Source organism: Anaerorudis cellulosivorans (assembly GCF_025943985.1).
In the GTDB taxonomy this organism is placed as follows: Bacteria; Bacteroidota; Bacteroidia; order Bacteroidales; family Dysgonomonadaceae; genus Anaerorudis; species Anaerorudis cellulosivorans.
The window spans coordinates 1-57671 of sequence record NZ_JAPCWE010000007.1; the positions used below are offsets into that span (position 1 = coordinate 1).

A 57671-nucleotide genomic window follows, 5' to 3' on the forward strand; every position below is an offset into this window, starting at 1 on the left:
ATAAAACTCATCTTAGAGACCTCTTTGACAAAACTAAATTTCAAAATGACAAAGAACGATTTAGACCTAATGGCCCAAGTTTATTTGATTATTAATAAAGTCCCAATTTTAATGGGACACTAGTGATCTATCTACTTGAATAAAAAATGTAGAATCAGCATATCCTTTATAAATCTTACCAAAATGTATAACATTGAAGGGAATGTAATATATGTCACCTTTTCTAAAAGTCTTTAAGACGCCATCAATTATCAAATCGATCTTACTTTCGAGTACAATTCCCCATTGGCTTCCATGTGAATGTGGTAGCAAATCTTCATCCTCGCTAAATTCCATAAATATTATTTGATGCTCTGTCGCTTGTAAAAAAATATGCTTTAATACCATTTAATTGAATATCTGCTTCAGGTAAATTTATTATATCATCAGGAAAAAATAGATAGCATATCACTTTATTTATCAATCAATTCTTGAATCTCATTTAAATGTAACTCGATATGTCCTAAATATCCTTCAATCATTTGTCGAAGTGTTACAGTAATATCCTCAAAGCTTTGCCATGAGTTATCAAGCTTAGTCTGGTCAACGGATTTAATTACTTGAATCATATGCAGGTTATAATACTTCCAAAGTTGAATTATCGTAAACCAATCTTCATTTTGGTAATCTTGCAAAGCAATCCACAAATCATTATCCTGCTGATAATCTGGAAAAACAAGTTTTGCATTATATTGCAATCTAATCATTCGTTGATGATTATTAGCAGCAGAATCAATCAAATGACCAAGAATCTGTTTAATAGTCCTGTTTTGCTTATTTCGCTTTTGGGTAATGGTCTCAACAGGTAAATTAATTAATTTTTGTTCCCATTTGTCAATGTACTGATTAATTCCGTTTGTTACATTTGAAAAATCCATAATTGTTCTTTAAAATTATTATTAAAAAAAATCACTCTTTTCATGTGGCACAACGGTTACGTGTATGAGTAGTGGCGAGCTTCGGAGCACTTTCCTGTCAAGTTACACCGAATTTGATGCGAGGCAGAATGTTCGAATACGCTACATCCCTTGCCATTACTTATACACGATGTTGTGCGTTCGTGCTTTATTTATGTTCTTGTTTTATTTTTTTTATAAATCTAATTGAAGAAATAGTTATTATAGTGAATCCAAGTCCAATACCCAAATTCATAAAAACAAATGTTACTAAGTCTATTTGAAATAAATAGCCAATCCCCCCAAATATACATGAAATAGCACTTATTAATAACCCAAGTCTTATTCCTTTTGTCCCTGATTTAGGAATTAATCCTAAATACATAAAAAGACTAGATAGAGCTAAAAACAAAGTCCAGCCAAGCATATTTACAGAGGACAAAAACGAAGTTGGGTTTGATTGAAGAAAATGCTCTAATCCAGAATATTCATTTTCAGCAATTGCAAATTGAACGGAACTTATTTGTACAAAATAATGAATTGATGAAACCAGAGCAAACATGATTGAAAATACAATTCCAATCTTTGCAAGTATTTTTCTTTCAGTTGTAGCGAATTCATAAAAGACTATTGTTAATATCATGTATGCCAAACTGAAAATAATCATAAAGGATTTTGCTAAATATTGAAAGAATTGACTATTACTTTTATAGTAATCAATGTAATCTTCAATATTTGTCCAGTTAAAAAGAGGTGCCTGAATCGCAATTCCAATAAACGAAATAATCCAAACTATAAATGAGGTCAAACAAATTATAGCTGACCATAAGCCTATATTCAAAATATTTTTATTCATGTTTTAAAAGTTTTAACAATATTAATAAATAGATGATATTGAATCTGTTAGACAAATAATCTTAATTCATATTCTGAATCATCTAAATATAATATATTAAAAAGGAATCTACTTATTAATAAAGTCTTAATGCCATTAACCTTGTGATTTTGAATAGTTAAGGATTGGATATTTATGTTGTTTGTAATTCTTACTATTAGTGTAAAATCCGGTCTGTTTTGTAAAAATATGGAAAGCTTCTTTTGCATTTCTTTTGCAGGTTTTACAAAATAGCAAATTCTTCCTCTTGATTCTAATCTCTGTTTTTCAGATACAATCTCCGTTTTTATTATTCGATCATTCCAAATGAAAATTTCAAATAACTTTCCGATTGGTAAGCTAATTGAAAATATTGAAAAGAGTAATATTTTATAAACTATGTTCATTTAGTACTCAGTTGCTTATTGCTTAGTAAAGTGTCTTTTAGCATGACGCACAACGTCTTATTTACGTAATAAATATATAACATGCGTAAATACAAAATTTAAAACTTGCGTAAACCACTGTCGCGCTTATGCTTGATATCGAATGATAAATTATTTGATATCAGTATGATAATTTTTTTAATAAAAATATTTGGATTTACGAATGTCTTGTCATTTTTTTACTTGTGGCGTCAGAAATCCGTTTACTCTTTATCCTCTTAAACAACCATTTTAAGTCCATTTCATTACCTTGTTTCTTTCCATCAATTTTGGGTTTACTTTACCATAACCCCGACAAATTTATACAATAATTTCAATTATTCAAAACAAATTAAAAAAATGATCATTATCCCATAAAAAAGTAATCCGGAAATCAGCAAATCATAGATAACTATCTGGTTTACACATATTATTTTAAATCCCCTTGCTCTCTCCGATTTATAATCAGTGGTTTGCTTGTCCAAACAATTCGGTTCAAATCACATTAGTAAATATCAAGTTCCCTTACTTTATTTTATGAAAACTTGAATTTTCTAAAAGCCTCAAATGGATCGTTATATTTTTAAATTCAAAAGGATTTTTCTGTGAATTTCAAAAACAACACTTAAAAATTTTTCGGATTGAAAATTCTCGCTGATAAGTTTGATAGGAGTTCCGGCTTTCAAGCAGGGGGTTGTTTATCATTCCCTTAGTTCGGAGGTTGTTGACCTTCGGTTATGGAGATTATTACCTTTCAAAAAAAATCTGCTTCGACAAGTGATTAATTGTTTTTCAGCATTTGCTCCTTTTTATATTCTTCCAGGTTCCATTCAATTCCCCAATTTTTCACATATTCCGAAATTGGACCCAGCCCAACTTCCGCTCTTCTCTTGTCAACATTATCAGGATCTTCAATTGGACTGACAAAATATTTACCTTTCTTTTCATCATAATAGAGTTGACTGCCATAGATTTGTTTTCTACCTTCCCATATTGCAATTCTATCCTCGAGCAATGCTAAATTTGCAGCGTTGGCATTTCCTTTCTTAACTGCCTCTCTCATCATGGGCAAGTATTTTTTCTGCGTTTCCAAATCGGAATGTTGAATAACCAGAAAGATCGTCATACTTGCCTGCTCACCAACAAGGTCTTTCCCTACCCATCCTTTTTTATCCAATATATTTTCGATTTTCTGTAAATTGATGCTGTCAATTTTTATCATTATTTGCGCTAAACTATCAGCAACACTACTTTTAAAACCATATTGTTTCTCTGCCTCAATAAACTGATGACGAATATTCTGATCATCATAAAAAATTTGGATAAGCTCTTTTTGCAATGATTTATCGTAATTAGCTTCCAAAATATCCAACTTTTTCTGAACTTTTTCCAATAATGCTTCCCATCTTTCATCTTTGTGCAAATTATTCAGATCCGGGTCTCTTTTTATTTGTTCCATATTTGTAAATCCTTTATCTACAGCAAGATTAAGCCATCTGAATGCGGTATCGGGATCATTGGCTAATGAAGCAGTGCAAGCAGCATTGTACAAGTGTTTTTCCTGATTGATGGTAAAAGCCAATTTAAAATATTCCTCAGCCATTTTATAATTTTTTACCCAGTAGCAGGAATCAGCCTTGTGAATATAAGTATCATAATCCTGAGCCATTACAAGGCAAGGGAAAATACATACTGTTAAAATCATAATTTTTTGTTTCATTTTTCTGTGTATTTTAATAAGTTGGAATATTTTTTTCTTCTTTAGCACATTCTATTTTCCACTTCTGTCCACTTGAAGAAAGCGAATTTTTGCTAATCAATAAATAACACCGTCTGAACGTCTAATTCTAGTCCGCACCTTTTCTTTCCACTCTGAGCTTTATGGCTCTTTCACGGACATATCAATAAATTCATAGGGTACTCTTGGGTGCAATGATTGTCCTTTTAATAAATCTCTTTGTCTGACATCTTCAATTGCGAAGGCGATAAATAATACTTTACTCATAAGCTGTATATTTTAAATTTTAGGGTGTCATTCTGTATGACATATAACATCACGAGCGTATCTAAAGTTCGCCGATAGGGCGAATTTGAGCGAAGGTGCGAAGCACTGAAGCCAGATAAGCTCTGTTAGGCGATGTTACCGCTATTATTTGATCCTCCTCCCAATCTCTCTTGCTTTTTTGAGATGTTTTTCCGGTATATCTTTCATCGTTAATGTGCCTGGCAATATAAATGTGCTAATTATTTCTTTCCATCAATTTTGGGTTTACTTTACCATAACCCCGACAAATTTATACAATAATTTCAATTATTCAATAGTGTGTTATATTTTTAGTTAGATAATTGTAAATCAATAAAATAAGTTATATTTTATTTGGGTAATTCCCTGACAATTAGTATCTTTATAGATTGCTCAACTACTTTATAAAGTATGATTTTCACGGGAGTTAACACCTTTAATTCAATTGTCAGTAACGCTTTGAAAAAACACCATATATAACCGAAAATAAGAAAAATATTTGCCAACAAAAAAAGGTGCAACCTTTTGAGCTACACCTTCTTATCTATTTTTGACAGATGGTTATTTATCTATCTTACTTCACTTCCTCAAAATCGACATCCGTTACATCGTCGCTGCCTTTGTCGCTGCTACCTCCTTGAGACTGACCGCCACCTTGAGAGCCTGCTTGCTGTCCTCCGGCAGCTCCTGCACCGGCATTAGCTGCGTTGTACATCTCTTGCGAAGCAGCCTGGAATGCAGCATTCAACTCGTTTGTTGCTCTGTCGATTTCATCGAGATTCTGCGCTTTGTGAGCCTCTTTCAGCCTGTTGAGAGCAGCTTCAATCGGGCCTTTCTTATCGGCAGGTAACTTATCGCCCAGATCTTTCAATTGTTTCTCCGTCTGGAAAATCAAGGCATCGGCCTGATTCAGCTTGTCCACACGTTCTTTCTCTTTTCTGTCGGCTTCGGCATTGGCTGCAGCTTCCTCCTTCATCCGCTTGATTTCGTCTTCGGTGAGACCCGAAGAAGCTTCGATGCGGATATGCTGTTCTTTGCCCGTTGCCTTATCCTTTGCCGTAACATTCAGAATGCCGTTGGCATCGATATCGAAGGTAACTTCAATCTGAGGTACTCCGCGTGGTGCGGGTGGTATTCCGTCCAACGTAAACACGCCGATCTGTTTATTGTCGCGCGCCATAGGCCGTTCACCCTGGAGCACATTGATCTGAACCGACGATTGATTATCGGCCGCAGTGGAGAAAATCTCGCTCTTGCGGGTAGGTATGGTCGTATTGGCTTCGATCAGTTTGGTCATCACGCCGCCCAATGTTTCGATACCCAGCGACAGCGGAGTAACGTCGAGCAGCAATACGTCTTTGATTTCGCCCGACAAAATGGCACCCTGAATGGCTGCACCTATGGCAACAACCTCATCGGGATTCACACTCTTGTTGGGAGCTTTGCCGAAAAATTTCTCTACCAAAGCCTGTACTGCCGGAATACGGGTCGATCCACCTACCAATATGACTTCATTTATTTCGGATGTACTCAAACCGGCATCGTTCAACGCCTGACGGCAAGGAGGAATGCATCGTTGCAGCAGATCGTCGATCAGTTGTTCGAATTTGGCTCGGGTAAGCGTTTTCACCAGGTGTTTGGGTATTCCGTTTACCGGCATAATATACGGCAGATTGATTTCGGTAGTTGTAGTACTCGAGAGCTCTATTTTGGCTTTTTCTGCAGCCTCTTTCAACCGCTGCAATGCCATGGGATCCTTACGCAGATCCACCCCTTCTTCTTTCTTAAATTCTTCTGCCAACCAGTCGATGATGCGTTGGTCAAAATCGTCACCTCCCAAATGGGTATCGCCATTGGTCGATTTTACTTCAAAAACGCCGTCACCAAGTTCCAAAATAGAGATATCGAACGTACCACCTCCCAGGTCGAACACGGCAATTTTGAGATCTTTGCTCTTTTTATCCAACCCATACGCCAATGCGGCAGCTGTAGGTTCGTTTACGATACGGCGCACATTCAATCCGGCAATTTCGCCTGCCTCTTTGGTGGCTTGACGTTGCGAATCGTTAAAATATGCAGGCACCGTAATCACGGCATCAGTCACCTTGGTTCCCAAATAATCCTCGGCCGTCTGTTTCATCTTCTGAAGAATCATGGCCGAAATTTCCTGCGGCGTATATAAATGTCCGTCGATATTTACACGAGGCGTATTGTTTTCACCCCTTTCTATTTTATAAGGCATTTGCGAAATTTCGTTCAACACCTCGTCATACTTGCGACCCATGAAACGTTTGATGGACGATACCGTTCTTGTCGGGTTTATGATAGCCTGACGTTTTGCAGGATCGCCAACTTTCCTTTCTCCGTTATCCAAAAAAGCCACTACCGATGGCGTGGTTCGTTTTCCTTCGTTGTTGGGGATAACTACAGGGTCGTTCCCTTCCATCACGGCAACACAGGAATTGGTTGTACCTAAGTCTATTCCGATTATCTTTCCCATAATTCGTATTATTTTTATAAATTGATTTCATTTTTATTCCATTCTATCTTTTTCAAATGATATGCCAAACACGAAACATTCGGCTTTTTATGACATAATGTCGGATTTAAAGTTATTTTTAGTTTTTCACGACTTCCTTTTCCCAAATTTGGTACTTTATTCGTAAAAATAAGTATCTTTGAAACGATAAAATCGGTCAGCGTTGTGTTTACACCATGGCGCAAGACGTGTTTATGATGATGTTTTATTGATAAAAACGGTTAACATTATGTTTACACCCGAAGATCGGATTCAATTAAAAGAAAGAGGACTCACTGAAGAGGATGTACTCACCCAGTTAACATATTTCAAAGAAGGGTTTCCGCCATTGTCGGTTGTATCGGCAGCCGGCATGGGAAACGGCATCATGCGTATCGACGATGACGACCAAGCCGCGTATAGAGAGGAATGGGACCGATACCGCCGCCAACGGGATTGCTCCATCGTGAAATTTGTGCCGGCATCGGGTGCCGCCAGCCGCATGTTTAAAGACTTGTTTGCCTTTCTCGATGCCGATTACGATGAACCGCGCACGGATTTCGAGAAGAAGTTTTTTGCGGAAATCGAAAAATTTGCATTCTACGACGCATTGAATGCCCGCTGCCTCAGCACTTACGGAACGGATATTTCCCGACTCAAAACCGAGGGCAGATACAAAGCCATTGTGCGTACACTGCTCTTGCCCGAAGGGTTGAACTACGGCAGCCTGCCCAAAGGGTTACTTTTGTTCCACAAATACCTCGACGGCAACCGTACGCCAACCGAAGAACACATGGTTGAAAGTGCCTATTATGCCAAAGACGGCAACGGCCGGTCGGTGCTGCATTTCACGGTTTCGCCCGAGCACCAACGGCTGTTCGAAATACTGACCGCCGAAAAAAGTCCCCTGTACGGACAGCGCCTGAATACCCGATACGATATATCGTTCAGCATTCAGAAACCTTCTACCGACACCATAGCCGTCGATATGGATAACCGTCCTTTTCGCGACGAAAACGGCCGGTTGGTTTTCCGGCCCGGGGGGCACGGAGCACTCATCGAGAACCTCGACGCCATCGATGCCGACGTCATTTTTATCAAAAATATCGATAATGTTGTTCCCGACCGGCTGAAAGATAACGAAGCCCGATACAAGAAACTGCTTGCCGGTGTGTTGGTGAAAATGCAGGAGCGTGCTTTTCGGTATATGGAAAAACTGGAATCGGGCGACGCAACGACTGCCGATTTGGCGGAAATGCTGCGCTTTACCGAAAACGAACTCTGCATCTGTCACGACGGCATTTCGCTCGATTCGGAGCACGAACTGCGCAATTATCTCAAGCGCAAGCTCAACCGTCCTTTCCGCGTGTGCGGTATGGTAAAAAATCAAGGCGAACCGGGCGGTGGTCCCTTCATCGTCAAAAATCCCGACGGTACAGCCTCACCGCAGATTTTGGAGAGTTCGCAAATCAACCCCGACGATCCCGTTGCCGTGAATGCTTTTCGCAACGGCACACATTTCAATCCGGTAGATCTGGTTTGCAGCGTGAAAAATCATAAAGGCGAAAAATACCGCTTGCCCGACTATGTCGATCGCAACACGGGTTTCATCTCCATCAAGTCGAAAAACGGCCGCGAACTCAAAGCACTGGAACATCCCGGTCTCTGGAACGGCGGAATGAGCGACTGGAACACCATTTTCGTTGAAGTGCCTGTCAGCACGTTCAACCCCGTTAAAACGGTCAACGACCTCCTCCGCCCCGAACATCAGCCATAAACCGGAAAAAAATGAAAAACAGGTGAGAGCATGCAATAACCGGATCAAAGTTTACCGGGAAATTGGTTCCGTACCTGTAAAGTTTCTCATCTTCCTATTCTATAAAACAAGGGCTGAAGCTTTAAAGGCATTAAAACAGTAAGCAAAATGAAAAAAGTAAATCTATTGTTTCTAACCTGTCTGTTGGGATGGACAGCTTACGCACCCAAGCAGGAAACCCCTGTCAACCGGGTTCATATTTCGAGCAAGTCGGGAGGAATTGAAGCACCTGATAACGGTACTGACGTGTGGTATCGGCGTAACGATAAAGGCTGGGATAAATATATGGTCGAAAACGAAGCCATGTCGCCCGAAATGAATTGGCGCGAACCGGTGATTCCGCAGGGATTCGGCGTGAATATCCACTTCACGGATGCACGACCGGGAGAAATGGAGATGCTGGCTGCTGCAGGTGTAAAGTGGATTCGCATGGATTTCACCTGGGATGCAACGGAACGTGAAAGAGGAAATTACGACTTCTCGGCATACGAACGGCTTGTAGCCTCCATGGAGAAGTACGGTATCCGTGGCCTCTTCATTCTGGACTACGGCAATCGCCTATATGACGACGGGTTGGCTCCTCACACGGATGAAGGCCGTGCAGCTTTTGCCCGTTGGGCAACAGCCGCAGCAAAACATTTCCAAGGTCACGATATTCTTTGGGAAATGTACAACGAACCAAATATCGGATTTTGGAAGCCAAAGCCCAATGTAGAGGACTATATTAAGCTGGCCATCGAGGTAGGAAAGGCGATTCGAGAAGAAGCTCCCGGTGAGAGGTATATCGGACCGGCAACTTCTCAGATCGACATGAAGTTTCTGGAAGCTTGTTTTCAAGGCGGATTATTGGAATACTGGGATGCCGTCTCTGTTCATCCCTATCGCCAAACTCCACCCGAAACTGTCCTTACGGAATATGAAAAACTTACGGAACTCATCGCCAAATACGCACCAAAAGGGAAACAGATCCCAATCGTTTCGGGAGAGTGGGGCTATTCGGCTGCTTGGCAAAACTATGACGAGGCACGGCAAGGAAAGTATCTTCCCCGTCAATGGCTGACCAATATTGCAGCAGGCATCCCCATCTCGATCTGGTACGACTGGCATGACGATGGCTCAGACCCGAAAGAACCGGAACACCATTTCGGTATGGTAGCTTATCCATACCATGAAGGACGAGACCCGGTTTATGATCTCAAGCCGGCCTACATGGCTGCTAAAACGCTAAGCCAATCGCTGAACGGTTACACGTTCGTTAAACACCTCTCCCTTTTGGCTAAAAATCCCGAAAACTGCTTTGTCCTTCGTTTCGAGAAAAACGGTAAAATCGCCATCGCTGCATGGTACAGCAAAGACGGACAAACCTACAAAATTGTGCTCCCGATCCCCCGCGGTTCCTACCGGCTAATTGATTATTTAGGAACTGACTTAGGATCTCGCAGCGTGGGCAATGAGGGGTTGACCCTTGAACTGACCGACACCCCTGTGTACCTGATCGCCCGGTAATGTTCCGATGAGAACACCACACGAGCCGACAATAAAGATAAACATGATTCTAACCGTCCGGTAATGTTTCGATGAAAACCGCATTCGTCTACAATGACTGGCAAATGGCTTTATTTGTCGATCGAAAATTCAATTTTTTATATTAAAAATGATTCCTATCTTTACACAATCAAATTTCAAAAGATGCTGAACGAATACCTCAACGCCATACAAGAAACCCGGGAACGGGGAGACGCAAGAGAAGAAAGTTATTATGGACATCTCAAAGATTTGATTCTCGCTTTTGCGAAACAAAACAACCTTCACCAAACAGATATCACCGTTCTACCAAAACAAACGGAAGCCGGCAATCCCGATTTTCGTGTGTGGGACGGCAAAAATCACATCACGGGATACATCGAAGCGAAAGACCCTTCTATTGCCAACCTCGACAGCATTGAGGAATCGGAACAGCTGAAACGATACCGCAACACGTTTCCTAACGTCATTCTTACCAATTTTTACGAGTTCAGACTCTACCGTGACGGCGAGTTGATAAAACATGTTTCCATCGGCAGACCTTCTTTGGCCAAAGAACTGAAAACCGTTCTCCCCGCAGAAAACGAAACGGAGTTTTTCGATTTGCTCGATACGTTCTTTTCCTTTTCACTTCCGCGGGTTTACAGCGCCAAAACGTTGGCTTCGGAACTGGCTAAGCGCACCCGATTTTTGCGCGACGAAGTTATCAGTATAGAAATGGCCGAAGAAGAGAAAAAAGGACAAAAAGCTATCCTCGGATTTTACGAGGCTTTCAAAACTTATCTGATTGCTACACTGACCAAACAAACCTTTGCCGACTTGTATGCGCAGACCATAACCTACGGATTGTTCGCAGCACGTACCCGTTCAAACGGTGAGTTCAACAGGGAATTGGCTTTCAAATTCATTCCCAACACTATCGGTATTCTGCGCGATGTTTTTCGTTTCATTTCACTGGAAGATCCACCGAAACCGTTGCAAATCATCGTTGACGATATTGCCGAAATACTGCAGGTTACCGACGTCAACAAAATATTGCAGGATTATTATCTCGAAGGAAAAGGCAGAGACCCCATCATTCACTTTTACGAAACTTTCCTTTCGGCTTACGATCCTTCAATCCGGGAAAAACGTGGCGTATATTATACTCCCGAACCGGTTGTGAAATATATCGTACACGCTATCAACAGTCTTCTCAAATCGCATTTCGATATCGCCGACGGTCTTGCAGGTAATAATGTTACGCTGCTCGACCCTGCTGCCGGCACACTCACATTTCCGGCCGAAGCCGTGAAAACGGCCGTGGATGAATTTACCCGAAAATACGGTTCTGCCGGTAAAACCAATTTTATCAAAACCCGGATTCTCGAGAACTTTTATGCTTTCGAACTCATGATGGCTCCTTACGCCATCGGTCATCTGAAAATGAGTTTTCTTTTCGAAGAACTCGGTTACAGGTTGAATGACAACGAACGGTTTAAGCTCTACCTTACCAACACGCTGGAAATGGAGGAGCTCCGCCAAATTTCCATACCCGGACTGAGTTCATTGAGCGAAGAAAGCCATTTGGCGGGCAAAGTAAAAAAAGAGAAAACCATTTTGGTTATCCTTGGCAATCCGCCCTACAGCGGACATTCTGAAAATCAAAACGATTGGACCGAAAAACTTCTGAAGGAAGACCTCGATGGTGTTAAAAGCTACTATAAGGTGAACGGGAAGCCACTTGGAGAAAAAAATCCCAAATGGCTGCAGGATGATTACGTCAAATTTATCCGTTTTGCCCAATGGAAAATCCACAAGGCCGGAGCAGGTATTGTCGGCATGATTACCAATCACAGCTATCTGGACAACCCCACTTTCAGGGGCATGCGACAAAGCCTGATGGATACATTCAACGAAATGTATATTCTCGACCTACATGGCAACAGCCTGAAAAAAGAAACTTCGCCTGAAGGCGGAAAAGATGAAAATGTTTTCGATATCCGTCAAGGCGTAGCCATAACACTTTTCATCAAACAAAAAGACAAACAGGGCTGCCGGGTTTTTCACCGGGATCTTTATGGGTTAAGGGAGGAAAAATACGACTGGCTCAGTAATAACGTGTTAAATAAGGACCATTATACCGAAATCGAACCGGCCTATCCCTGGTATTTTTTCGTTCCGCGACGTACCGAAAACATCCGCCATTATTTACAGTGGAAACGCATCGATGAAATTTTCCCCGTCAACAGCGTCGGTGTCGTCACAGGGCGAGACAAATTTGTTATCGACACCGATAAAAACAGCCTCATCAATCGCATCAATCAACTCAGAAACAAAAATTTCCCGAACGAAATAATTTCTCAAGCGTACGACTTGAAAGATAAGCAAAATTGGAAATTATCGAAAGCAAGAGAAGAGTTGCAGCAAATCGATCATTGGCAGGAAGCCATCGTGAAAATTCTTTATCGCCCCTTTGATGTCAGGTATCTATTCTATCACGAAACCTTTGTTGAAAGAACAAGAAGGGATGTCATGCGGCACATGCTTCATGACAATATCGGAATAGTTGCAAGGCGTCAGCAATTACCCGACAAACCATGCAATTACTTTTTTATAAGTGAACTTATGATTGCCGATGGTTTAATTCGCTCCGATAATAAAGGAAGTGAGTCTATTTTTCCGCTGTATTTATATGACACTCCGGAAAATAAATCCAAACGCTCATCGCATCTCCAAACGGTATTGCTCTTCGAACCCAATGAGAAATATCATACCCGAAAACCCAATATCGACAAAAAATTGTGCGAAACGCTAAACGCAATATACCATAAAGAACTCACACCCGAAGAAATTTTATACTATATTTACGGCATATTTTACAGCAATGTCTATCGCGAAAAATATGCAGAATTTTTGAGAATCGATTTTCCGCGCGTACCTTTCACAACCGATTATGCGATATTTCGCAAAATATCGGTCTTGGGCAACCGGTTGGCCGACTTACACCTGATGAAAAGCAAAGAATTGGATAATCCGGTTGCAAAATATGAAGGAGACGGAGATAACGACAAAATAGAAAAGGCGTTTTACGATGAGCAAAAAAAGCGCATTTACATTAATGAAAACAAGTATTTTGACCACGTCATGCCCGAAGTATGGGCTTATTGCATAGGCGGTTACCAAGTATTGCAAAAATATTTGAAAGACAGAAAAGGCAAGTCAATGGACGATCCCCGTCATTTCTGCCGAATGATCACCGCTTTAGTCAAAACGCAGGAAATTCAGGAACAACTTGACGAAATATATCCTGAAATCGAGAATTACCTTCTGCCGGAAGAGTTGCCTCAGTAAGGTGAAAATTTTTTTTCGTTCTCAATATTAATAATACCTGATTTTATGAAACATCACTTCATTGCTACTTCCCAAGGATCGCTTATCAGAGGTATCATTGCCTTGATTATAGGCGGATTGGCTGTTTTTATGCCGGATATTACCTTACGGAGTTTCGTTATCTGCATCGGGATACTGATTTTGGTCAGCGGATTGGCATCTCTTGTTTTTGCCGTTCGCAGCCGGGAAAAAATCACCAAAAACATCCTCATGGCCGATGCCGTATTCAACCTCATTTTCGGATTGCTGTTCATCGCATTGCCTGACACCATGGTGAAAATTTTTGTCATTGCCATGGGCATCGGATTTCTGTTGATCGGCATATTTCAACTCATCGGCACATTGAGCATCCGACGCGAATACGGCTGGTCGTGGATTTATTTCGCTATTTCCGTACTGATGATCATTGCAGGAATCATCCTGTTTACCAACCCTTTCACCAGCGCCGAGACCATTCTCATCTTCATCGGCATATTTTTGCTGATCTATGGTGCCACGGAACTGTATATGGCATGGAAATTAAGCAAAAAACCGACAATCTACACCGATGATGATTCCTTTCAATAAGGCAACGCCGATGTTAATCTCGGGCAACGTGCCTGTTGCAATACGACGGATGATCGCGTTCAACCAGGGGAGTACGACGATCCCGCTCATTTAAGGAAAGCAAAACGATAACGATAAAAATATGAACCATGACAACAAAACCCATCTCCGGCATAATCGGAAAAAAAAGCATAGCCAGTTTGGTTAAAGCCGCATTCTTGCCGATTTTACTCGTCGGTATTTCCTTAACGGGCTGTAAAACGGTCAGAAAAGCCGAAAGCGCCGCACAGCAGCCGCCCCAAGTAAAACTGGTGAAAAACCAAGCCGAAGAAGAAGAAAAAGACTCAGTGGAATACGAACTGATCGTGCTCGATCCGAAATTCGAATCGTGGCTGGCTACCCAGCCTCCTGCCAATTTTTACTCGCAACAGTATTACGAAACGTGGAACCAACAGTACGTTACCGAATGGAATCACCGCCACAATAACCCGTTGCGCTACGGTAGTTTCTACGAAACGTATATCGACTACGATCCTCACATCGATTACGGCCTGGAACTCAACTACCGGTTGTATTACTATTTCCGGTTTATCGAGGATGAATACGGCATCGTGCTCGTTCCGCGAGGTCGATAAAATCCATTAGTTAGTAAGGGTAATTTTGCAGCTTCACGAGAGAAATGAGGCACGCCTGCCCACAGATATCGAAGCGGTACCGTTAATCTTTCGTCCTTTTCAAGATCGAAGTGCGACATACCGGCCGAATACATGAGGTATCATCCCCGCTTCATCCTCGCTTCATGCTCGCTCTAAGGCAGGGACAAAAACATCGGATTCCGTAGATTTATCGTAAAAACAAGCTGCGTTTTTGCAGCGAAAACGGCAAAATCGTAGAGCGGACATGGAGCGGAGATGGTGCAGCCTTGGTACGGAGAAGGTGCAGCCTTGATAAACCTCCGTTTTTGCCGATAAATCGGGTTTCGACATTTGCGATCTACGGGCCGGCAGAAACTGCCAAAATCAGGAAGAACGAGAGTTGAAAATGCCGAGAAACAATACCTATGAACCGGCGGGCATCGCCAAAATCAGGCAGAACGAAACACAGCGAGACGATGTCGCCGTGCCGGCAAATGCTGCCAACATTATCCGAAACGAAAGTTACTAACAAAAAGGACAATACTGCCGTGTCATTACTTGCTGCCGAAAATCAGGCTAAACGATAATCACCAACGCAGCAAAACATACCCCGAGCCGGCAACGGCTGCCGAAATATCATATCGACACGATATTCGATTCCAAAAAGATAAAAAAGGTATATTTTTTGCTATCTTTGTTGTAAAACAAGTGAGAGTGTATGGCATATATCGATTATTACAAGGTATTGGGTGTTCCCAAAAACGCAACACAGGAAGAGATTAAGAAGGCTTATCGGAAATTGGCCCGCAAAATGCATCCAGATCTCAACCCCAACGATAAGGATGCACACCGAAAATTTCAGGAAATCAACGAGGCTCACGAGGTGTTGAGCGACCCGGAAAAACGGGCAAAATACGATAAATACGGCGAAAACTGGAAACATGCCGAGGAGTTTGAAAAAGCGCAGCAGCAATATCAGCGGCAATATCAACAGCAAGGTCAGTGGAGCGACTTCTTTGGCGGAGGCGGAGGAGAAGGCGGAAGCCGTACCTTCTACACGGAAGGCGATTTTTCGGACGACGATTTTTCGGACTTCTTCCATTCGATGTTCGGAAGAGGATTTACGCAACGCCAAAGCAGTCGGAAGTTCAAAGGACCCGACTATGAGGCCGAGTTGCACCTGACCCTGCGTGAAGCCATGCAGACGCATCCGCAAACCCTCAACGTAAACGGCAAAAACATCCGCATCACCGTTCCTGCCGGAGTGGCCAACGGTCAAAAAATCAAGCTGGCCGGCTACGGAGGTCCCGGCGTTAACGGAGGTCCCAACGGCGATTTGTACATTACCTTTGTGGTTGAAGACGACCCCAATTTCAAACGACTGGGCGACGACCTCTACACCGAGGCCGAAGTAGATCTCTACACGGCTGTGCTGGGCGGAGAAATCACCATCAACACCTTGGATGGCAGTCAGTTGAAACTCAAAATCAAACCCGGCACTCAACCGGGAACCAAACTAAGGGTGAAGGGTAAAGGATTTCCCGTTTACAAAAAGGAAGGGAAATTCGGCGACCTGTACGTTACCGTGAAAGTCAGGATTCCCGAAAATCTTTCTTCGAGAGAAAAAGAATTGTTTACCGAACTTGCTAAACTTAGAACACGATGAGTACGAACAAATTATTATACAACGAATGCATCCGGATCTACAAGGTGGAAAGCGCGTTCATCGATTCGCTCAACGAGTCGGGGTTGATCCACATCGATTATCAGGACGAAGATAAATATATCGATTACGAAGAACTTCCGAAACTCGAGCAGTTCATGCGTTGGTACTACGATATGGACATCAATATAGAAGGCATCGAGGCACTGAATTACTTGCTCGACAAGGTGAAAGCGCTTCAGGAAGAAATCATGCAGTTGAGAAACGAATTGCGCTTCTATAAATCGTTGTAAAAATCGAAAGGATAATCCCTGACATTATTTCATATGCTCAAATCGCTCACCATCACCAACTATGCATTAATCGATTATCTGGACATGGATTTCGGACCCGGCTTCTCGGTCATCACCGGAGAAACCGGAGCAGGGAAATCCATCATTTTGGGGGCGCTTTCGCTGGTACTTGGGCAACGTGCCGAAAGTCGTCACATCAAGCAGGGGGAAACCAAATGTACGGTTGAAAGCGTTTTCGACATTTCGAAATACGACCTCAGGCCGTTTTTCGAAGCGCATGACTGGGTGTACGACGCGGACGAATTGATTTTGCGTCGCGAGGTATGGTCGAATGGCCGATCGCGGGCGTTTGTAAACGACTCGCCCGTCTATCTCAACGATCTGAAAGAGTTGGGCGACCGCCTCATCGATATCCATTCGCAACATCAGAATCTTGCTCTCAACGACGAGCTTTTTCAATTGATGGTGATCGACTCGCTGGCACAAACGCAGGGGTTGCGCAACGCCTATGCCGAGGCTTATGCGGCATTCCGTTCTGCCGAAAAGCAGTTGAACGACCTGCGGGAGCTTTCCCGAAAAAACAAAGCGGAAGAAGATTACCTGCGGTTTCAGTTTCAGGCACTGGCAGATGCCGCATTACAGCCCGAAGAGCAGGAAACGCTCGAGGCAGAACTGGAAGCCATTACCCATGCCGAAGAGATCAAATCGGCACTGTTTGCACTCACGTCGCTGCTTTCGGGAAACGAACAAAACGTGGAATCCATGCTGAAATCGGCGTTGGAAAGCGCACGAAGCATACGGCATGTTTTCCCGAAAACGGAAGATATTGCCGCACGTATCGAGTCGGCCTACATCGACCTGAAAGATGTGCGACAGGAAGCCGAACAGCTTTTTGAAGAGGTGGATTTCAACCCCGAGCGTCAACAGTGGATCGAAGACCGGTTGAGTTTGATTTACAGTCTGGAGAAAAAACATGCCGTAACAGACGTGCAGGCACTGATCGACCTTCAACAGGAAATTGCCGCAAAGTTGAAAAATAGCGAGTCGCTCGACGAAAAAATAGCCGGGCTGGAGAAAGAAGAGAAGGAAAAACGCGAAGATATGCTCGAAAAAGCCCGTCGTTTGAGCGAAATGCGGCGCGCTGCCGTTCCTTCCATCGAACACGGAATTATCGAAAAGCTGGCTTACCTGGGCATACCCAACGCGCGCTTCGAAATCCGCATGGCGGAAAAGACTCAGCCCAACGAAACCGGAATCGACCGAATGCGGTTTTGGTTCTCGGCCAACAAAAACACCGATCTTCAGCCCTTGGAACAAATTGCCTCGGGCGGCGAAATTTCGCGCCTGATGCTTTGCATAAAAGCCTTGATTGCCGGCGCAACGGCACTGCCTACGATTATTTTCGACGAAATAGACACGGGTACTTCCGGCGAAATGGCCGACAAAATGGGCTCCATCATGCAACACATGGGCAGCGATATGCAGGTCATAGCCATCACCCACCTGCCCCAAATCGCTTCAAAGGGATCTGCCCACTATGTGGTTTACAAGGAAGAGAACGACGAGGGCACCCGTACGTACATGAAAAAACTTTCGGATGAGGAGCGGGTACCGGAAATTGCCCGTATGCTCAGCGGTGCCGAAACAACGACAGAAGCCATTGAAAATGCAAAGGTTATGCTCGGTGTCAATGGTTGATGCCGACAACCGTCAATACATAACGCAATGAGAGAAAAAGAAATGATTTTCGGCATCCGTGCCGTCATAGAGGCTGCCGAAGCCGGAAAAGAGATCGATAAAGTGCTGGTAAAACAGGGCTTGCAGGGTGATCTGTTCAACGAATTGCAGGAGGTACTGCGTACACACGAAATCCCGATGCAAAAAGTGCCGGTGGAACGCATCAACCGCATCACGCAAAAAAATCACCAAGGTGTCATTGCCTTTACCTCGCCAATCACCTATCAGCGACTGGATCAGCTGATTCCTCTGCTCTACGAACAGGGGAAAAATCCGTTTATCGTGGTGTTGGACGGCATAACCGACGTGCGCAATTTCGGCGCCATTGCCCGTACGTGTGAAGTGGCGGGGGTGGATGCCATCGTCATCCCTTCGCGCGGCAGTGTTTCGGTTACTGCCGATGCCGTAAAAACGTCGGCCGGAGCGTTGCACCGCATTCCGGTGTGCAGGGAAAAAAACCTGAAAGAAGCCGTTGTCTATCTGAAAAACAGCGGAATAAAAGTAGTTGCGGCCAGCGAAAAAGCGGCCAGAAATTATACCGAATCCGATTTTTCGGTACCGACAGCCCTCGTGATGGGTGCGGAAGACAACGGGGTTTCGACCGAAATCCTGCGCATCAGCGACGAGTTGGTCAAGATTCCGCAATTTGGCACCATCGGATCGCTCAATGTGTCGGTTGCGGCAGGCATTCTGATTTATGAAGTAATCCGACAGCGACAGGAAAAAGCAAAAAAAGAAAGGTAAAACGTATAAAACACTCTTCGCATGAAAAAATCGATCGCTACTCAACAGGCTCCGGCAGCCATAGGTCCCTATTCACAGGCAATCGCAACCGAGGCATTGGTTTTTGTTTCGGGTCAACTGCCCATTGATCCCGCAACGGGATCGATTGTGGCGGGGGGCATAAAAGAACAAACCGAACAGGTATTCAAAAACATCGAGGCTATTTTGGCCGAAGCCGGTTTGACGATGGATCATATTGTAAAAACCACCGTATTTTTGGCCGATATGTCGCTTTTCAACGAAATGAATGCAGTGTATGCCGGACAATTCGCCGGAACATTTCCCGCCCGTTCGGCTGTTGCCGTGAAAGCGATTCCTAAAGATGCGCTGGTGGAGATTGAAGTTATTGCCGCAAAATGTCCCTAACGATTACGCACACCTACGAGAGAGAAAATTGACATGGGAAGGTATTGTCGTTAAATGATGTTATTTACTCGAACACTGTCGGCACGATTTCCTGCCCGGGTTCTTCCACGGGATCCTTCTTCACCACCAAAGCACTGATTTCCCACAACAAATAGAGCGGAACAGTTACCACAAAAAGGGAGAAGGGATCGCCCGAAGGAGTTATAAGAGCGGCGAGTAACAACGCTCCCACAATGGCGTGTCGGCGATATTTTTTGAAGAAAGAACGGTAAATAAGTCCGAGATTGGACAGCAACCAACACAACAACGGAAGTTCGAAAACAACCCCCATAATCAGGATCAACGTGTAGAAATTGCTCATGTAGGAATCGAGCGAAATCATATTCTCAATGGCTTCGCTTAATTCGAACGTAATCAAAAACCGGAAAATAAGGGGAAAAACAATAAAGTAGCCTACAAGACATCCCAAAACAAACATCACTCCGCCAAAAGCGAATGCCGTTTTGACACCTTTGATTTCATTTTCATAGAGAGCCGGACTGACAAATTTCCATATTTGGTATAAAATATAGGGGATGGATAAAAGAATGGCAAATGCAAAAGAAGTGGAAATATAGGTCATAAACTGCGTGGTCATGTTAATATTCAATATCTTGACATTGAAAGACTGCGCAGAAAAATCCGGCATAAAGGGGATGTACTTACTTGCGTTTTCCAGGAAACGATACGTAATAAAATCGGAGGAACGGGGAGCCAGAATAACGGAATCGAATATTTTCGGCATGATAATCAGCCCCACAACGGTAAGAACGGCAATGCCAATAATAATTCGTATTAAAGTCCATCGGAATTCTTCAAGATGATCCCAAAAGGACATTTCTTTCTCACTCATCGATCTCTGTTATCCCTATAATTTTTTTGTTCCGATAAAAAATATCCGAGCAACCCGCTCACCAACACGTCCGTGCTTTTATATATCAATTGGAGGAATCAATACGCATACATCGTATGGCGTGCATGCGTTACGTCCCTGCTTTGTATATCAATTGGCGGTGGTTTTATTATCTGTGGGATCCGATTTAATATCCTCTTCTATATCGTTTAAGCCTTTTTTGAAGCTGCGAATGCCCTTTCCCAACCCACTCATTAATTCGGGAATTTTTTTGCCTCCGAATAAAAGTAAAATAACCAACACGATAATAGGTATTTCCCAGCCGTTTAAATTAAAAAGTAATGGATTCATACGTCTGCTTTCGTTAAATTGTTTAATTTGTTAATTGCTATTGCACACAAAAATAGAATTAATTCTTTAGATGGGCAATGAAATTAAGATAAAGTTTTAAAATGCGGGCAAAATAATTTTACTTGATGCGTAAATCGATATATATCGGCAAATGATCGCTGAAACCACCCTTATAGACAGGCCCCATGTAGGTGCGATAGGGTCGCTTCCGTCCGTTTTTATCTTCCTCCAACAAAAAATCGGCGTTGAAAACCGTTGCCTCGTGGTTTTTGAGCACAACGGAAGAGGTTGGCGACAACAAATCTCCGCTCACGATAAACTGATCCAACACCTCCCATCGCCCTTGAAATTTATAGGTACCGAAATCGATTTTTTTCATCCGATGAAAAAACAGGTTGTACAACCCCTTCGCGGTGACGGGATGGCTCAACTTTTGTGCACCGAGTACACGCGAAAGACTTTTATCGTCGGGATGATCGTTGAAATCGCCCATGATGACAATATGGGAATGCCGACGTAAACGAAACAAACTGTCGGTTTTGTTGCGCAACAACAAGGCCGCATCACGGCGAGCCGGTTCACTTGCACGCTGCCCTCCCCTGCGCGAAGGGAAATGGCAAACAAACACGTCGAGCGTATCGCCGTTTACCAGTTGCCCTGCGGCATGAAGAATATGGCGTGAGGGCCCGGTAGCAGGGTTGGAAAAATGAATGCGGTATTCGTTCTTTTCGAGAAGGTTGAACCGATGGCGCTGATAAAGAAGCGCCACATCGATTCCCCGTTCGTCGGGCGAATCGGTAACGATATAATCGTAGCGCTGAGCACGCAGGGGCGACTTTGCCGTGAGATCGGAAATCACCTTATCGTTCTCCACTTCGCACAATCCCACCAGTGCCGGCGACTGCATGCCGCCGACAGCGGTAATTACACGCGTAATGTTTTTCAACTTTTTCCCATATTTCCATCCTGTCCAACGAAATTTTCCTTCGGGAAGAAAATCCTCATCGTTTTTTGCCGGGTCATCGTACACGTCAAAAAGATTCTCCACATTATAAAACACGATCCTGAAATTTTCCTGAGCCAAAGACCTCACACTCAGAAGAATCGTCAACACGGTCAAAACCACGGCTTGGCCGGGTAAGCGGAAAATGGGTCGGCGGATGCTCATGTGTCGCTTTCGCTCAGCCGCTTTATGCCGAAATGTTTTCCAGCAATTTCACCAAGAAAGTCCATCATTTGGCAACGGAAGGAATATGCACTTTTTCGTTGGGCGAATGCACATCGGTCATGGTAGGGCCAATGGAAATCATGTCCAACTGCGGATATTTATCAAGAAAGAGACCACACTCCAATCCGGCATGAATAGCCTTCACCTCCGGCATTTTGTTAAACAGATCTCGATAGATCTCCGTCGCTTTCTTCAATATTTCGGAATCGGGATTGGGCTTCCATCCGGGATAACCGTCACTGTGCGTTACTTCGGCACCGGCAAGGCGAAACACCGAGGTCACCATGTTTGCCGCGTCTTCCTTGCTCGATTCAACCGAACTGCGCTGACTGGTAACCACTTCGATTACCTGATTATCGAGCATCTTTACCGCGGCAAGATTGGTTGACGTTTCCACAAGACCGGGAATGGCGCTACTCATTCTCAACACGCCGTGGGGACAGGCATACAAAGCCAGAATCAAATGCTCTGCCGTGTTGCCGTCGATAATCGTTGAGGGTACCTCCACCGATTCGAGCAACATATTCAAATTCGGCTCAACTGCTTGATATTCTTCTTGTATTTCGGCAAGAAACGTATTCAATTTCACGCGTACGTTTTCTTTGTACCTGTCTTTTACGCCGGCTATGGCATACGCTTCACGCGGAATGGCATTATGCAGATTTCCCCCGCCAATTTCGACAAGCGCCGGTTTATATTTTTCATCGAGGAAAGCATACAAAAAACGGGTCAGAATTTTATTGGCATTACCGAGTCCTTTATCGATATCGCTACCCGAGTGCCCTCCACGAAGTCCCTTCACCTGTACCTTAAACCAAAAATAACCTTCGGGTGCCGGTTTGGGTTTCCAGGTGAAACGCGCCACGGTATTTTTTCCTCCGGCACAACCGATATAAATTTGACCTTCCTCCTCGGTATCCAGGTTCAACAAGATATTTCCGGTAAGAAAATTATCTTCCAACAAATTGGCTCCCGTAAGCCCGGTCTCTTCGTCAACGGTGAAGAGAGCTTCGATTTTTCCGTGTGCAATGTCTTTCGATGCCAAAACAGCCAAAGCGGCAGCTATACCCATGCCGTTGTCGGCTCCCAGAGTGGTACCCTCGGCTCTCACCCAATCGCCATCGATAACCGTTTCAATGGGGTCGGTGTCGAAATCGTGAACAACCTCATTGTTTTTTTCGCACACCATATCCATGTGCGCCTGAAGAATAACGGTAGGCACGTGTTCCTTTCCGGGTACGGCAGGCTTGGTAATCAGTACGTTTCCCGCCCTATCCTGTTTAGCTTCGAGGTTGTTTTTCCGGGCAAAGTCGAGTAAATAGGCTCTAATTTTTTCTTCTTTTTTGGAAGGTCTGGGGATTTGGGTAATCTCATGAAAATAGCCCCAAACTTCCTTGGGTTCCAATTCGTTGATCGTCATAATCGTTTATTTTTCGGTTAATTTGTATTTGCGCCAAATTCGCATTCTTGTTTGGTTTGATGTGCTAAAATTACAAGAAAACTTCCGTCCGACAAAAAAAATAGCTCTTTATGACCAAAAAAATATGGTTTAATTCTGTAATTAAACTATCTTTGCAGTGCAATTCGACTATAAACCGAAATCGCAATCGAGACTGATAACTAAAAAATAGAAAGCATGATAAAAACAATTCTTATTGGTGCCGTTTTACTTTTTATCGCTGTTTTGTTCATGGGAGTGAAAGTTTTCTTCACAAAAGAAGGGAAATTTCCCGATATTCACATTGGCGAAAATAAAGCTATGAAGGAAAGAGGAATAGGTTGTGCTACCTCGCAAGATGCACAAATGCGTGCTAAAGTAAGTCCTGTGGAACTCATGTTGAAATCGAACAACCCCAAATAAATCGAAGAAATCATGAAGCATTCGTATTTTTACATCGTTAATGGCGTGCTGGGCGTCGGACTTATTGCGCTTTATCTTTTGTTTTTTACTTCGCAGCCTTCGTCCGACCAAAAAATGCAAATCCGGTTTAATCCCGGCGACTCAACATTTATATTGCCCGTTGCTTATGTCAACGTAGATTCGCTCCTGACAAATTATAATTTCGCAAAGGATCTGAATGAAGCATTGATGCGGAAAGAAGAAAGTTCACGGGCAACGCTAAACCAAAAAGAAACCCAGTTGAATGCCGCAGCCCAGGAATTTCAACGCAAACTGCAAAACAATGCTTTTTTGAGCCAGGAAAGGGCTGAGCAAGAACAACAGCGCATCCTGAAAATGCAACAGGAATATCAGCAAACGGCACAAAAACTCTCGCAAGAATTTGCATTGGAGCAACAAAAGCTGAACCTTCAATTGGCCGATACCATTAAGGCCAATCTTGTCGAATTCAATAAGGACAAGAATTACGAAATCATCTTCAGCAATACGGCATCCGACAATATTCTGTATGCCGATAAAAAATACGACATTACCCGAGAAGTCATTCGTTTTTTGAACAACAAATATGGGCCGGCCACCGTGGCTCCGGCAACAGAAAAAAAGAAATAAAAACAACTTCCAAATGCGATACGAAATGAGGTTCTTTACTGACAAAGAGCCTTATTTTTTATTCTTACCTTTGTGTAATCATTTATGAAACATTGGCCGGCATATCTCCAAAAACAGCGAAGCGAATATCTTCAACCGTCGCTTCCCGAGCAATTTATGGCCGATATGGCGGTGGTAATACCGTGTTACGACGAATATGAGCTGAACTTCACCCTTACCGACCTTACCAGATGCGACCCACCCGAAACAAACACCATGGTTGTAGTGGTGATCAATTCAACGGTAAAATCGAACAAAGAGGCTGTGGATCAAAACAGAAAAACGTACCGTGAGGTGCAGCAATTTTCCCAAACCTTTTCGACCGACCGCCTGCTTTTTGTGCCGGTTATTGTTGAAAATCTTCCCAAAAAGCATGGCGGTGTGGGATTAGCCCGAAAAATAGGAATGGATTTGGCTGTCGATTATTTTCATAAAACGGGCAACCCAAAGGGAATCCTCGTTTCGTTGGATGCCGATTGTGGCGTTTCGGAAAATTATCTCCGGGATATTTATCGGGCTTTTCAGGACAAAAAGGTGTGTTGCAGCATCCACAATTTTCGTCACCGGGTACAAAACAACGACGAAATCCTCGAAAAAGCCATCCGCGAGTATGAGGGTTATCTCCGGTATTTCGAGAAAGCGTTGAAATTTACCGGCTTTCCGTATTACTATCACACCATAGGGTCGGCCTTTGCAGTCACCGCCGATGCCTATGTACGTGCCGGCGGGATGGGAAGGCAGCAAGGAGGAGAAGATTTTTACTTCTTGCAAAAAATATTTCCGATGGGAAAAGTAGCCGTATTGGACGATGTATTTGTATATCCGATGGCACGTTTCTCGGAAAGGGTACCGTTTGGCACGGGTCCGGCGTTGCAAAAAATCATAGCCGAACCCGACGGCCGAATAAAGGTGTATGCGATGGACGCTTTTGTGGCGCTGAAAGAATTTTTCGACCGAATTGCACTGTTTTTCGAACAACCCGAAAATGAAGTTGAAGCACAGATTACGCAACTGCACCCGTCTTTGCACGAATTTATCCGGCGCAATCGGATGAAAGCCGATATTATGGACTGCAAGGCCAACTGTGCCTCAATCGTTTCATTTCGCAAACGGTTTTTTCACCATTTCAATGCCTTTTTCATCATTAAATATCTTAATTTTGCCCATCAAGGCTATTTTAATCCGGAGACGTTGGATACCTGTAATAACAATTATTCAACATATATTGGAAATTAAGCCGTAAAAACGTATTTTTGTATTCAATATGTAATTGCCGGCTTTCTTTATTCCAAATTCAAAAATTGCCTATATGTTCGGATTAAACGGAGTAGAAATAGTGAGTGCCTTTTTGGTTCTGTTTGCCATTATCGATGTAACGGGATCGGTGCCCATTTTTCTGAATTTGAAAAGCAAAAACAAGATTATTCATCCTACCAAATCGGCTCTTTATTCGTTTTTTATCTTACTTCTCTTTCTTTTTGTCGGTGATGGGATTCTGAACTTGTTTCAGGTCGATGTATCGTCGTTTGCCGTTGCCGGAGCATTGGTCATCCTCATTATTTCCATCGAGATGATATTGGGGGTGGAAATCTTTAAAAACGATAATCCCGACGGCGATGGTTCTTCTACGCTGGTGCCTGTGGTTTTCCCGCTGATAGCCGGACCCGGCACATTTACCACCCTCATTTCCATGCGGGCAGAATACCATATCATCAACATCATTATCGCCGTTGCGCTCAATATGATACTGGTTTTTGCCGTATTGCGCTACCTGGATGTGGTGAAAAAATTGATGGGAGCCAGCGGGGTTTACATCATTCGCAAATTTTTCGGCATCATCCTCATGGCCATTTCCATACGCTTGATCACGTCGAATATGAGTGCACTCATTGCTTCTTTTTCGTAGTTTTTCAACAAAAAATAAGTACATTTGCGAAACAAAAAACAGATAAAGGATAGTTCATTAATTTATAAAATCAAATTATAAAATCAAACCAACATGAGAATTGTAAGTATTTTAGGACGCGAAATCCTGGATTCGAGAGGAAATCCGACAGTTGAAGTAGATGTTTACACCGAATCGGGTGCATTTGGCCGTGCCGCTGTACCTTCCGGGGCATCAACAGGCGAAAACGAAGCATTGGAACTTCGCGACGGAGATAAAAAAAGATACGGTGGCAAAGGCGTTTTAAAAGCCGTAAAGAATGTCAACGAAGTAATTGCACCCGCATTAATCGGAATGAGTGCATTGGATCAACGCGGAATTGATGCCAAAATGTTGGAATTGGACGGAACAAAAACAAAATCCAACCTTGGTGCCAACGCCATTTTGGGTGTTTCGCTGGCAGTTGCCAAAGCTGCAGCCGACTATCTGGGACTGCCGTTGTATCGTTATATCGGCGGGGCAAATGCCTATGTACTGCCTGTTCCCATGATGAATATCATCAATGGCGGTTCGCATTCCGACGCTCCCATTGCTTTTCAGGAATTCATGATTCGCCCGGTAGGTGCGCCTTCTTTCAGCGAAGGACTGCGTATGGGTGCCGAAGTATTTCATGCGCTGAAGAAAGTGCTTCACGACAAAGGGTTGAGCACGGCTGTGGGTGATGAAGGTGGTTTTGCGCCCAATCTTGCCGGAGGTACGGAAGAAGCCCTCGATTCTATCCTCACTGCCATTCGCAATGCCGGTTACGAACCGGGTAAGGATGTCATGATCGGGCTCGACTGCGCTTCATCGGAATTCTACCAAGACGGAATTTATGATTATACGAAGTTTGAAGGCAATAAAGGCAAAAAGAGAACCTCTGCCGAACAGGTTGAATACCTTGAACAACTGATCACAAAATACCCCATCGACTCTATCGAAGACGGCATGAGCGAAAACGATTGGGAAGGCTGGAAACTGCTTACCGAAAAAATCGGCAGCAAGTGCCAGTTGGTAGGTGACGATTTGTTTGTAACCAATGTGGAATTCCTTGAAAAAGGGATCAAAATGGGATGTGCAAACTCCATCCTGATCAAGGTTAATCAGATCGGGACGCTCACCGAAACGTTAAATGCCATCGAAATGGCTCAACGTCACGGTTACACCACCGTTACTTCTCACCGTTCGGGTGAAACGGAAGATGCAACCATTGCCGACATTGCGGTAGCCACCAATTCCGGTCAAATTAAAACAGGCTCGCTGAGCCGTTCGGACCGGATGGCCAAATACAACCAATTGCTCCGTATCGAAGAAGAGCTGGGCAACCGCGCAGTTTACGGTTACAAGAAAATCAGATAAGAAACGGGAGGGAATCCGTTTCCTTCTTAAAGACAAAAGACCACCGGCAAAATCGGTGGTTTTTTGTTGTCCTGATCGAAAAATCGCGTTCTTTTAAAAAGTTGAATACTTTCGTATTTTTTCCAATGCGAACATTCCACTGGGGTAAGGCGTTTTCTAATTAACCGTCTCGATTTTTTTTAAATCGACATCATAAAAAATACGACACATATGAAAATCAAAAAAACAAACGAAATGAAAATAGCATTTATCGGAACTTATCCTCCCCGCCGCTGCGGCATCGGGACATTTACCCATAACCTCATAAAAGCAATTGTGCAAAATACCGCAAGCAGGAAAATTACCCAACATGCCATGGTAATTGCCCTCAACGAAGATGACGCAACATATGATTATCCCGAAGAGGTCAACTTCGTTATCCGTCAAAATCACCAACCCGATTACATCAATGCTGCCAAATTTATTAATTACAGCGACGCCGAAGTGTGTGTGCTTCAACACGAATTCGGTATTTTTGGCGGTGACGACGGCGTTTTTATACTCCCGCTGATACACCGACTCGAAATTCCCCTCATTGTGACCTTCCATACTGTTTTGAAAGAACCCTCCTACACGCAGCGGGCTATAGTTGAAGAAATCGGGAAACAGGCAGCACGTATTGTTGTAATGAGTAAACGCGCGGTTCGATTTTTGGAAGAAATCTATCATATTCCCCGCGAAAAAATTGCCATCATCGAACACGGCGTTCCCGAATTTGAGCGGATGTCGCGCCAAACAGCCAAACACAAACACAGACTTACGGGACGAAAAGTATTGCTGACATTCGGTCTGCTGAGCCGCAACAAAGGCATCGAAACGGTAATCAATGCTCTCCCGAAGGTGGTAGAAAAACACCCCGATGTGCTTTATCTGGTGTTGGGCGCAACGCATCCCAATGTGTTAAAATACTCGGGTGAAGAATATCGCGACTATCTGCTCAGGTTGGTAAAAAAACTCGGTCTCGAAAAAAATGTCTATTTCGACAACGAATTTGTCACCGAAGAGCAACTGTTTGAATATCTTCAAGCCTGCGATATCTACATTACCCCTTATTTGAATGAAGCCCAAATTACCAGCGGAACCCTTTCGTATGCCGTAGGAGCAGGATGTGCCGTAGTTTCCACACCCTATTGGCATGCACAGGAATTGCTCGATGAAGGAAGAGGACGATTGTTCGGATTTAAAAATTCGGACGAACTTGCCGACATATTGCTCGAATTGGTTGAGGACGAAAAAAAGCTTGAAGAGATTCGCAGAAAAGCATACGAATACGGCAAAAAAATCCGATGGCCGAAAATCGGGAAAAAGTACCTGTCGCTTTGCGAATACGTAAAAAACAACCGGGAAAAGGAAGAAAAAATAAACGAAAAACAGACAATCGATATCCGCATGTTGCCCTCTTATACGCTGGAGCACATTCGCCGACTGACAGACGATACCGGAATTGTTCAACATGCCAAGTACGGGATTCCCAACCTGAAAGAAGGGTATTGTGTGGACGATAACTCGCGAGCGTTGCTGATGACAACGATGGCTTATCGGCAAACCAAAGACAGGGAAACGCTCTCCCTTATACCGGTTTATCTGAGTTTTATTCATTATATGCAACTTCCGGACGGAAATTTCAGAAATTTTCTCAGCTTCAGCAGACAGTATCTCGATGAAAAAGGTTCGGAAGATTCATTCGGAAGAACAGTCTGGGCACTGGGATACCTGCTGAGATTTCCACCTCATGACGCTTTCCGGCAACTCGGAAGGGAATTGTTTTTCCGCACCGTTCCCTATTTCGAAAAAATACGAAGCATACGTGGAGCAGCCAATACCATTATCGGCATCAGCCATTATCTGAAAGGGGCACCGGACGACGAAGCGATGGTAAACCGCATGGGCAACCTTGTTTCGGTGATCACGGAATCCTATAAAAATAACAGCGGCGAAGATTGGGAGTGGTTTGAAGATGTGGTTACCTACGACAACGCCATCATTCCGCTGGCGCTGTTTTCGGCATACGAAATTACCGGCAATCGCGAATGGTTCGATATCGGACTGAAAACTACCCGCTTTTTGGAGTCGTTAACCCTGAAAACCGATTATTTCATGCCGATCGGGAACAAAAGTTGGTATAGGAAAGGCGGTAGCGTATCGGAATATGCACAGCAATCGATTGACGTCATGGCAATGATATTGCTTTACTATCAACTGTTTCAAATCACAAAAGAGACCGAATATTTGGAGAAAATGTTTAAGTGTTATTTGTGGTTCCTGGGCGAAAACTCGCTCCGTTTGCCGTTGTACGACCACGAAACCAAGGGATGCTGCGACGGACTGGAAGAAACGGGAATAAACCGCAATCAGGGTGCCGAAAGTACGTTGGCCTATTGGATTTCGCACCTTACCATTCTTGCAGCCCAGGAAAATGAAGCCCTTTTGTCCAGATAATCTTTTACTGAAAAATAATTGCTTATGACATTGATTATCCCGATTGATTAGGAAACCCGAACCCTGTCATTGAGAAGAAATAAAAAACGGTGCGGTAAAAATATACCGGGGCGGAGCCGATTTTGCCACCAAAAACTCACTCACGAAAGACTCGCTCACGAAAGGAAACTCAATGGCATCATCGAAAAAGGATACGGGAAGGATGAAGAAATCGACCCCAAGGTTGTCGAATGTCTGCCTCATCGATCGTTCTTATTGCAGACGACGGGCAGAAGAAAATTTCAGCTTAACTCATGATCTCATCCAGCAAATCATTCAGATTAACACCGGCAAAAGTAGTGGCGAAATCGCTCATGGCATAAGGAATGATCAGTTCGCCGTTATGAACATAACTTCCGCAGGAATAAACCACGTTGGGCACATACCCTGCACGTTCGTTTTCGGCCGGTATAAGCAACGGTTCCTTGGTGCGCCCGATAACTTGCGTCGGATCATTCAGATCGAGCAGGCAAGCACCAAGACAATATTTCCGTACCGGACCCACACCGTGGGTAATCAACAACCATCCCCTGTCGGTTTCGATGGGCGAACCCGCATTGCCTATCTGCACCAGTTCCCACGGATAAAGCGGTTGCTGCAAAATTTCGGCATGAGACCAAACCTGCAGATTATCGGAAAACATGATGTAATTGTTGATACCGTCAATACGGCTGATCATGGCATATTTGCCATTTATTTTGCGGGGAAACAGAGCCAAATTTTTATCCACGGCATACTTACCATGCAACGGCATAATCCGGAACGAATAAAAATCCTTGGTTTCGATCAGTTTCGGAAGAATATGGTAGCCATCGTAAGCGGTATAGGTTCCATAATACGTGAAATCGCCGTTATCTTTCGTAAATTTTACGAAACGTGCATCTTCGATCCCGTTTTTTTCGTATTGCGAAATGGGAAAAATCACCCGCTCGCTCAAATCGGTGTCTAACGAAAATCGCACTTCGGTATGCGATTCGGCAAGCCAAAGAAATTCTTCCAAGACTTTTTGCTTTTCCATCGTCAAATGATTACCTTCCCTGACTTTGTTAACGACGCTGAAAAGCTGATCATACGTAAACTTGTCGGGAAGCCCTTTCAAAACAAGATTGTACAACTCTTCGGCAACTTCCATATCCTTCAATTTGCTGATGAATCGCCTTTTCTCGTATAATTTATCTTTGATTACTTCAGCCGTTCCTATATGATTTGCCGGTTCTTGTACAAGCACATTATTATCGGCATCGATGACGGCACTACGAAAAACCAACGAGGAGATATGTCCCTCACCGGTTGCACGAAGACTCAGAATAACCCGTACTTCGCCTTTTTGCAGACCACTTTGATCGATATCTTTCACTATCGATGGATTAAAAAGGGCAGCCGACTCGACGGCATATTCCATGGTAAAATAGGAACCAATGAGCAATTTCCTGATTTCGGAAATATTTTTCCCGGTATTTACCCTGTCAACAATATATTTAACCTTCTGAAAATGTCTTTTAAAAATGCCGGTGATGCTGCGGTGACGTTTCGAAAATTCCCGAAGGGTCTGCATCAGTAGAACATCGACTTGAGCATCCGGCATGGCAAGGATATTCTTTATCAACATCTCGGCACGCTCCTCGCCATTGAAAAAAAATCGTGCAAATACCCGATTAATATCCGGATAGATAACCGTCTCTTTTCTGTTAACCCTTAAACTCATCTTCTCTTTTTTGAAGGCAAAGTTAACCCTATTACGGGAAATAACCCTATAAATCGCTTCAAAAACGCCTCAAAACCCTCTTCATGCCGTTTTTTCGAAAAAAATCAGGGAGTAATTGCATCTCAATATTTAAAAACAGAAGAAATAAAAGGCAACAAAAAATATCCGCTAAATTTCATTCATAACAGTAAAATCAGCTCAACGAAAATATTCTTCGATTTCGTTGAGCTGATTGCCACATATCTAATCTATCATGAATTAACAATAAATAGTCAATCCAATATTATATTTTATTCCCAGAATGGATTTTGTTTTAAATTGGGATTTTTATCCATCTCATCTTGTGGTACGGGGAACCAATACATTTGTTTTTCGAATACCCGTTTTTGATAAGGTTTACGAACAAAAAATGCCTTGGGATCACTCTCATCATCACTCAAATTCTCTCCCAAATAATTCATTCCATAAAACCATCCGTCTAACGTTTCTTCGCCGAGTTTCCATCTGCGAATATCATTCCAACGAATAGATGTTTCACAGTTCAGTTCGACACGTCGTTCTCTGTGTATTGCTTCGCGCATGGCATCCTGTCCTTGTGGAACAGGAATCTGATTCGCGCCATTACCATAAGTCGGGATACCGGCTCTTTCACGAATCAAATTCACATATTTAACTATATCCGGATTTCCGGGATCCGATTCATTAAGCGCCTCGGCATAATTCAAATAAGCTTCGCCCAAACGATAAAGAATACCGGGTCGATATGGAAAAATGTTCGTTCTGCAGTTATGATCCGGATGCACTAATTTTCTTAACAAATATCCGTTTTGAGGTGCGTCATGGGTTGGTCCCCCATCCCATTCTCCGATGAGAAAACGGGTTGTACGTCCTTCTTGACGATACCACGCCCGGTTATATAACACAGAAATATAAAATCGTGGTTCACGATGACAATACATATTGTAAGTGCCTGCTAACGTGACTTGCCCTTCTTTTCCCGGTTGGTCGCCTTGACATTCAATCCATTTTGTTTTTCGTACTTCCGGTTCTGTTGAAAATCCTTTTTCACTATATCCGGAAGCCGGATCTATAACGGGTTTTGATTTATTTCCTCCCTCATAACCTAAAATGGGAGGTAATCCGTTTTCCATAAAAAATGCATCGACCAGCGATTGGGTTATTCCATAACCACCGTTACCCGCGCATCCTCTCGGGGTGGCATGCCTGTCAAGAGACGTATAATCACAACTTGGTCTCGGAAATAAGATTTCAGGATTGACATCCCCTTTTTTAAACATCATGTTCTGATAAGACAAAAAAGGATCGATTGTTCCGTCATCATTATACTCATAATACAATTTATGGCCTGCTGCATGAGCTGCATCGATCAGTTCTTTACATGCTTGTGCGGCTCGATCCCATTTAGTAGGATCGTAAGTTGAATTGAATAATTCCTCATCCTTCCAATTCTTGTGATCTTTATAATCGGGATTCCCATTCACTAACGGACTGGCCGCAAATAACAACATTCTTGCTCTTACGGCCAAACACATGATAGAAGTTGCATGACCGTATTTTTGTCGCTGGGAATACGAAGCCGGCAATACTTTTGATAATTTCAATAATTCTTGATCAACCCAATTTACAATGGTGTCATAAGGAGCCTGACCCACAAATAATTCTTCCTGCGAAATATCTGTGGCTAATATTTTGTCAGGGTTAAAAGGAACCGGTCCGTACTTCTCGAGTAGAAGTGTATAAAAATAAGCAATCAAGAAACGCGCTTCATTTTTCATGTTTTCCACATCGGCTTCAGTAACCAATTGTTTTGCATTCGGCTTTACATTCTCAATAAAAATCAACGCGCTGCGGATTCGTTTCGGTAAATCAACCCACCTGTTATCTCCGTCATAGGAAGCCGGATTCCAATTTCCAATTTGTTTAGCCACTACATCCCATCCAAATTTTTGCCAACCGGTAGATGGTGCCAAATCATCCCCTAAAGGTCCAACACCTTGGTGTGCCATATCTCGCCAGTATGGATCGGGTATTGCCGTATAAACACCGGCCAGCCAATCCTCTGTACGCGTTTTATCGCTAAAAACCAGCTCTAATGTCAACATATCGTCCGGTTTTTTATCCAAAAAGTCGGAGCAAGCTGAAAACAACAAAACAACTGTAAAAAACAGGATATTCTTTAAATATTTCATCATTTTTCGATTTATGTTATGTATTAAAAATCTATTTCTAAACCTATGGAAGCCGATTTCATGATTGGATACCGTAAACCATTGGAAAAACCAATTTCCGGATCCCATAAGTTGAATTTGGAGAACTGCAGTAAATTAGACCCCGCCAAAAAAATTCGTGCGCTTTTAATATAATTCGGCAATACGGTTTGTTTGGGAAAACTATAACCGATTTCAATATTTTTTAAGCGCAACATGCTCATATCTTTTAACCACCAGGTAGAAGATTGGGTGTTATTGGCATGATTATAACTCGACAAACGTGGCCAAAATACATCTTGGGAAGGATTATCCACTGTCCATCGATCCTGATAATTGTCATAAATATTTCCCATCGAACCATCCCCACTACCGGGTATAAAATTATTTCCTCCAATGATGCGATAGGTTTTCCCGTTTCCCTGAAAAAAGAAACTGAAATCGATCTGTTTATACAACACACTGGCACCAAATCCATATACAATCTGCGGATCTACGGTTCCTCCAATAGGACATTCGTCCAGTGAATTTATCAATCCGTCTTCGTTGATGTCTTTATATTTGATATCACCCGGTCTTACCGGTGCGAACGTATGTTTGGGTATGCCGGGAACCAATTCCAATTCACCGCTTTCATTCGTAACGAAGTCGTCATCCGTAAAAAGCCCGTCATCGATCAATCCGAATATCTGACCTATCGAATGTCCTGTCCGAGCCCGGTTGGTGCCAATTACACCCAAGGGTTCATCCTGCTCTGTAATCTCATTTTTGGCATAGGTAAACGTACCTCTCATTACAAACTGAAAATCTTTTGTAACTTGTTTATTCGCTGTTAATGAAATGTCAACCCCTCGATTATCTACCTTTCCATAATTGGCAAACGGTGTTTGAATAAAGCCGGCCGAAGAAGGAATAGTCCTTCGCTGCATGAATATATCATAACGGTGATCCTTAAAACCGTCAACCTGTAACTCGATGCTATTCCACAGACCTAATTCCAGTCCTATGTTTGCCTTTTTCACTTTTTCCCAGGTAAGATTCTGCACTCCTACTTGTCCTTCCCAACGACCTGCACGCCAATAATCATTATCAACGCCCCAGGTGTAACCTCCTGTATCTCCAATCGTTGTCAAATAGGCAAAACGATAATCTCCCCTATTCTGCCCCAACTGATCATTTCCAACCAATCCATAGGAAGCTCTTAATTTTATTTTGGAAAAAGTATTTCTATAGGGTTCCATAAACGCTTCTTCAGACAAAAGCCATCCTACTGCAACTGAAGGGAAAAAGCCAAATCGATGTCCTTTGGCAAAATTCTCCGATCCATTATATCCAAAATTAAATTCACCCACATATTTATTATTGAAGGTGTAGGATGCCCTAGCGGCAATTCCTTGATTTCTATAAGGTAAAGCACTCCCATCCTCAAAACTTCGTTGATTATATAAAAACATTAGTCCGATAGCGTGTTTTTCATTGAAAATTTGATCATAATTTAAAGAACCTTCCAAATAGGTGCTTTTATTCCCCCATTCAGCACTGGTACTATGACCCAAAAACAATTGCCCATATCTATAAATAACAAGGTCTAAAGATCCGTCTTCTTTTCTTCCCACTGCAGGATTATAATAATCAGGAGTTTTGCTTCGCTGAACGCCATTCCCGGAATAACGATCGAAAGAAAACAAAACTCTGGCTTTTAAACCCGGTAACAAGAATTTGAAATCCTGTTCCATAGAAGCAGAAGATTCGATTTGATTATGACTGAAAGTTTCATATCCCAATTGAGTAGCCAGTGCCCATGGGTTCGCTCTTTCGGGAACAACCGGAATTTCACCCGAAGAATAAATTGGCGGATGAACAAAAGGCGGCGTATCAAAAGCCAAACCGAATAAATCATCCACACTTTGAGGAGATCTGACTCTTTCTTGTAGATACCCTCCAATATTCACACGGAATAAAGTGGTAGGTGTAATATTTACATCGACATTTGAGCGGACATTGTACCGATTTAATCGCGATGAAGAGTCCCACTCTTGCCTTTTATCTCGAGTAATAATCCCTTTTTCTCCGTAGTAAGACGTGACTAACGAATAACGCAGTACATCGCTTCCTCCCGAAACGGTAAAATTTGCCCGGGTATTATAACCATAGTCATCCGTAATAGCATCAATCCAATTCACATTCGGATACAACTCCGGGTCCTCACCAGTCCTATACTTTTCAATAATATCTTCGGAATAACGAGGTAGTTTTCCTTCATCAATGGCAATTTCATTTAAAAGTGACAAATATTCGGGCGAACCGATAAAAGTGGGTAATTTTCCTAATGCAGTAGCTGCTTGCTCAACCCTAACATTTATAGCCGGTTTGCCGATTTGACCTCTTTTTGTAGTAATGATAATTACTCCATTTGCACCTCTGACACCATATACCGCACTTGCAGCTGCATCTTTTAAAATGGAAAACGATTCAATCTCGGCGGGATCGATATTATTTAATGAACGCTCTATACCATCCACCAATATCAAAGGGTTATTGTTACCAGCAAAAGATGAAATTCCCCGAATCCAAAATTGAGAATTATCGTAACCCGGTTCACCTGATCGTTGTACACCAATGATTCCGGCCAATTGCCCTGCCAGATTGTTACTTATGGATCGTGTAGTTCCTATTTGCAATTCTTCCGGTTTAATTGTCGTAATTGAACCCACAACAGAAACCTTTTTTTGCGTTCCATGGCCAACTACTACCACTTCTTGCAATTCACTTATATCTTCTTCCAATTGCACATCCAATATATTTCCACCTCCCACAGGTACCTCTTTTTCTTTAAAGCCGATATAAGTAAATTTTAAAACAGGCTTAGGAGTAGTCACCGAAATGCGGTACGTACCATTTACATCGGTGACCGTACCGTTAGTGGTACCCACTTCAACAACGTTAACCCCTATCAACAACTCTCCTTTCGTATCATATACGCGGCCGGTTATCGTTCTTTTATTTTGCTGTTGAACGCTATTTCCCTTTGCTGTTTTTTCGAGAAAAATATATTTTCCCGATATTTTATAGGAAAGGGATGTGTTAGTGACCAATTGATCAAGGATCTCTTTAATATCCTGATTTTTTAAATCGAGATTAAAACGAAGAGAATTGTCGATATCTTCGTTCTGATAGAAAAAAGTGTAGTCCGACTGTTTCTCGATAACGGATATCACTTCTTTAAGGGTGGCATCGTTCGCTTTAACGGTTATTTTTTCGGTTTGTGCATATCCTGCGGCAAAAGCATTACACATGCTCACCAACAAAAAAATAATTATACATTTCATAGTCAAAAATAAGCTCCCTGATGGAAACGGAAGTAAGATTCGTAATTTATTCATATATTTGCGTGTTTTTGATTGAGTTATATATAACCATTCCGATAGTTTGCAGACATGGAGGAACGGTTATCGATTAATTGATTAAAAACGCTGAGAATCGGGTAATCAGCCTTGCTATTCCCGATTCTTTTTTCCTTATCATGTTTTTCCCATAGCAATTTGATTTTAAAATAATTCAACCATATCATTTCCCGGTCACCTTCTTTGCAAAACAATCGTATCATTTCGAAAACGATACTCGAATTGTCCTTTAAAATTGATGATCTGTATAATTTCCTCTATCGTTTGTGATGAAGAAAATTTACCGGTGTATTTTTCTTTTCGACTTTTTTCGTCCGGAATAACAATGGTTACATCGAACATCTTTTCCAGCCGCCCCGTAATTTGTTCTAACGGTACGTCTTCAAAAGAATACGTTCCCGTTGTCCAAGATAAGATATCATCCGGATTGACCTCTCTAAGCGTTATATAGCCGGTATTTTTATCCAACAGCACTTGTTGCTTCGGCGTTAATACCATGCGGTTTTTTACGGTATGCGATGCATCGAATGTTTTCAATTCAATCTTTCCTTTTATCAATGTTGTAGCGGCAAAAGCATCGACAGAATAATCCATCACGTTAAATTGCGTTCCCAACACCACGATTTGTTGTTTGTCGCTTTGCACCTCAAAAGACCTTCCGTCGTTTTTCACATCAAATATGGCCTCTCCATCAAGGTAAACTTGACGCTTTTTCCCTGTGAATCTTTTTGGATATTTCAGAAAAGAAGATACATTCAATTGCACTGTGGAACCGTCCGGCAGTTGAACAAGTTGAACTTGATCAGAAGAGGTTGTCCGCACTTCAACCCATACGGAATTTTGTTTCATCCGGCCATAAAACAACGAAGCGCCGACAATCAATAACCCTGCAAAAATAGCGGCAACTGCTTGCCATCGATTCAATTTTACACGCTTATTTTTTATAGTTGTGGATTGAAAGATGTGTTGGGGATTATTCTCCAATTTATTCATGAGCCTGTTCCAACTTGCTTTCATTTCCTCGCTATCCGGCATCAAACCACCCTTTCGGTGATCATATATATCTTTTAACTGAAAAAACAAATCTTTGTTTTCGGATGAAGAATGAAACCATTCGGAAAAAAAAGCCATTTCTTCTTCCGAAACATCATTTTGTAACACGTGGATAATAATTTGCTGTATATCTTTCATTTAAATCGAAATATCTACTTACTCGTTTTAGTCGCATCCTTTATCCGGATACCACCCGCTTTCAATATATACGATTATAAAAAAGAAATTACGTATTCTTTTTCAAAGAAATTTACAAAATATTACCAAAAAAGGGAAAATAATAAAACCAAAACCGGTATTAAATGGTCACGGATTATTTTTAAAGCCTTATAAACCTGTGTGTCTACCGTTCTTACAGAGATATTAAGTTGAGTAGCAATATCGGAATGCTTTTGTTCTTCTAAATAAGCTTTTACAAAGATTTCTTTACATTTTGGCGGAAGCCGGTCAATAACAGTGTAAACAGCATTTATTTTCTCTTCTTGATCAAGAAAAGTTTCGTAAGAATCGTTCCACTCCAATTCTTCCATTTTCAATTCATTAAAAGCTTTGTCTACAAAACTTTCTTCCACCGCTTTATGTTTGAGAAAATCATAACAGGCATTCCGAACCATACGAAAAAGATACGGATTATCCTCTTCGCGAAAATCAATCTCAGGCTTTTCGTGCCAAAGTTTTAAAAATATATCGTGTACAATATCTTCGGCAACCACATCATCTACAAATTTTCGAGCATAAAAAATTAATTTTGGAGCTTGCTGTAAATAGAGTTTTTCAAATTGTTCAATAGTTATGATTCCCAATTTCTGATCCTTATCCCACATTTTAGCACAATTAAAACCTCATTTTAGAGTTTTGTCTAAAAAGAATAATGTTACCCCTCAATTTATAAAAGTTTATCTACCTTGCTATATTTAGCACCTGATTTCTTAAGAATTTCTAAAGTAATTGAGGATAACAATATCATACAATGCAATAAATAGCCCTTTTAACTATTCTAATACCTTTTTAGGAGAGTTAATAATTCGCGGTCAAGTTGATGTCCATACCAATCTTCATATTTCACATCTTTCCGACCGGAATCGAGAATGCCGAAATCGCCCCGAAAATTCCAAAGCGCATAACCAATTCCATGCTGAGTAAGGATATCGAGCACATCTTCAAACCAAGCTAAAAATACTTCATGAGGTGTTTCTTTCCAACAACCACATTCACCACAATGCACGCCAACACCCTTATTCACGGCATCAATCCAAGGGGCATAAAACTCTTCAAGGGTTTTTCTATTGAAATATTTTCCGTCAATAGTGCCCGGCCATACCGGTTTAGGAGCCTCATCCGGATTTTTCCATACCCACGGAGCCCGATAATGTGAAATATAATGAGGATAGTATCCCCGACAACTTTGTCCGATATCGAGGTCGAAAATCTCAGGGACAGGATCGTTTCCCACATTATTTCCATCGGCAATAACCAAATGCTGAGGATTATGCTGACGTATGGCATTTAAGGATTTTTGAGCCACTTCGCGATAAAGCTGACCGGGAACGGGACCTCTCTGTGAGTGTTGATCGTTCATATCTTCACGTAGACAAGGCTCATTCACCAGATCAAAACTTATTTCTCGAGGCGAAAGGTCCTTAAATCGTTTGGCCCACATGCTCCAGTGTTCATAGAAAGCTTCCTGCGCTTCCTTATCCTTCCACAGATTATACGGTTCATTAAATCCCGCATTCACGCAAAAACCCGGGGCGCGGTGCAAATTTAAACTCACATGCAATCCACAATCATTTGCTCTTTCTACCAGCGACCGAATATTGTCTATTTCCTTTTCGTCGAAATGAAGTACATCATCCGGCGTAATATCTTTCGACGGATCAAAAATAATGTATCGCGGATAGGCTATCGGAAGACGTACAAAATCGAAACCCCAGTCGGCCATCCATTTCAAATCCTGGTCAGTGGTTACCGAACCGCCGGCTTCGCGATAAGGAGAAAAATAGTCGAGCAAATTAAAACCGCGCCAACGAGGCAACTTGTTTTTGGTTGAGTAAAAAAGATTTTCGGCAGTTGCCGATCCTGTTACACCCACACCTGCAGCAATCATACCCATGCCAAGGGTTCGAATAAAATTTCTTCGCTTCATCATTATAAGGTTTAAGGAGTTTGATTCAGGTCAACAAGATGCATGTTTTCGCACCGCATGATTTTCCCGGGAAATGTCTGCACAATCGAATAATTATGGGTAGCCATTATCACCGCCGTACCTTTTCGTGAAATCGTATGCAACAACGCCACAATCTGCGATCCGGTTTCGGGATCTAAATTGCCCGTAGGTTCATCCGCCAAAATAAGAGGAGGCGAATTGAGCAATGCCCGTGCAATAACCACTCGTTGTTGCTCACCCCCCGAGAGTTCGTGCGGCATTTTATACGCTTTGTTCTGCATGCCCACCTGCACCAACACTTCGTGAATACGATCCTTAATCATGGATTTATTTTTCCATTCCGTGGCACGCAAAACAAATTCCAGATTTTTTTCTACCGATCGGTCGATGAGCAACTGAAAATCTTGAAAGACAATGCCGATTTTTCGCCTCAAATAAGGAACATTTTTCCGTTTGATCTTCTGCAAACAATAATCGAAAACCTGTGCATCGCCCGACTCGATGGGGATTTCGGCATACATACTCTTCAGCAGGGTACTCTTCCCCGACCCTACTTTCCCGATTACATAAAGAAAATCACCCCGGTTGACCGTGAGATTCACCTCGCGCAAAATCGTGTTTTCCTCTCTGTTGAGAACTACATCCGTATATTTTACAAGTAATTCTTCACTCATTATCATCATTTAATAAATTCTATCGTCAACGGGTACTTCCAATCTTCGCCATTGTTGACTTTAACCGCTGCGATTATAACAAATACGATATAAAGAATACCTACCACTACGGCCAACGGAATACCGATGATGGTAATACAAAGGATGGCCGTATAAATAATAAAACTGATAATGAAATTCATGATGTTTTTTCCGTGCTTGTCCACCTTTGGATTTACCTCTTTATTGGCAATCCACATGATAAGAGGAATAATAAACCCGATCAAAGGTGCCAGAAACCCCGCAAGCTGAGAAATGTGCATCAACGTAAGGTAGCTTTTTTCGTCCAATCCGAACAACGGCTTCTTAAACCCTCCCGAAGTATCGGATTTCTCCTCTTCGTTCAATATTTTTGCCTTTTCGCGTTCATATTCTTCCTCCGTAATGCTGCCTTTTTCTCTTAATTCGGCCAGAATTTTTAAATCTTCGTATTTCATAGCGACGTGTGTTTTAGGTTGTTAATTGTGAAATTTATTATTTGATATGCGGATTTTTTATTCATCAGGATGCGTTTAATCTTATTTTACGTATCGTTACAAAGATAACGTTTTTTTGGGTTTATTTCGATAATTGAGAAAGTAAATTGCTCCGACGGTAGCTATAAACGCACCCATTACATCGGCAACAAAATCACCCCATTCGGCACTACGTGAAGTAAACACAAATTGCTGCAGCAATTCGATCCCTGCCCCATAAATCACAGGAATGAAGAAACACCAAAAAATCCATTTGTTCCGATTCACATTCCCATTAAAAAGGCGATAATAATCGTAATAACAAACGCCGGACAACACAAAAAACATACCGGCATGAACCAGCTTATCCCACGGAAGCAACGGCGGTAAGTCCGGCACCTGTTCTGAACCCAAAATGCACGTTCCCAGAAAAATAATCACTCCTATCACTCCAGGAAGGAGCAAATGCCGCAAATATCGGTTTATTGACTGCCACTTTTTCATAAAACGCCGTAAAGATACAGAATATTCGAAGTCGTGAATACATTTTTAAAAACATATAACGAAAACATTCCTCTAATTTCACAAAAAATTCGTTTCTTTGCCAATTAAGAAAAAACGATTTTTCAACAAAACACCATTAACAATTCAAACGTGAAGCAAACCATTAAAATCAGGCAGATGAAAAAAACTTTTTTTACGGTTCTTATTTCCTTTATCTGGCTGTACCTTCCGGCACAGACTACACTGCAACCGAATAAAAATCAACGCTATTTCGACATCAATAAAAATATCGACATCTTCAACTCCGTATTGAAAGAATTGGACATGTTTTATGTCGACAGCATAAAAGTGGATAGTCTGATGCAGGGTACCATCCGAAACATGCTTTCCGGGCTCGATCCCTACACCGAATATTACTCCGAAGAAGATATGGACGATTTTCGATTCATGACTACCGGCGAATATGCAGGAATCGGAGCCGTAATCTCGTACAAAGACGGCCATGTAATCGTCAATGAACCCTACGAAGGACTACCTGCGGCAAAAGCCGGGTTGAAAGCCGGCGATATTATTCTGGAAATCGACGATAAAGATATGCGGAAAGCAACGGTTCAGGAGGTAAGCAATGCATTAAGAGGCATTCCGGGCACAACAGTCAAGGTGAAAATTCAGCGTCCCGGCGAAAAGAAGCCCCTCGTTGTGAAAATTGTTCGCGAAAAAATCACCATTCATCCCGTTACCTATGCCCATGTCGTAAACGGAAATATCGGGTATTTCCATTTCGGAAGCTTCACCGAAAACAGCGCCAAAGAAGTGAGAAAAACTTTTCTCGATCTAAAAAACAAGGGAGCCGAATCCCTTATCATCGACCTCAGAGGAAACGGCGGAGGCATTTTGGAAGAAGCCGTCAGCATCGTAAACATGTTTGTACCCAAAGGTCAGGAAGTGGTTTCCACCCGAGGAAAAGTTAAACAATGGGACCGCGTCTATCGCACCGACGAACAACCGCTCGATACACTGATCCCCATCACGGTGCTCATCGATACCGGATCGGCATCGGCTTCGGAAATCGTTGCCGGATCGCTTCAGGATTTGGACAGAGCCGTCATCATCGGAAACCGTTCCTACGGAAAAGGGTTGGTGCAAACCACCCGTGGTCTTCCTTATGGAGGCAGCATCAAACTCACGACTTCAAAATACTACATCCCCAGCGGAAGATGCATCCAAACCGTCGATTATTCGCACCGCAATCCCGATGGCAGTGTGGCGCGGGTACCCGACAGCCTTGCACGTGTTTTTTATACAAAAAACGGTCGTGAAGTACGCGAAGGTGGCGGCATCACACCCGACATCATTATCGAAGAAGAACAACTGGGGCGGATCTCCTACTACCTGGTAATGGGAAATATCATTTTCGACTATGTCACCGATTGGGCTTTAAAACATCCGACGATTGCTCCCCCCGACAAGTTTGCGTTCACCGATGCCGATTATGAATCCTTCAAGCAATTCGTAAAATCGAAAGATTTCAAATACGATCAGATGAGCGCAAAAACAATGCAGACCCTGAAAGAAGTCATGAAATTCGAGGGCTATATGGATGTAGCCGAAGAAGAATTTAAAGCGCTCGAAGCAAAGCTGGTTCCCGATTTGGATCGCGATCTCGAACTCTTCAAAGATGAGATCAAGGACTTGATCGCCAACGAAATCGTAAAACGGTATTACTATAAAAAAGGCGTACTCATCTACACCTTACAAAAAGATAATGTGTACCGCAAAGCCATCGAGGTACTCAGCGATGGCGATACCTATCGCCGTATTTTACAGCCGGCCAAGGATTCCTCATCCGGCAAAAAAGTGTAATACAGCATACATGCAATGGTTGCCTGCTCTCCGGATCTTCGGTTGTCTCTTCCTCTTTTCTATCGGACAATTTGCTGTTTCACAGGAGAGAAAGGTGAGTCTTTTATTTGCCGGCGATGCTATGCAACACCTGCCTCAAGTATACAGCGCAAAAACAGAAAACGGATACAATTACGATGCGTGTTTCCATCTGATTAAAGACAACATCGCTTCGGCCGATATTGCATGTGTCAACTTCGAAACCGTATTGGGCGGGAAACCTTACACGGGATACCCCACCTTCAGTTCTCCCGACGAGTTTGCATCCGCGTTGAAAAATGCGGGATTCGACATTTTCTTTCTAGCAAACAATCATGCAATGGATGGCGGACAAAAAGGTCTCGAGCGCACGATAAACGTGCTCGATTCGTTGCAGATAAAACATACGGGCACCTTCAAATCGCCGCACGAACGCACGTTTCGGTACCCGCTCATGCTGATCAAAAACGGAATCCGCATTGCTCTGCTGAATTATACCTATAAAACCAACGGAATACCGGTAAAAAAACCAAGCATGGTAAATTTTGCCGACACGTTTCTCATCAAAAAAGATCTCGAGATAGCCCGACTATACAAGCCCGACATTATTATCGCCAACATGCACTGGGGAGAGGAATACCTCACCTACCCCACGACGGAACAGCGAAAAATGGCTCAATTTCTGATCAATAACGGCGTACGGATTGTCGTCGGTCATCATCCCCACGTCGTGCAACCCGTATCCGTTTACCAGAAAGAAAATGAGCCGGCAAACGTGGTATATTACTCCCTCGGAAATTTTATTTCAAATCAACAACACCCCCATGCCGACGGAGGCATGATGGCCGAAATCGTTATCCATAAAACCTCGGATGAAGCTCCTGTCGAAATCCAATCGCATACCTATTCTTTTATTTGGGTACGGAAATACCGGGATGAGGAAAAAACGAACTATGTGCTCATACCGACAACCTTTTCCCCTAAAGCGATTACTCCTCCGGTCAGTAAAGAAGAGAAAGAAACCATGGAAAAGTTTGTTGAGCATGCCGAAAAAACCGTCCGGAAAACGGTCCCTTAGCGATTAATGGAGTCTTAACGATCATTAACCTTAACGACCATGATTCCTGTACATGATTCTTGCGAATTGCAATAATCGGCAAGCGTTTTTTCGTCGATTACCACCTTCCCTTCCGTACTCGAAGCATGAATGAACGTCAGTTTGTCTCCCTGACGATAAGCAAACACCACATGCGAAACATCAAGCCCTTCTGTAGAAGTCGTAAAAGCAATAATAGACATGTGGGGAATTTGAGGAACGGCTTTTGCAATTTCCTTTTTGGGGAGATAATAAAACCCGCCACGTTTGTTGATCGTATCCTCCATCGTTTTTATTTTCCACCACATGGCGTCATCGGTTTCCAACTGTCGGTAGGCATCGCGATGCGCAGACATAAAGTTGATTTTCCTGGTTTCTTTCACACCTCCCAAACACGCACTGATATTTTTCACCAAACCGCGCTTTTCATTTTCGTAAAACCAATCGGTCGTATAATGCAAACGCGAAGCATAGTCATCGATATTACCGTTCCGGTAACGCATTTTGCGCAATTCATCCATGAACTTGTCAAACGAAAGTTCGCCGGATTTGGCCGTCAACGACAAAGCAATGACATTTTCCATAAAAGTGACGCAATCCATTTCCCGCAAATTGATGACGAACGTCTCTCCCGGCGTCATTTCCAAGGTATGTGCCACATAAGGCGTTCCAAGAAAAAATTCAGCCGTTTTCTCCATTACTTTTTCCATCGGCTGATCGCAAAACGGCTCGATATACGATGCATATTTATCGAAAATTGCCTTGTCGTCCTTTGTATAAAGGGTTCCCTGTTGGGCAAAAGACAATACCGTCACAAAAAAAGACGCAAAAGTTAAAACAATCGGTTTCATTTTTTTATTGATTTTCAGGTGTTATAAAGTCAATTATCCGTTTATCCGTCATAAAAATCAATGCTCCGTTCCTGATCAACTCAATCCTTCGATTTGTCCGTTCACAATATCGATACGTTTGGCCTGAGGATCGGCAGGCAACCCCGGCATGCGTACCATTTCGCCGGCAAGTGCCACAATAAATTCCGCACCTTGATTGATAATAATATCATTGATTTTAAACCGGAAATTTTTGGCCACGCCATACGCTTTGGGATCGGCAGAGAAAGAAAATTGCGTTTTGGCAATACATACCGGCATTTTTTCAAGGTCAGTTCCTTCGATTTTTTTCAGTATTTTCATTGCTTTTTCTCCGAAAACCACATCGCGCGCACCATAAATGTTCACCGCAATTTTTTCGATTTTCTTATCGATGGTATCCTCATCATCGTAGGTAAATTTCAATTCGTGTGAAGGTTCGTTTTCAATAGCATCTACCACCATTTCGGCCAATTCCACCGCACCTTCTCCCCCTTTGTAAAAAGCTTCGTTAACAGCAAAGCGCACCCCCTTTCTGTTGCAATATTGCCGCACAAGATCGATTTCTTCTTCGCGATCGAAATCGTACTTGTTGAAAGCCACCACCACGGTCTGCCCGAACATTGCCAAATTATCCAGATGTTTCTCCAAATTTTGCAACCCGCTAATCAGTCCCTCCCGATCGGGTTCCTTAATTCTTGTTTCGGGAATCCCGCCGTGCATTTTCAATCCCTGAGAAGTAACCACGATAACAGTCAGTTTGGCTCGAATACCACTTTTACGGCATTTGATATTGAAAAATTTCTCGGCACCTAAATCCGCACCGAAACCAGCCTCCGTTACAACATAATCGCCATAGGTCATGGCCATTTTTGTTGCCAATACCGAATTGCAGCCGTGAGCGATATTGGCAAAAGGACCGCCGTGCACAAAAGCCGCCGTATTTTCGGTAGTCTGCACCAGATTGGGATGAATGGCATCTTTCATCAATACGGTTATCGCTCCGGCAACGCCCAAATCTTTCACGGTAAACGGATTACCGTCCATCGTGTAACCCAACAAAATATTTTCGATGCGACGGCGCAAGTCGCTCTCGTTCTCGGCCAGACAAAGAATAGCCATCAACTCCGATGCAGCCGTGATGTCGAATCCCGATTCCTGCGGAATGCCGTTGGCAGAACCGTTCAATCCGGTCACGATATGGCGCAGACTCCTGTCATTGACATCCAGCACTCGCTTCCACAACACTTCTTTGAGTTGCTTACCCGAACCCTGTACACGGTAAATGTAATTATCCAGCAACGCCGAAATCGTATTGTGAGCCGTAGTTACGGCATGAAAATCGCCCGTGAAATGCAGGTTGATATTTTCCATCGGAAGCACTTGTGCACGACCCCCTCCCGCTGCACCTCCTTTCATGCCGAACACGGGACCGAGCGAGGGTTCCCGTAAGGCAACAATGGCTTTTTTGCCGATTTTGTTCAACCCTAACGATAAACCGATAGAGGTAGTGGTTTTACCTACTCCCGCCTTTGTGGGCGTGATGGCGGTTACCAGGATCAGATTGCTTTTATTCACCTGCTCACTATCGATAAGCTGAAGCGGTATTTTAGCCATAAAAGGACCGTAATTGTGAACCTCATCTCGTGGAATCCCGATGCTTTCGGCTACATCTTTTACCTTTTTCAGTGGTGTTTCGCGTGCAATTTCAATATCCGATTTCATATTTCGTTTATTTATCCATAGGGTTGGTCAGCAAAATTACCGACAGGTACGTTGCGTACCTCACTTCTATTTTATGTTTTCTGTCTTCTCCAAAGGTTGCTGTTGCTGTTGCTTCTTCCTCTTCCGAACGGGTGAGAAAGCGACAAAATCGATGCCGTTGCTCTTCAGATTACAGAGAAGACTTCTCCTTCAATTTCGACTCCAATGCGATCAATTGATCCCGCAATTGCGCGGCTTCCAAAAATTCCAATCGTTTAGCTGCCGCCATCATGGCTTTGCGTGTCTTTTCGATGCGTTTTTCCAAATCCTCTCCCCCCTCATATTGAGCAGCCGGCTCAGCAGCAATCGCATAGTAATCCGGCTCAACATAAGCTTGAGCTTCGATTGTCGGCGCCATATGTTTGGCAAACGCCGACGATTTGGCTTTTTTGATTTGCTGCGGAGTGATACCGTGCTCTTCGTTATATTTCAACTGCTTTTCCCTTCGGCGATTGGTTTCGTCAATGGTAGTCTGCATACTCTCGGTAATCTTGTCGGCATAAAAAATAACCTTCCCGTTTACATTGCGTGCCGCACGCCCTGCCGTTTGCGTGAGGGAACGATGCGAACGCAAAAACCCCTCTTTATCGGCATCGAGAACAGCCACCAACGATACTTCCGGCAAATCCAATCCCTCACGAAGCAAATTCACCCCCACCAAAACATCGAAAACCCCGCTCCGCAAATCGTCCATAATTTTCACGCGCTCAAGCGTTTCCACATCCGAATGAATATAACTGCACCGAATACCGTGCTCCGAAAGATAATCGGTCAATTCCTCCGCCATGCGTTTGGTCAGCGTGGTCACCAGTACCCGCTCATCCTTTTCCACCCGCTGCTGAATCTCCTCCATGAGATCATCGATCTGGTTAAGACTGGGACGCACTTCGATCGGCGGATCGAGCAAGCCGGTAGGACGAATCAACTGATCCACGATAACTCCCTCCGATTTTTCCAGCTCATAGTCGGCCGGCGTAGCGCTCACAAAAATAATCTGCGGCGTAAGCGATTCGAATTCTTCAAACGTAAGCGGACGATTATCGATGGCGGCAGGCAACCGGAAACCGTATTCCACCAGGTTGAGCTTGCGCGAATGATCACCACCGTACATGGCACGAATCTGCGGAATGGTAACGTGACTTTCATCGATCACAGTAAGGTAATCCTTCGGAAAAAAATCCAACAGACAGAAAGGCCGCGTACCCGGAAGTCGCCCGTCGAAATAACGGGAATAATTTTCGATACCCGAACAGTAGCCGATCTCCTTAATCATTTCGATATCGTAGGTCACCCGCTCGTATAAACGTTTTGCTTCCAAGGGCTTACCAATGGAACGAAAGAACTCGACCTGCTTGCCGAGATCAATCTGTATTTCCTCTACAGCCCTGAAAATGCGTTCGCGTGTGGTTACAAACAGATTGGCAGGGAAAATCCGATACGCATCCAATCGTTCAATCGTCATTCCCGTGACCGGATCGACCGATTCGATACTTTCGATCTCGTCTCCCCAGAAAATCACGCGAATAAGGATATCGTCGTAGGCCAGAAAAACATCCACGGTATCGCCTTTCACCCGGAAATTACCCCGGCTGAATTCGGCTGTTTCGTTACGCGAGTACAAGATTTCCACCAGTTTGCGCAGAAACACATCGCGCACCAGTTTCTGTCCGACCTTAATATCGATGGTGGTTTTATTGAAATCCTCGGGATTACCGATGCCGTACAGGCACGAAACCGACGAAACCACAATCACATCCTTCCGGCCCGACAACAATGCCGACGTGGCCGACAGGCGCAGTTTTTCGATCTCGTCGTTGATGGAAAGATCCTTGGCTATATACGTATCGGTAGAAGGAATATAAGCTTCAGGCTGATAATAATCGTAATAGGAAACGTAATATTCGACCGCATTCTCGGGAAAAAAACTCTTAAACTCGCTATACAATTGCGCCGCCAGCGTTTTGTTGTGACTGATCACCAACGTCGGTTTATTCACCTGCGCAATCACGTTGGCTATGGTAAACGTTTTCCCCGAACCGGTAACCCCCAACAAGGTCTGATAAGGCACATTGTCGCGAATTCCCTCTACCAGTGCCTTTATGGCTTCAGGTTGATCCCCTGTAGGTTTATATTGTGAAGTTAACTTAAAATCCATACCCTTACAACAAATTCATCACGATAATAGTTCATGTTCTTCTCTTTCGACCGGTTTGAGCCTCTTGCCGTCAACGCAAATTCATCGCGTCCGTCGTTCAGCTTTTCACCTTTCCGCCCCATAAGGTTTCGTTTCGTATATGCTGACGACACGCCCCTCGCCGTCCATTTCGATATGTCCGATATATCCCGAAACCGTTCGGGTTGCCCCCTCTTCACCGCCATATTGCTTTACCAACGGTACATTTACCCGAACCCTGTCGTCCGGTGTTTTCTCATATTGCAGCGCCTCGAGATTGGGAATAAATCGTACTGCGGAATCCGGATTTTTGGCTTTCGCCAATTGCAACCCCTTCAAGATATTGTCGCGAGAGTCTGTCCCTTTGTTGAAAAACCGATACACCTTGGGAGCCAAATATTCGGCCAACTTGTTGTAATCCTTATCCGATAATGCCCCATAAAAGCCTTCGATTACGCCCTTTATTTTATCCGACTCCTCGGTCAATACCGGATACGACTGGAACAGCATTTCGAATCGCTTCTGCGCTTCATGATAATAATTTCCCGGCAATTCGCCACTCTCCACCGCCACCATGTACTCTGAATAACGCTGCGCCGTATTGGCCGTATAAGCATCAATCCACATTAACGAGTCTAAACGGTTGCTGACCAACGGCCGATAAGGACTGTCGGGGTATTGCCGAAGAAACTCGCGACAATCGGCAATGTCCTCCGAAGTTTTCACCTTTTCCCAAGCCGAGGCTTCACGGTCTTTCAGCGCCTTCATTTCCGCCTCGGCATTGGCAACATATTTCCCGTTGGGATAGGCATTCATATACGCCAGATAGGCATTGACGGTATGCGCACTTGCCGCTTCCTCCCACATCAGCTGTTCCCGGGTTTGCCGTTCAGCATATTGCTTATAAACAAAAGAAAAAGCAACCGAAACACCTATCGCGAAAACACATCCCAAAACAATCCCCTTTCTTTTTCCGCGCTTGGGATGGCGCGAGAGAGAGTCGGCCTGAGTATTCGAAAAAGAAAGCGCTTCATCAACCTCGACAACCTCCTTTCCGGCAGCGGGTTGCGAGGCATTTTCCGCGAAATTCAGTTGCCCCGGCATTTCCACTTCATATTCGTTCCGGATCTTTTTTTCGCATTCATCGCAAAACAACGCCTCTTCCGATTTATTTTTGCCGCACAACGGACACAAACTCGACATAATCTCCCCTTTTTATATAAACTGCATCGCTATATACAAAGATAAAAAAAGTAACGCACAACAAGATAAATTCCCCATCGTTTTTGCGATAAAAAGCAAAATTCGTACTTTTGAACCTCGGATAAAACAAGACGCAACATGATTGAGATTATTCCTGCCACGACCGACAATATTCCCGATATTCAAAAAATTTCGGCAGTCGCATGGCCACACACGTTCAAAGACATCCTTTCCGAAAAGCAAATCGCCTATATGATGCATTGGATGTACAGCGACGAAAGTTTGCGGGAACAAATGGAGAAACAACATCACCGGTATGTGTTGGCAAAAGAAGGCGAAGAATTTGCGGCTTACCTTTCGTATGAACCTAATTGCGAAAACACGGGAAAAACGAAGATTCATAAGATTTATATTCTCCCCTCACATCAGCGAAAAGGAATCGGAAAACGGCTGTTCGACTTTGTTTTGTCGCAAGCCCGCGAAAACGGAGAAAAAGCTGTTTACCTGAATGTCAACAAGAACAACCGGAATGCCATCGCCTTCTACCAACGGATGGGATTTTATCGCGCCGGAGAAGAAGTAAACGACATTGGCAACGGTTTCGTCATGGATGATTATGTTTACGAAAAACCGCTCGATCATGAATAGGCGTATCGACAGAAAAGGGCGTCTCGCAACACGAACAGGCATCGTTCACTATAACTAACCGTATCAAACATGAACAGGTATTTTCACGGCCGAATCCAATCTTTTCGCTTCGCTTTCAGGGGATTGCGCACGCTGTTTAGAGAAACGCCAAATGCACGCATTGAGTTGGTCATGGCCCTGTTGGCCGTTGCATTGGGTTTTTTGTTGCATATTTCCGCGACGGAATGGTTGGCCATTTGCATCGTAATCGGGATGGTGCCGGCGTGTGAAGCCTTGAACACCGCCATCGAAAGGCTGTCGGATTATGTATCTCAACATCAAAAACATCCGATAATCAGGAAAGTGAAAGACGTGGCAGCCGCAGGAGTTTTAATAGCCGCCATAGCCGCGCTGGCAGTCGGAATATTGATTTTCCTCCCCAAACTCGTCGCCCTACTGTAACCGCCGCTCGTCATCCTTGCTGAAACGGTGCCGGACTCCCATATCTGCCTTCGTTTTCGTTCATATATTCTTCCCCTGTCCTTGCTTAAACGAATCCGAACATCCGAATTTGACCGGGACATATGAGGTAAAAACCCTTAAAATAACGCCCTTACACCTGCAGCATACTCATTCCATACGCTCGATGCACAAGATTTTTTATTCGAATTAAAGATACTTATAACAGCAGCAAGTTTACTTCATGCGTTTTCCGCGTACCCGATTCGTGTATCTTTTCGAACGTAAAACAGCAGCCTGTCCGCTTCAGGCATTTTCTGCATCTTTTCGCACGTAAAAACCGGAGAATATTCGCACTTTGTTCGCTTCTTCTTCGCTTCTTCTTCGCTATTTGTTCGCTCCAAGGCAGGGACAACAGCTCCGGATTCCGCAGCTTGATGATACGTGAAACCCGCATCCTCACTACATAAACCGCACGATTGTCATGCGGACTCGGCGCAACCCTGATGCAAGCATGGAGCGAGGATGGTACGGAGAAGGTACGGAGAAGGTGCGGAGAAGGTGGGGTTTGTTTTGCACTTGCCGGTTGACTCTACCGAAAAATCATTCCGTAAAAATATTTGTTTTAAAATACGAAATTTTTTACCTTTGCACTTCGAAAAATTGTCCTATGGTGTAATGGTAGCACAACAGATTCTGGATCTGTTTGTCTTGGTTCGAATCCAGGTAGGACAGCAACCCTTACAAATAACTGCTTAATATTTAGGCAGTTATTTTTTTATAAAAGACAATTAAGTTATTGTGGCCTTGATTTTTATTTTCGCTCGCTTGGAAATACTTTAATTTTCGTGTACTTTTGTTGTATGTATTACAGACGTAAAGTTATATTGGCTTTATTACAGCTTTTTGATGGAGAGTTAAATAAAATCAGTCTTCAGAAATTGCTTTTCCTGTTCTCGCATCGGCAAGTGAAAGCAGAATATGATTTTGTTCCCTATAAGTATGGATGTTATTCTTTTTCGGCAAACGCCGATTTGTCGGTAATGGTAAAAGGAGGAATATTATCGGAAACCCCTACTTCCTTTGTAATAAATGAACGTGCTGATTATGTGCAAGCATTGAAGAAAGATGACCGGAAACTGATGCAGGAAATAAAACAACAGTTTGGGAAAATGAACGTAAATGCGCTGATGAGGTATACTTACCTTCATTTTCCTTATTGGGCGATAAACAGTAAAAAAGCAAAGGAAATATTATCGGCGGAAGAGATCCAAAAAGTTAACGAGAGTGAACCCAGTAGTAAAAAAATTGCCCTTTTTACCATTGGTTATCAAGGGATTTCTTTGGAAAAATATTTGAATCGTTTGATCAAAAACAACATTAAGGTATTAGTGGATGTGCGATACAATCCCGTAAGTATGAAGTATGGTTTTAGCAAAAGTCAGTTACACTATTATTGCGAAAATCTGGATATCCGATATGTTCATTTTCCCGAAGTAGGTATTGCGTCGGCGCAACGCAGAACGTTAAATACCCAGGAAGATTATGACAAGTTGTTTGCTTCCTACAAGCAGAACAATTTAACCAAAACCGTAACCACACAAATGCAAATATTCAACTTGCTAAAACAGTACAAACGCATTGCATTGACCTGTTTTGAAGCCAATATTTGGCAATGTCACCGTAAATATTTGGCAGAAGCCATTGAAAAATTACCCGGTTTTGAATACGAAATCAAACATTTGTAAAGATGGCCCTGACAAAAGTTTTAGTTACCGTGAAAACATACCCTACCCTTTCCTGCAAATATGAAGAATTGGTTTGTACTGCCGGATTTCGCGAAGACGGCTCTTGGGTTAGAATTTATCCGATTCAGTTTCGCAAAAAATCATACGACCAACAATACAAAAAATACGATTGGATAGAAATTGATCTTAGATTTTGCAAAGAAAAAAGATTTGTATTTTTATTTAGGAACGTCTCAGATCTATCATTTCAATTCATATAATCCATTTATGATTATTGGAACATTTCACCCTCCCTTCGATAGTCAACTATCTTTTTTCTGATTCTGATTTAAGGATATCCCAATCGGCTTGTAACTCTTCGGTTGAGGGTAAATTACAGGAAAATGCAACTTGTAAGGATTTCTTACAAGTTCAAACCGAAGGCTCCCGTAAAGTCGAAAAACTATTATCCAATGCAGGAAGCGTCAGTCATCGGCAAGTTATAGACAAAGCTAAAGACGAATTTCGCAAATACCGGCTCAAAACGTTGTCTCCGGTAGAAAAAGCCAATTTTGAAAGTATCAAAGCTGTTCTGAAAAAAAATTGAGAAGGGAGAAAAAGAAAATGAGTAAAATCGATGAACTGATCGCGCAATATTAACCCAATGGCGTGGAATACATGCCCTGATACCCGTATGAAAGCATTTGGAACACCCGAAAATAAATAAAAACAATAAAATTGAAGTCAACAACTATTTAAGTGGACTCAAAAATTGGAAATCAAAATATAATTATATATTTTTGTGAATCATGTAATTTTTTTCAATTGGTGTAAAAACATACAAATAAAATATAATTCTTTTTACTCTGCAAAAGACATGAAAAAATTCACTCTTTTTTTAACGTTGATCTCTTTTCTTTTTGTGGCTTCCTGCTCCGATAAAGAAGATGAGGAATTGATTACACCGAAATCTTCCGTTGAAATTAAAGGGAAAGTGGAGAAGGGTCCTTTCGTTAAAGGATCGGAAGTCAAACTCTACGAGCTCGACAACTCGCTCAAACAGACGGGTGTAAATTACACGACACGAATAATAAGCGATGGAGGCGATTTCGATTTTGGCGAATTGGAGGTATCTTCTTCTTATGTTTTGTTGACTGCCGACGGATACTATTTTAACGAAGTGAGAGGTGAGCTCTCTGAAGGACAACTCTCGCTCGATGCACTCGTGGATGTGTCGAAGCAGCAGGATATCAATGTAAATATTTTGACACACCTTAAAAAAGAGCGTATTCTCACGTTGATCAAAGAGGGAAAATCTTTCAAGGATGCAAACAGACAGGCTCAGCAGGAGTTACTCACCTGCTTTGCTTTACAAGAGTATGCCGATAAAGATGCGAGTACCTATTCGATAACGGCCGGCACCGATGAGGCAGCTGCGTTAATTGTAATTTCATCAATTGTATTGGAGGACAGATCGGATGCGGAGGTTACGGAATATCTTATGAGGTTGAGTGAAGAATTTAAAAACACCGGAACTTTTTCCGATGAAGTCAAGGCTGAAATACGGGAAAAGAGCATGCAATTATCTTTTGAATCGATTGAAGATCATATCATCGAACGATATAGCGAGCTTGGTAAAACCATAGAAGTAAAAGACTTGAGTTATTATGTGGACTGGGATGGCGATGGCATTGCCGGCAATGAATTGGGCGATCCTGATCAGGAAAGAATATTGCGTTTCGAAACCGATACGCTGCATGTAGCTGCTGCCGGAGGAAGATATGAAGTGAAGATAGAGACCAATATTCCTTTTTCAGACCACCTTCCTCCCACTCTCAGAATACCGGGAACTATTATTGTAGATAGTAGAGATTTATTTAAAATCGGGAATATTAAATGTACCGCATCTATTGAGAGCGACCGTCTTATATTGAATGTTGAACCGGCAGAATCAAGAATAATGAACGATACCACTTTCACTATTTACAGTATGGATGGCAAAACTTCTTCCCAACTGGTTCTTGTGCAGGAGGGAGATCCCAATAAACCGTTGGAACTGACTCAACGGGGAGAAGATATTTTGGCAACTTTCTGTTCTAAAGGAAGGGATGCAATGAATGATTTTCATATTCTCGATGCTTTATACACCCAACTTTTTTCCTATGGTTCGAAAACTGATTGGAAACCGATATATGAACATCAAGTAAACGGAACTAATTTTCTAGTTTCCGCTACTTGGGCAAAAAGTTATCAAGCAATTGCAGCATTACGTCAGTTGAAAAATGCTTTTCAGTCTGAACCGTTATTGTATACTTCTTTTGCCGTACTGGAATCGATGTTTTATTACGAAATGGCCGTTTGGTGGGGTAATGTGGTATATGTAAGTCCTGAGGTGAGTGATGATATAACTATTTCCCTTCCTCAGATGAAGATAGATGAACTTTTTGCCCTTTTGGAAAGTGATCTTCGAAAAGGAATTCAATTGTTACCTGCCGACAATATATCTTTTGACGCCATGCAGGCTTCCTCTTACTTATTTTATTCGAACACTGTACCCAAGACAATTTTGGCAAAAATGTACATGTATCTTGGAAAATACGACAAGGCATATCCTTTGTTGACGCAAATTATTCAAAGCGGCAAGTATACCCTCAGCAATTCGAGAACGAATGCCTTATCTTTAACGAGTAAAGAAATTATCTATGCATTCAAACAAGATCCGCAAAGCGATTATAGTCGCTATATCGAATCGACGGATATTGTTCCGACTCTTTTATATTCCGAGGTCGTCATGTTGGCCGCAGAATGTGCTTATCGTCTTGGCAATAATGGCAAAGCAGTAAATTATTACAATAAGATGGCTGAAAGCAGAGGAGCTGCCACCATCTCCTCCACAACGGATTTCATGTCCGCCATGTTATCGTTGTGGAAAAACGAATTAAAAGGGACGGGCACTTATTTTGCTTTTCTCAAACGCAATAATTTGGCCGAAGAAGTATTGAATATTCCTGCTTACAAACAGTTGTTGCCGATTCCGGAAAGTGAATTGATGCGGAATCCTTATTTGGTACAAAATCCGGAATATTAACGGGAGAAGTAAATGCAGCATCGGCAAAGTACAGATGTGCTCACTACCGAAAAGGTGAGCATATGCGATTATGATCCATTGGAAGCCATAATGAAGATAATGATGACAAAATACATTGTGACAATGGACGAGGTAATTTTTTGTGTTTATCTTATACTCAAAGAAGAATAATCAAATCGATAGAACCCAAATAAAACGGTTATATTTCAAAATGGAATGTTCTTTC

At 42.8% G+C, this 57671-nt stretch carries 49 protein-coding genes and 1 tRNA gene; 26 read left to right on the top strand and 24 right to left on the bottom strand.

Annotated elements, in window-relative coordinates; genetic code table 11:
• Positions 1–452 precede the first annotated feature (452 nt).
• From OLM34_RS05165 to dnaK, 5 genes are all read right to left on the bottom strand, one after another.
• On the bottom strand, positions 453–917 hold the full coding sequence (locus OLM34_RS05165; RefSeq protein ID WP_264405697.1) for a DinB family protein: 465 nt from the start codon (positions 915–917) through the stop codon (positions 453–455).
• 187 nt (positions 918–1104) lie between these two features.
• On the bottom strand, positions 1105–1791 hold the full coding sequence (locus tag OLM34_RS05170) for a hypothetical protein (protein WP_264405698.1): 687 nt from the start codon (positions 1789–1791) through the stop codon (positions 1105–1107).
• A 1224-nt stretch (positions 1792–3015) separates the two neighbouring features.
• Positions 3016–3954 (bottom strand): tetratricopeptide repeat protein, encoded by a 939-nt coding sequence (locus tag OLM34_RS05175; protein WP_264405699.1) that lies wholly within the window; start codon positions 3952–3954, stop codon positions 3016–3018.
• Positions 3955–4113: 159 nt separating this feature from the next.
• A complete protein-coding gene (locus OLM34_RS05180; protein WP_264405700.1) occupies positions 4114–4239 on the bottom strand; it encodes a hypothetical protein in 126 nt (41 codons plus the stop codon).
• A gap of 592 nt (positions 4240–4831) precedes the next feature.
• Positions 4832–6757, bottom strand: coding sequence for a molecular chaperone DnaK (gene dnaK / locus OLM34_RS05185; RefSeq protein WP_264405701.1), 1926 nt, complete (start codon positions 6755–6757; stop codon positions 4832–4834).
• 268 nt (positions 6758–7025) lie between these two features.
• On the opposite strand from dnaK, the gene OLM34_RS05190 reads away from it, so the two are divergent.
• From OLM34_RS05190 to OLM34_RS05240, 11 genes are all read left to right on the top strand, one after another.
• Positions 7026–8552, top strand: a complete 1527-nt coding sequence (locus OLM34_RS05190) for a DUF4301 family protein (protein WP_264405702.1) — start codon at positions 7026–7028, stop codon at positions 8550–8552.
• A 147-nt stretch (positions 8553–8699) separates the two neighbouring features.
• Positions 8700–10097, top strand: a complete 1398-nt coding sequence (locus OLM34_RS05195; RefSeq protein WP_264405704.1) for a cellulase family glycosylhydrolase — start codon at positions 8700–8702, stop codon at positions 10095–10097.
• A 183-nt stretch (positions 10098–10280) separates the two neighbouring features.
• Positions 10281–13448, top strand: a complete 3168-nt coding sequence (locus OLM34_RS05200; RefSeq protein ID WP_264405705.1) for a type ISP restriction/modification enzyme — start codon at positions 10281–10283, stop codon at positions 13446–13448.
• A 45-nt stretch (positions 13449–13493) separates the two neighbouring features.
• Positions 13494–14054 carry an HdeD family acid-resistance protein gene (locus tag OLM34_RS05205; RefSeq protein ID WP_264405706.1) on the top strand — a complete coding sequence of 187 codons (561 nt, stop codon included), beginning with the start codon at positions 13494–13496 and terminating at the stop codon, positions 14052–14054.
• 128 nt (positions 14055–14182) lie between these two features.
• Positions 14183–14668: a DUF6146 family protein gene (locus OLM34_RS05210; RefSeq protein WP_264405707.1), complete on the top strand. Its 486-nt coding sequence runs from the start codon at positions 14183–14185 to the stop codon at positions 14666–14668.
• Positions 14669–15074: 406 nt separating this feature from the next.
• Positions 15075–15197 carry a hypothetical protein gene (locus OLM34_RS05215; RefSeq protein ID WP_264405708.1) on the top strand — a complete coding sequence of 41 codons (123 nt, stop codon included), beginning with the start codon at positions 15075–15077 and terminating at the stop codon, positions 15195–15197.
• Positions 15198–15386: 189 nt separating this feature from the next.
• A complete protein-coding gene (locus OLM34_RS05220; protein ID WP_264405709.1) occupies positions 15387–16334 on the top strand; it encodes a J domain-containing protein in 948 nt (315 codons plus the stop codon).
• Entirely contained in the window at positions 16331–16624 is a 294-nt protein-coding gene (locus tag OLM34_RS05225) for a chaperone modulator CbpM (RefSeq protein WP_264405710.1), read from the top strand. Before OLM34_RS05220 ends, OLM34_RS05225 begins: the two co-directional genes overlap by 4 nt.
• Positions 16625–16657: 33 nt before the next feature.
• Entirely contained in the window at positions 16658–18322 is a 1665-nt protein-coding gene (gene recN / locus OLM34_RS05230; RefSeq protein WP_264405711.1) for a DNA repair protein RecN, read from the top strand.
• A gap of 27 nt (positions 18323–18349) precedes the next feature.
• Entirely contained in the window at positions 18350–19105 is a 756-nt protein-coding gene (gene rlmB / locus OLM34_RS05235; protein ID WP_264405712.1) for a 23S rRNA (guanosine(2251)-2'-O)-methyltransferase RlmB, read from the top strand.
• 21 nt (positions 19106–19126) lie between these two features.
• Positions 19127–19510 (top strand): RidA family protein, encoded by a 384-nt coding sequence (locus OLM34_RS05240; protein WP_264405713.1) that lies wholly within the window; start codon positions 19127–19129, stop codon positions 19508–19510.
• Positions 19511–19574: 64 nt separating this feature from the next.
• Here the strand turns inward: OLM34_RS05240 and tatC are convergent, their stop codons facing one another.
• The 4 genes from tatC to OLM34_RS05260 all read right to left on the bottom strand — a co-directional run bounded on the left by tatC (position 19575) and on the right by OLM34_RS05260 (position 23401).
• The gene (gene tatC / locus OLM34_RS05245; RefSeq protein ID WP_264405714.1) at positions 19575–20402 is read right to left on the bottom strand and encodes a twin-arginine translocase subunit TatC; all 828 of its coding nucleotides are present in this window, start codon (positions 20400–20402) and stop codon (positions 19575–19577) included.
• Between the two features lie 150 nt (positions 20403–20552).
• Entirely contained in the window at positions 20553–20753 is a 201-nt protein-coding gene (locus OLM34_RS05250) for a Sec-independent protein translocase subunit TatA/TatB (RefSeq protein ID WP_264405715.1), read from the bottom strand.
• Positions 20754–20871: 118 nt separating this feature from the next.
• Entirely contained in the window at positions 20872–21921 is a 1050-nt protein-coding gene (locus OLM34_RS05255) for an endonuclease/exonuclease/phosphatase family protein (protein ID WP_264405716.1), read from the bottom strand.
• 64 nt (positions 21922–21985) lie between these two features.
• The gene (locus OLM34_RS05260) at positions 21986–23401 is read right to left on the bottom strand and encodes an aminoacyl-histidine dipeptidase (protein ID WP_264405717.1); all 1416 of its coding nucleotides are present in this window, start codon (positions 23399–23401) and stop codon (positions 21986–21988) included.
• Positions 23402–23617: 216 nt separating this feature from the next.
• Here OLM34_RS05260 and OLM34_RS05265 point away from each other — a divergent pair, with 216 nt between their 5' ends.
• The 6 genes from OLM34_RS05265 to OLM34_RS05290 all read left to right on the top strand — a co-directional run bounded on the left by OLM34_RS05265 (position 23618) and on the right by OLM34_RS05290 (position 30290).
• A complete protein-coding gene (locus tag OLM34_RS05265) occupies positions 23618–23842 on the top strand; it encodes a hypothetical protein (RefSeq protein ID WP_264405719.1) in 225 nt (74 codons plus the stop codon).
• A 12-nt stretch (positions 23843–23854) separates the two neighbouring features.
• Positions 23855–24490, top strand: a complete 636-nt coding sequence (locus tag OLM34_RS05270; protein WP_264405720.1) for an OmpH/Skp family outer membrane protein — start codon at positions 23855–23857, stop codon at positions 24488–24490.
• An 84-nt stretch (positions 24491–24574) separates the two neighbouring features.
• The gene (locus tag OLM34_RS05275) at positions 24575–25765 is read left to right on the top strand and encodes a glycosyltransferase family 2 protein (RefSeq protein ID WP_264405722.1); all 1191 of its coding nucleotides are present in this window, start codon (positions 24575–24577) and stop codon (positions 25763–25765) included.
• 73 nt (positions 25766–25838) lie between these two features.
• Entirely contained in the window at positions 25839–26435 is a 597-nt protein-coding gene (locus tag OLM34_RS05280) for a MarC family protein (protein ID WP_264405723.1), read from the top strand.
• 93 nt (positions 26436–26528) lie between these two features.
• Positions 26529–27812, top strand: a complete 1284-nt coding sequence (gene eno / locus OLM34_RS05285) for a phosphopyruvate hydratase (protein WP_264405725.1) — start codon at positions 26529–26531, stop codon at positions 27810–27812.
• Positions 27813–28022: 210 nt separating this feature from the next.
• Positions 28023–30290 (top strand): glycosyltransferase family 4 protein, encoded by a 2268-nt coding sequence (locus tag OLM34_RS05290; protein WP_264405726.1) that lies wholly within the window; start codon positions 28023–28025, stop codon positions 30288–30290.
• Positions 30291–30356: 66 nt separating this feature from the next.
• Here OLM34_RS05290 and OLM34_RS05295 read toward each other — a convergent pair whose 3' ends face one another.
• From OLM34_RS05295 to OLM34_RS05340, 10 genes are all read right to left on the bottom strand, one after another.
• Positions 30357–30533, bottom strand: a complete 177-nt coding sequence (locus tag OLM34_RS05295; RefSeq protein ID WP_264405727.1) for a hypothetical protein — start codon at positions 30531–30533, stop codon at positions 30357–30359.
• A 43-nt stretch (positions 30534–30576) separates the two neighbouring features.
• Complete coding sequence (locus OLM34_RS05300; protein ID WP_264405728.1) at positions 30577–32034, bottom strand: glycoside hydrolase family 130 protein; 1458 nt, start codon at positions 32032–32034, stop codon at positions 30577–30579.
• Positions 32035–32324: 290 nt separating this feature from the next.
• The gene (locus OLM34_RS05305) at positions 32325–34244 is read right to left on the bottom strand and encodes a RagB/SusD family nutrient uptake outer membrane protein (RefSeq protein WP_264405810.1); all 1920 of its coding nucleotides are present in this window, start codon (positions 34242–34244) and stop codon (positions 32325–32327) included.
• A gap of 23 nt (positions 34245–34267) precedes the next feature.
• Positions 34268–37645 carry a TonB-dependent receptor gene (locus tag OLM34_RS05310; RefSeq protein WP_264405729.1) on the bottom strand — a complete coding sequence of 1126 codons (3378 nt, stop codon included), beginning with the start codon at positions 37643–37645 and terminating at the stop codon, positions 34268–34270.
• A 195-nt stretch (positions 37646–37840) separates the two neighbouring features.
• Positions 37841–38857 (bottom strand): FecR family protein, encoded by a 1017-nt coding sequence (locus tag OLM34_RS05315; RefSeq protein WP_264405730.1) that lies wholly within the window; start codon positions 38855–38857, stop codon positions 37841–37843.
• A gap of 122 nt (positions 38858–38979) precedes the next feature.
• Positions 38980–39543, bottom strand: a complete 564-nt coding sequence (locus tag OLM34_RS05320) for an RNA polymerase sigma-70 factor (protein WP_264405731.1) — start codon at positions 39541–39543, stop codon at positions 38980–38982.
• 173 nt (positions 39544–39716) lie between these two features.
• Complete coding sequence (locus OLM34_RS05325) at positions 39717–40868, bottom strand: glycoside hydrolase family 5 protein (protein ID WP_264405732.1); 1152 nt, start codon at positions 40866–40868, stop codon at positions 39717–39719.
• A gap of 8 nt (positions 40869–40876) precedes the next feature.
• Positions 40877–41560, bottom strand: a complete 684-nt coding sequence (locus OLM34_RS05330; RefSeq protein WP_264405734.1) for a cell division ATP-binding protein FtsE — start codon at positions 41558–41560, stop codon at positions 40877–40879.
• Between the two features lie 5 nt (positions 41561–41565).
• Complete coding sequence (locus OLM34_RS05335) at positions 41566–42036, bottom strand: magnetosome magnetite crystal formation protein family (RefSeq protein ID WP_264405735.1); 471 nt, start codon at positions 42034–42036, stop codon at positions 41566–41568.
• Positions 42037–42132: 96 nt separating this feature from the next.
• Positions 42133–42558, bottom strand: a complete 426-nt coding sequence (locus tag OLM34_RS05340; protein WP_264405737.1) for a VanZ family protein — start codon at positions 42556–42558, stop codon at positions 42133–42135.
• A gap of 177 nt (positions 42559–42735) precedes the next feature.
• Here OLM34_RS05340 and OLM34_RS05345 point away from each other — a divergent pair, with 177 nt between their 5' ends.
• Both OLM34_RS05345 and OLM34_RS05350 read left to right on the top strand, forming a co-directional pair.
• Positions 42736–44421 carry a S41 family peptidase gene (locus OLM34_RS05345; RefSeq protein ID WP_264405738.1) on the top strand — a complete coding sequence of 562 codons (1686 nt, stop codon included), beginning with the start codon at positions 42736–42738 and terminating at the stop codon, positions 44419–44421.
• A 94-nt stretch (positions 44422–44515) separates the two neighbouring features.
• A complete protein-coding gene (locus OLM34_RS05350) occupies positions 44516–45517 on the top strand; it encodes a CapA family protein (protein WP_264405739.1) in 1002 nt (333 codons plus the stop codon).
• Between the two features lie 14 nt (positions 45518–45531).
• Here the strand turns inward: OLM34_RS05350 and OLM34_RS05355 are convergent, their stop codons facing one another.
• From OLM34_RS05355 to OLM34_RS05375, 5 genes are all read right to left on the bottom strand, one after another.
• Entirely contained in the window at positions 45532–46386 is an 855-nt protein-coding gene (locus tag OLM34_RS05355; protein WP_264405740.1) for a DUF1460 domain-containing protein, read from the bottom strand.
• Positions 46387–46461: 75 nt separating this feature from the next.
• On the bottom strand, positions 46462–48129 hold the full coding sequence (locus OLM34_RS05360; RefSeq protein WP_264405741.1) for a formate--tetrahydrofolate ligase: 1668 nt from the start codon (positions 48127–48129) through the stop codon (positions 46462–46464).
• A 169-nt stretch (positions 48130–48298) separates the two neighbouring features.
• Positions 48299–50323 carry an excinuclease ABC subunit UvrB gene (gene uvrB, locus OLM34_RS05365; protein ID WP_264405742.1) on the bottom strand — a complete coding sequence of 675 codons (2025 nt, stop codon included), beginning with the start codon at positions 50321–50323 and terminating at the stop codon, positions 48299–48301.
• Positions 50308–50445 carry a hypothetical protein gene (locus OLM34_RS05370; protein ID WP_264405743.1) on the bottom strand — a complete coding sequence of 46 codons (138 nt, stop codon included), beginning with the start codon at positions 50443–50445 and terminating at the stop codon, positions 50308–50310. Before OLM34_RS05370 ends, uvrB begins: the two co-directional genes overlap by 16 nt.
• On the bottom strand, positions 50429–51544 hold the full coding sequence (locus OLM34_RS05375) for a hypothetical protein (protein ID WP_264405744.1): 1116 nt from the start codon (positions 51542–51544) through the stop codon (positions 50429–50431). Before OLM34_RS05375 ends, OLM34_RS05370 begins: the two co-directional genes overlap by 17 nt.
• 138 nt (positions 51545–51682) lie before the next feature.
• Between OLM34_RS05375 and OLM34_RS05380 the strand changes: the two genes are divergently transcribed.
• The 7 genes from OLM34_RS05380 (at position 51683) to OLM34_RS05410 (ending at position 57616) form a co-directional block, all read left to right on the top strand.
• Positions 51683–52192, top strand: a complete 510-nt coding sequence (locus tag OLM34_RS05380) for a GNAT family N-acetyltransferase (protein WP_264405745.1) — start codon at positions 51683–51685, stop codon at positions 52190–52192.
• A 69-nt stretch (positions 52193–52261) separates the two neighbouring features.
• The gene (locus OLM34_RS05385; protein ID WP_264405746.1) at positions 52262–52633 is read left to right on the top strand and encodes a diacylglycerol kinase family protein; all 372 of its coding nucleotides are present in this window, start codon (positions 52262–52264) and stop codon (positions 52631–52633) included.
• Between the two features lie 661 nt (positions 52634–53294).
• Positions 53295–53365 (top strand) — tRNA-Gln (locus OLM34_RS05390).
• A gap of 128 nt (positions 53366–53493) precedes the next feature.
• Positions 53494–54378 carry a DUF488 domain-containing protein gene (locus tag OLM34_RS05395; RefSeq protein WP_264405747.1) on the top strand — a complete coding sequence of 295 codons (885 nt, stop codon included), beginning with the start codon at positions 53494–53496 and terminating at the stop codon, positions 54376–54378.
• A gap of 274 nt (positions 54379–54652) precedes the next feature.
• Positions 54653–54964: a hypothetical protein gene (locus OLM34_RS05400; RefSeq protein WP_264405748.1), complete on the top strand. Its 312-nt coding sequence runs from the start codon at positions 54653–54655 to the stop codon at positions 54962–54964.
• Positions 54965–55234: 270 nt separating this feature from the next.
• On the top strand, positions 55235–57445 hold the full coding sequence (locus OLM34_RS05405; RefSeq protein WP_264405749.1) for a RagB/SusD family nutrient uptake outer membrane protein: 2211 nt from the start codon (positions 55235–55237) through the stop codon (positions 57443–57445).
• A 12-nt stretch (positions 57446–57457) separates the two neighbouring features.
• A complete protein-coding gene (locus tag OLM34_RS05410) occupies positions 57458–57616 on the top strand; it encodes a hypothetical protein (protein WP_264405750.1) in 159 nt (52 codons plus the stop codon).
• The last annotated feature ends 55 nt before the right edge of the window (positions 57617–57671 follow it).

Excerpts from the sequence above, each read along its gene's own strand:
- OLM34_RS05370 (WP_264405743.1), bottom strand. The coding sequence starts at position 50,445 with ATGGGGCGGAAAGGTGAAAAGCTGAACGACGGACGCGATGAATTTGCG.
- OLM34_RS05300 (WP_264405728.1), bottom strand. The coding sequence starts at position 32,034 with ATGAGTTTAAGGGTTAACAGAAAAGAGACGGTTATCTATCCGGATATT.
- tatC (WP_264405714.1), bottom strand. The coding sequence starts at position 20,402 with ATGAGTGAGAAAGAAATGTCCTTTTGGGATCATCTTGAAGAATTCCGA.
- OLM34_RS05170 (WP_264405698.1), bottom strand. The coding sequence starts at position 1,791 with ATGAATAAAAATATTTTGAATATAGGCTTATGGTCAGCTATAATTTGT.
- rlmB (WP_264405712.1), top strand. The coding sequence starts at position 18,350 with ATGAGAGAAAAAGAAATGATTTTCGGCATCCGTGCCGTCATAGAGGCT.
- OLM34_RS05360 (WP_264405741.1), bottom strand. The coding sequence starts at position 48,129 with ATGAAATCGGATATTGAAATTGCACGCGAAACACCACTGAAAAAGGTA.
- OLM34_RS05240 (WP_264405713.1), top strand. The coding sequence starts at position 19,127 with ATGAAAAAATCGATCGCTACTCAACAGGCTCCGGCAGCCATAGGTCCC.
- OLM34_RS05280 (WP_264405723.1), top strand. The coding sequence starts at position 25,839 with ATGTTCGGATTAAACGGAGTAGAAATAGTGAGTGCCTTTTTGGTTCTG.
- uvrB (WP_264405742.1), bottom strand. The coding sequence starts at position 50,323 with ATGGATTTTAAGTTAACTTCACAATATAAACCTACAGGGGATCAACCT.
- OLM34_RS05255 (WP_264405716.1), bottom strand. The coding sequence starts at position 21,921 with ATGAGCATCCGCCGACCCATTTTCCGCTTACCCGGCCAAGCCGTGGTT.
- OLM34_RS05325 (WP_264405732.1), bottom strand. The coding sequence starts at position 40,868 with ATGATGAAGCGAAGAAATTTTATTCGAACCCTTGGCATGGGTATGATT.
- OLM34_RS05305 (WP_264405810.1), bottom strand. The coding sequence starts at position 34,244 with ATGAAATATTTAAAGAATATCCTGTTTTTTACAGTTGTTTTGTTGTTT.
- OLM34_RS05275 (WP_264405722.1), top strand. The coding sequence starts at position 24,575 with ATGAAACATTGGCCGGCATATCTCCAAAAACAGCGAAGCGAATATCTT.
- OLM34_RS05270 (WP_264405720.1), top strand. The coding sequence starts at position 23,855 with ATGAAGCATTCGTATTTTTACATCGTTAATGGCGTGCTGGGCGTCGGA.
- OLM34_RS05395 (WP_264405747.1), top strand. The coding sequence starts at position 53,494 with ATGTATTACAGACGTAAAGTTATATTGGCTTTATTACAGCTTTTTGAT.
- OLM34_RS05375 (WP_264405744.1), bottom strand. The coding sequence starts at position 51,544 with ATGTCGAGTTTGTGTCCGTTGTGCGGCAAAAATAAATCGGAAGAGGCG.
- eno (WP_264405725.1), top strand. The coding sequence starts at position 26,529 with ATGAGAATTGTAAGTATTTTAGGACGCGAAATCCTGGATTCGAGAGGA.
- OLM34_RS05195 (WP_264405704.1), top strand. The coding sequence starts at position 8,700 with ATGAAAAAAGTAAATCTATTGTTTCTAACCTGTCTGTTGGGATGGACA.
- OLM34_RS05190 (WP_264405702.1), top strand. The coding sequence starts at position 7,026 with ATGTTTACACCCGAAGATCGGATTCAATTAAAAGAAAGAGGACTCACT.
- OLM34_RS05200 (WP_264405705.1), top strand. The coding sequence starts at position 10,281 with ATGCTGAACGAATACCTCAACGCCATACAAGAAACCCGGGAACGGGGA.
- OLM34_RS05210 (WP_264405707.1), top strand. The coding sequence starts at position 14,183 with ATGACAACAAAACCCATCTCCGGCATAATCGGAAAAAAAAGCATAGCC.
- OLM34_RS05220 (WP_264405709.1), top strand. The coding sequence starts at position 15,387 with ATGGCATATATCGATTATTACAAGGTATTGGGTGTTCCCAAAAACGCA.
- OLM34_RS05410 (WP_264405750.1), top strand. The coding sequence starts at position 57,458 with ATGCAGCATCGGCAAAGTACAGATGTGCTCACTACCGAAAAGGTGAGC.
- OLM34_RS05340 (WP_264405737.1), bottom strand. The coding sequence starts at position 42,558 with ATGAAAAAGTGGCAGTCAATAAACCGATATTTGCGGCATTTGCTCCTT.
- OLM34_RS05165 (WP_264405697.1), bottom strand. The coding sequence starts at position 917 with ATGGATTTTTCAAATGTAACAAACGGAATTAATCAGTACATTGACAAA.
- OLM34_RS05290 (WP_264405726.1), top strand. The coding sequence starts at position 28,023 with ATGAAAATCAAAAAAACAAACGAAATGAAAATAGCATTTATCGGAACT.
- OLM34_RS05225 (WP_264405710.1), top strand. The coding sequence starts at position 16,331 with ATGAGTACGAACAAATTATTATACAACGAATGCATCCGGATCTACAAG.
- OLM34_RS05175 (WP_264405699.1), bottom strand. The coding sequence starts at position 3,954 with ATGAAACAAAAAATTATGATTTTAACAGTATGTATTTTCCCTTGCCTT.
- OLM34_RS05265 (WP_264405719.1), top strand. The coding sequence starts at position 23,618 with ATGATAAAAACAATTCTTATTGGTGCCGTTTTACTTTTTATCGCTGTT.
- OLM34_RS05215 (WP_264405708.1), top strand. The coding sequence starts at position 15,075 with ATGCCGAGAAACAATACCTATGAACCGGCGGGCATCGCCAAAATCAGG.
- OLM34_RS05315 (WP_264405730.1), bottom strand. The coding sequence starts at position 38,857 with ATGAAAGATATACAGCAAATTATTATCCACGTGTTACAAAATGATGTT.
- OLM34_RS05355 (WP_264405740.1), bottom strand. The coding sequence starts at position 46,386 with ATGAAACCGATTGTTTTAACTTTTGCGTCTTTTTTTGTGACGGTATTG.
- OLM34_RS05180 (WP_264405700.1), bottom strand. The coding sequence starts at position 4,239 with ATGAGTAAAGTATTATTTATCGCCTTCGCAATTGAAGATGTCAGACAA.
- OLM34_RS05385 (WP_264405746.1), top strand. The coding sequence starts at position 52,262 with ATGAACAGGTATTTTCACGGCCGAATCCAATCTTTTCGCTTCGCTTTC.
- OLM34_RS05335 (WP_264405735.1), bottom strand. The coding sequence starts at position 42,036 with ATGAAATACGAAGATTTAAAAATTCTGGCCGAATTAAGAGAAAAAGGC.
- OLM34_RS05295 (WP_264405727.1), bottom strand. The coding sequence starts at position 30,533 with ATGAGGCAGACATTCGACAACCTTGGGGTCGATTTCTTCATCCTTCCC.
- OLM34_RS05345 (WP_264405738.1), top strand. The coding sequence starts at position 42,736 with ATGAAAAAAACTTTTTTTACGGTTCTTATTTCCTTTATCTGGCTGTAC.
- OLM34_RS05320 (WP_264405731.1), bottom strand. The coding sequence starts at position 39,543 with ATGTGGGATAAGGATCAGAAATTGGGAATCATAACTATTGAACAATTT.
- OLM34_RS05260 (WP_264405717.1), bottom strand. The coding sequence starts at position 23,401 with ATGACGATCAACGAATTGGAACCCAAGGAAGTTTGGGGCTATTTTCAT.
- dnaK (WP_264405701.1), bottom strand. The coding sequence starts at position 6,757 with ATGGGAAAGATAATCGGAATAGACTTAGGTACAACCAATTCCTGTGTT.
- recN (WP_264405711.1), top strand. The coding sequence starts at position 16,658 with ATGCTCAAATCGCTCACCATCACCAACTATGCATTAATCGATTATCTG.
- OLM34_RS05205 (WP_264405706.1), top strand. The coding sequence starts at position 13,494 with ATGAAACATCACTTCATTGCTACTTCCCAAGGATCGCTTATCAGAGGT.
- OLM34_RS05310 (WP_264405729.1), bottom strand. The coding sequence starts at position 37,645 with ATGAATAAATTACGAATCTTACTTCCGTTTCCATCAGGGAGCTTATTT.
- OLM34_RS05380 (WP_264405745.1), top strand. The coding sequence starts at position 51,683 with ATGATTGAGATTATTCCTGCCACGACCGACAATATTCCCGATATTCAA.
- OLM34_RS05250 (WP_264405715.1), bottom strand. The coding sequence starts at position 20,753 with ATGAATCCATTACTTTTTAATTTAAACGGCTGGGAAATACCTATTATC.
- OLM34_RS05330 (WP_264405734.1), bottom strand. The coding sequence starts at position 41,560 with ATGAGTGAAGAATTACTTGTAAAATATACGGATGTAGTTCTCAACAGA.
- OLM34_RS05405 (WP_264405749.1), top strand. The coding sequence starts at position 55,235 with ATGAAAAAATTCACTCTTTTTTTAACGTTGATCTCTTTTCTTTTTGTG.